This window comes from Geodermatophilus sp. YIM 151500, assembly GCF_025716945.1.
GTDB lineage: Bacteria > Actinomycetota > Actinomycetes > Mycobacteriales > Geodermatophilaceae > YIM-151500.
In genome coordinates this window covers 157,883-215,553 of sequence record NZ_JAOVZT010000004.1, presented here as the reverse complement: position 1 = coordinate 215,553, position 57,671 = coordinate 157,883, and the positions used below count along the sequence as shown (strand labels likewise).

The 57,671-nt window shown below is 75.2% G+C and carries 49 protein-coding genes and 2 tRNA genes (1 of these 51 cut by a window edge); 33 read left to right on the top strand and 18 right to left on the bottom strand.

Annotation, left to right across the window (positions count from 1 at the left end):
• The 4 genes from OF117_RS09360 to OF117_RS09340 all read left to right on the top strand — a co-directional run.
• Window positions 1-672, top strand: partial view of a hypothetical protein gene (locus tag OF117_RS09360; RefSeq protein WP_263552559.1) — the 3' portion only. 168 nt of this gene lie to the left of the window's left edge; 672 of the gene's 840 nt are visible here — the last part of the coding sequence; its start codon lies off the left edge, out of view; it ends in the stop codon at window positions 670-672.
• A gap of 395 nt (window positions 673-1,067) precedes the next feature.
• Complete coding sequence (locus tag OF117_RS09355) at window positions 1,068-2,174, top strand: ubiquitin-like domain-containing protein (RefSeq protein WP_318014232.1); 1,107 nt, start codon at window positions 1,068-1,070, stop codon at window positions 2,172-2,174.
• A gap of 149 nt (window positions 2,175-2,323) precedes the next feature.
• Complete coding sequence (gene rsmA / locus OF117_RS09345) at window positions 2,324-3,100, top strand: 16S rRNA (adenine(1518)-N(6)/adenine(1519)-N(6))-dimethyltransferase RsmA (RefSeq protein WP_263552558.1); 777 nt, start codon at window positions 2,324-2,326, stop codon at window positions 3,098-3,100.
• A gap of 55 nt (window positions 3,101-3,155) precedes the next feature.
• Window positions 3,156-4,112 (top strand): 4-(cytidine 5'-diphospho)-2-C-methyl-D-erythritol kinase, encoded by a 957-nt coding sequence (locus OF117_RS09340; RefSeq protein ID WP_263552557.1) that lies wholly within the window; start codon window positions 3,156-3,158, stop codon window positions 4,110-4,112.
• Window positions 4,113-4,143: 31 nt separating this feature from the next.
• Here OF117_RS09340 and OF117_RS09335 read toward each other — a convergent pair whose 3' ends face one another.
• Window positions 4,144-4,785: a TetR/AcrR family transcriptional regulator gene (locus OF117_RS09335; protein WP_263552556.1), complete on the bottom strand. Its 642-nt coding sequence runs from the start codon at window positions 4,783-4,785 to the stop codon at window positions 4,144-4,146.
• 105 nt (window positions 4,786-4,890) lie between these two features.
• The gene (locus tag OF117_RS09330) at window positions 4,891-5,880 is read right to left on the bottom strand and encodes an acyl-CoA desaturase (protein WP_263552555.1); all 990 of its coding nucleotides are present in this window, start codon (window positions 5,878-5,880) and stop codon (window positions 4,891-4,893) included.
• Window positions 5,881-6,164: 284 nt separating this feature from the next.
• Between OF117_RS09330 and OF117_RS09325 the strand changes: the two genes are divergently transcribed.
• The 9 genes from OF117_RS09325 (at window position 6,165) to OF117_RS09285 (ending at window position 18,575) form a co-directional block, all read left to right on the top strand.
• Window positions 6,165-6,240: transfer RNA gene (locus OF117_RS09325), tRNA-Gln, on the top strand.
• 51 nt (window positions 6,241-6,291) lie between these two features.
• A complete protein-coding gene (gene glmU / locus OF117_RS09320) occupies window positions 6,292-7,806 on the top strand; it encodes a bifunctional UDP-N-acetylglucosamine diphosphorylase/glucosamine-1-phosphate N-acetyltransferase GlmU (protein WP_263552554.1) in 1,515 nt (504 codons plus the stop codon).
• A gap of 14 nt (window positions 7,807-7,820) precedes the next feature.
• Window positions 7,821-8,801: a ribose-phosphate diphosphokinase gene (locus OF117_RS09315; RefSeq protein WP_263552553.1), complete on the top strand. Its 981-nt coding sequence runs from the start codon at window positions 7,821-7,823 to the stop codon at window positions 8,799-8,801.
• 496 nt (window positions 8,802-9,297) lie between these two features.
• Window positions 9,298-10,044, top strand: a complete 747-nt coding sequence (locus OF117_RS09310) for a 50S ribosomal protein L25/general stress protein Ctc (RefSeq protein WP_263552552.1) — start codon at window positions 9,298-9,300, stop codon at window positions 10,042-10,044.
• A gap of 8 nt (window positions 10,045-10,052) precedes the next feature.
• Complete coding sequence (pth, locus tag OF117_RS09305; RefSeq protein WP_411969441.1) at window positions 10,053-10,697, top strand: aminoacyl-tRNA hydrolase; 645 nt, start codon at window positions 10,053-10,055, stop codon at window positions 10,695-10,697.
• Window positions 10,698-11,190: 493 nt separating this feature from the next.
• Window positions 11,191-12,642, top strand: a complete 1,452-nt coding sequence (locus OF117_RS09300; RefSeq protein ID WP_263552551.1) for a sugar transferase — start codon at window positions 11,191-11,193, stop codon at window positions 12,640-12,642.
• A gap of 286 nt (window positions 12,643-12,928) precedes the next feature.
• Window positions 12,929-16,546, top strand: coding sequence for a transcription-repair coupling factor (mfd, locus tag OF117_RS09295; RefSeq protein WP_263552550.1), 3,618 nt, complete (start codon window positions 12,929-12,931; stop codon window positions 16,544-16,546).
• Window positions 16,547-16,680: 134 nt separating this feature from the next.
• Window positions 16,681-17,643 (top strand): peptidylprolyl isomerase, encoded by a 963-nt coding sequence (locus OF117_RS09290; protein WP_263552549.1) that lies wholly within the window; start codon window positions 16,681-16,683, stop codon window positions 17,641-17,643.
• Between the two features lie 17 nt (window positions 17,644-17,660).
• A complete protein-coding gene (locus OF117_RS09285) occupies window positions 17,661-18,575 on the top strand; it encodes a MazG family protein (RefSeq protein ID WP_263552548.1) in 915 nt (304 codons plus the stop codon).
• Between the two features lie 42 nt (window positions 18,576-18,617).
• Here the strand turns inward: OF117_RS09285 and OF117_RS09280 are convergent, their stop codons facing one another.
• Window positions 18,618-18,845, bottom strand: coding sequence for a hypothetical protein (locus OF117_RS09280; protein WP_263552547.1), 228 nt, complete (start codon window positions 18,843-18,845; stop codon window positions 18,618-18,620).
• A 416-nt stretch (window positions 18,846-19,261) separates the two neighbouring features.
• Here OF117_RS09280 and OF117_RS09275 point away from each other — a divergent pair, with 416 nt between their 5' ends.
• The 5 genes from OF117_RS09275 to OF117_RS09255 all read left to right on the top strand — a co-directional run bounded on the left by OF117_RS09275 (window position 19,262) and on the right by OF117_RS09255 (window position 24,060).
• Window positions 19,262-20,539 carry a mechanosensitive ion channel family protein gene (locus tag OF117_RS09275; RefSeq protein WP_263552546.1) on the top strand — a complete coding sequence of 426 codons (1,278 nt, stop codon included), beginning with the start codon at window positions 19,262-19,264 and terminating at the stop codon, window positions 20,537-20,539.
• Window positions 20,540-20,619: 80 nt separating this feature from the next.
• Complete coding sequence (gene eno / locus OF117_RS09270; RefSeq protein WP_263552545.1) at window positions 20,620-21,906, top strand: phosphopyruvate hydratase; 1,287 nt, start codon at window positions 20,620-20,622, stop codon at window positions 21,904-21,906.
• On the top strand, window positions 21,903-22,541 hold the full coding sequence (locus tag OF117_RS09265; protein ID WP_263552544.1) for an FtsB family cell division protein: 639 nt from the start codon (window positions 21,903-21,905) through the stop codon (window positions 22,539-22,541). The genes eno and OF117_RS09265 overlap by 4 nt, the downstream gene beginning before the upstream one ends.
• Window positions 22,538-23,113, top strand: coding sequence for a DUF501 domain-containing protein (locus OF117_RS09260; protein ID WP_263552543.1), 576 nt, complete (start codon window positions 22,538-22,540; stop codon window positions 23,111-23,113). Before OF117_RS09265 ends, OF117_RS09260 begins: the two co-directional genes overlap by 4 nt.
• Window positions 23,110-24,060 (top strand): Ppx/GppA phosphatase family protein, encoded by a 951-nt coding sequence (locus OF117_RS09255; RefSeq protein ID WP_263552542.1) that lies wholly within the window; start codon window positions 23,110-23,112, stop codon window positions 24,058-24,060. Before OF117_RS09260 ends, OF117_RS09255 begins: the two co-directional genes overlap by 4 nt.
• A gap of 57 nt (window positions 24,061-24,117) precedes the next feature.
• On the opposite strand, the gene OF117_RS09250 is transcribed toward OF117_RS09255, so the two are convergent.
• Window positions 24,118-24,420: a DUF4235 domain-containing protein gene (locus tag OF117_RS09250; protein WP_263552541.1), complete on the bottom strand. Its 303-nt coding sequence runs from the start codon at window positions 24,418-24,420 to the stop codon at window positions 24,118-24,120.
• 124 nt (window positions 24,421-24,544) lie between these two features.
• Here OF117_RS09250 and OF117_RS09245 point away from each other — a divergent pair, with 124 nt between their 5' ends.
• The 3 genes from OF117_RS09245 (at window position 24,545) to OF117_RS09235 (ending at window position 26,945) form a co-directional block, all read left to right on the top strand.
• A complete protein-coding gene (locus OF117_RS09245) occupies window positions 24,545-25,375 on the top strand; it encodes a uracil-DNA glycosylase (protein ID WP_263552540.1) in 831 nt (276 codons plus the stop codon).
• Between the two features lie 10 nt (window positions 25,376-25,385).
• The gene (locus OF117_RS09240) at window positions 25,386-26,780 is read left to right on the top strand and encodes an NAD(P)/FAD-dependent oxidoreductase (protein ID WP_263552539.1); all 1,395 of its coding nucleotides are present in this window, start codon (window positions 25,386-25,388) and stop codon (window positions 26,778-26,780) included.
• A 91-nt stretch (window positions 26,781-26,871) separates the two neighbouring features.
• Window positions 26,872-26,945: transfer RNA gene (locus OF117_RS09235), tRNA-Leu, on the top strand.
• Window positions 26,946-26,957: 12 nt separating this feature from the next.
• Here the strand turns inward: OF117_RS09235 and OF117_RS09230 are convergent.
• Together OF117_RS09230 and OF117_RS09225 are read right to left on the bottom strand one after the other, a co-directional pair.
• Window positions 26,958-27,758, bottom strand: coding sequence for an alpha/beta fold hydrolase (locus tag OF117_RS09230; protein WP_263552538.1), 801 nt, complete (start codon window positions 27,756-27,758; stop codon window positions 26,958-26,960).
• Window positions 27,759-27,872: 114 nt separating this feature from the next.
• A complete protein-coding gene (locus OF117_RS09225; protein WP_263552537.1) occupies window positions 27,873-29,504 on the bottom strand; it encodes an HD domain-containing phosphohydrolase in 1,632 nt (543 codons plus the stop codon).
• 56 nt (window positions 29,505-29,560) lie between these two features.
• Here OF117_RS09225 and OF117_RS09220 point away from each other — a divergent pair, with 56 nt between their 5' ends.
• From OF117_RS09220 to OF117_RS09210, 3 genes are all read left to right on the top strand, one after another.
• A complete protein-coding gene (locus OF117_RS09220; RefSeq protein WP_263552536.1) occupies window positions 29,561-30,196 on the top strand; it encodes a GNAT family N-acetyltransferase in 636 nt (211 codons plus the stop codon).
• A gap of 64 nt (window positions 30,197-30,260) precedes the next feature.
• Window positions 30,261-33,209 carry a helix-turn-helix transcriptional regulator gene (locus OF117_RS09215; RefSeq protein ID WP_263552535.1) on the top strand — a complete coding sequence of 983 codons (2,949 nt, stop codon included), beginning with the start codon at window positions 30,261-30,263 and terminating at the stop codon, window positions 33,207-33,209.
• A 168-nt stretch (window positions 33,210-33,377) separates the two neighbouring features.
• Window positions 33,378-34,208 (top strand): Bax inhibitor-1/YccA family protein, encoded by an 831-nt coding sequence (locus tag OF117_RS09210; RefSeq protein ID WP_263552534.1) that lies wholly within the window; start codon window positions 33,378-33,380, stop codon window positions 34,206-34,208.
• Between the two features lie 133 nt (window positions 34,209-34,341).
• Here the strand turns inward: OF117_RS09210 and OF117_RS09205 are convergent, their stop codons facing one another.
• Together OF117_RS09205 and OF117_RS09200 are read right to left on the bottom strand one after the other, a co-directional pair.
• Window positions 34,342-35,562, bottom strand: a complete 1,221-nt coding sequence (locus OF117_RS09205) for an acetyl-CoA C-acetyltransferase (protein WP_263552533.1) — start codon at window positions 35,560-35,562, stop codon at window positions 34,342-34,344.
• Between the two features lie 62 nt (window positions 35,563-35,624).
• Entirely contained in the window at window positions 35,625-36,653 is a 1,029-nt protein-coding gene (locus tag OF117_RS09200; protein WP_263552532.1) for an SGNH/GDSL hydrolase family protein, read from the bottom strand.
• Window positions 36,654-36,739: 86 nt separating this feature from the next.
• On the opposite strand from OF117_RS09200, the gene OF117_RS09195 reads away from it, so the two are divergent.
• A complete protein-coding gene (locus tag OF117_RS09195; RefSeq protein ID WP_263552531.1) occupies window positions 36,740-38,092 on the top strand; it encodes a DUF2252 domain-containing protein in 1,353 nt (450 codons plus the stop codon).
• 19 nt (window positions 38,093-38,111) lie between these two features.
• Here OF117_RS09195 and OF117_RS09190 read toward each other — a convergent pair whose 3' ends face one another.
• Genes OF117_RS09190 through OF117_RS09180 form a run of 3 tightly spaced genes read right to left on the bottom strand, consistent with a single transcriptional unit; the run spans window position 38,112 to window position 42,124 of the window.
• The gene (locus tag OF117_RS09190; protein WP_263552530.1) at window positions 38,112-38,585 is read right to left on the bottom strand and encodes a GNAT family N-acetyltransferase; all 474 of its coding nucleotides are present in this window, start codon (window positions 38,583-38,585) and stop codon (window positions 38,112-38,114) included.
• 49 nt (window positions 38,586-38,634) lie between these two features.
• Window positions 38,635-40,632, bottom strand: coding sequence for a VWA domain-containing protein (locus OF117_RS09185; protein ID WP_263552529.1), 1,998 nt, complete (start codon window positions 40,630-40,632; stop codon window positions 38,635-38,637).
• Between the two features lie 19 nt (window positions 40,633-40,651).
• On the bottom strand, window positions 40,652-42,124 hold the full coding sequence (locus tag OF117_RS09180) for a sigma 54-interacting transcriptional regulator (protein WP_263552528.1): 1,473 nt from the start codon (window positions 42,122-42,124) through the stop codon (window positions 40,652-40,654).
• Window positions 42,125-42,346: 222 nt separating this feature from the next.
• On the opposite strand from OF117_RS09180, the gene ilvA reads away from it, so the two are divergent.
• The 3 genes from ilvA to OF117_RS09165 all read left to right on the top strand — a co-directional run bounded on the left by ilvA (window position 42,347) and on the right by OF117_RS09165 (window position 45,646).
• Window positions 42,347-43,585 carry a threonine ammonia-lyase gene (gene ilvA, locus OF117_RS09175; RefSeq protein WP_263552527.1) on the top strand — a complete coding sequence of 413 codons (1,239 nt, stop codon included), beginning with the start codon at window positions 42,347-42,349 and terminating at the stop codon, window positions 43,583-43,585.
• Window positions 43,586-43,835: 250 nt separating this feature from the next.
• Window positions 43,836-44,840 (top strand): ATP-binding cassette domain-containing protein, encoded by a 1,005-nt coding sequence (locus OF117_RS09170; RefSeq protein WP_263552526.1) that lies wholly within the window; start codon window positions 43,836-43,838, stop codon window positions 44,838-44,840.
• Window positions 44,837-45,646 carry an ABC transporter permease gene (locus OF117_RS09165; protein ID WP_263552525.1) on the top strand — a complete coding sequence of 270 codons (810 nt, stop codon included), beginning with the start codon at window positions 44,837-44,839 and terminating at the stop codon, window positions 45,644-45,646. The genes OF117_RS09170 and OF117_RS09165 overlap by 4 nt, the downstream gene beginning before the upstream one ends.
• Before the next feature lie 366 nt (window positions 45,647-46,012).
• On the opposite strand, the gene OF117_RS09160 is transcribed toward OF117_RS09165, so the two are convergent.
• Both OF117_RS09160 and greA read right to left on the bottom strand, forming a co-directional pair.
• Window positions 46,013-46,399, bottom strand: coding sequence for an RNHCP domain-containing protein (locus OF117_RS09160; RefSeq protein WP_263552524.1), 387 nt, complete (start codon window positions 46,397-46,399; stop codon window positions 46,013-46,015).
• Window positions 46,400-46,410: 11 nt separating this feature from the next.
• Window positions 46,411-46,914 (bottom strand): transcription elongation factor GreA, encoded by a 504-nt coding sequence (gene greA / locus OF117_RS09155; RefSeq protein WP_263552523.1) that lies wholly within the window; start codon window positions 46,912-46,914, stop codon window positions 46,411-46,413.
• 212 nt (window positions 46,915-47,126) lie between these two features.
• Here greA and mca point away from each other — a divergent pair, with 212 nt between their 5' ends.
• Together mca and OF117_RS09145 are read left to right on the top strand one after the other, a co-directional pair.
• Window positions 47,127-48,014 (top strand): mycothiol conjugate amidase Mca, encoded by an 888-nt coding sequence (mca, locus tag OF117_RS09150; RefSeq protein WP_263552522.1) that lies wholly within the window; start codon window positions 47,127-47,129, stop codon window positions 48,012-48,014.
• Complete coding sequence (locus OF117_RS09145) at window positions 48,011-48,343, top strand: hypothetical protein (protein WP_263552521.1); 333 nt, start codon at window positions 48,011-48,013, stop codon at window positions 48,341-48,343. Before mca ends, OF117_RS09145 begins: the two co-directional genes overlap by 4 nt.
• A gap of 85 nt (window positions 48,344-48,428) precedes the next feature.
• Here the strand turns inward: OF117_RS09145 and OF117_RS09140 are convergent, their stop codons facing one another.
• Window positions 48,429-48,998, bottom strand: coding sequence for a hypothetical protein (locus OF117_RS09140; protein ID WP_263552520.1), 570 nt, complete (start codon window positions 48,996-48,998; stop codon window positions 48,429-48,431).
• A 283-nt stretch (window positions 48,999-49,281) separates the two neighbouring features.
• Between OF117_RS09140 and OF117_RS09135 the strand changes: the two genes are divergently transcribed.
• A complete protein-coding gene (locus OF117_RS09135; protein ID WP_263552519.1) occupies window positions 49,282-50,025 on the top strand; it encodes an IclR family transcriptional regulator in 744 nt (247 codons plus the stop codon).
• A 26-nt stretch (window positions 50,026-50,051) separates the two neighbouring features.
• On the top strand, window positions 50,052-51,566 hold the full coding sequence (gene glpK, locus OF117_RS09130) for a glycerol kinase GlpK (RefSeq protein WP_263552518.1): 1,515 nt from the start codon (window positions 50,052-50,054) through the stop codon (window positions 51,564-51,566).
• 28 nt (window positions 51,567-51,594) lie between these two features.
• Here glpK (OF117_RS09130) and OF117_RS09125 read toward each other — a convergent pair whose 3' ends face one another.
• Genes OF117_RS09125 through OF117_RS09115 form a run of 3 tightly spaced genes read right to left on the bottom strand, consistent with a single transcriptional unit; the run spans window position 51,595 to window position 55,779 of the window.
• Window positions 51,595-53,313 (bottom strand): glycerol-3-phosphate dehydrogenase/oxidase, encoded by a 1,719-nt coding sequence (locus tag OF117_RS09125; protein ID WP_263552517.1) that lies wholly within the window; start codon window positions 53,311-53,313, stop codon window positions 51,595-51,597.
• Window positions 53,314-53,362: 49 nt separating this feature from the next.
• On the bottom strand, window positions 53,363-54,880 hold the full coding sequence (glpK, locus tag OF117_RS09120) for a glycerol kinase GlpK (protein WP_263552516.1): 1,518 nt from the start codon (window positions 54,878-54,880) through the stop codon (window positions 53,363-53,365).
• Window positions 54,877-55,779, bottom strand: a complete 903-nt coding sequence (locus OF117_RS09115) for an MIP/aquaporin family protein (protein ID WP_263552515.1) — start codon at window positions 55,777-55,779, stop codon at window positions 54,877-54,879. Before OF117_RS09115 ends, glpK (OF117_RS09120) begins: the two co-directional genes overlap by 4 nt.
• Window positions 55,780-56,073: 294 nt before the next feature.
• Here OF117_RS09115 and OF117_RS09110 point away from each other — a divergent pair, with 294 nt between their 5' ends.
• The gene (locus OF117_RS09110; protein WP_263552514.1) at window positions 56,074-56,595 is read left to right on the top strand and encodes a phosphate-starvation-inducible PsiE family protein; all 522 of its coding nucleotides are present in this window, start codon (window positions 56,074-56,076) and stop codon (window positions 56,593-56,595) included.
• Window positions 56,596-56,614: 19 nt separating this feature from the next.
• Here the strand turns inward: OF117_RS09110 and OF117_RS09105 are convergent, their stop codons facing one another.
• Window positions 56,615-57,568 (bottom strand): sugar phosphate isomerase/epimerase, encoded by a 954-nt coding sequence (locus OF117_RS09105; RefSeq protein WP_263552513.1) that lies wholly within the window; start codon window positions 57,566-57,568, stop codon window positions 56,615-56,617.
• Window positions 57,569-57,671 lie beyond the last annotated feature (103 nt).

Sequence of the window (57,671 nt, the reverse complement as noted above, 5' to 3'; positions counted from 1 at the left end):
CACGGACGGCGGGTCCGCGCGCTGGGCTGGCTGCTCGGCGTGGCCGGCATCGTGGCCAGCGTCGTCCTGTTCGCCGAGGCCTCGGTCTTCCTCTGGTTGCCGGCGCTGGTGGTCGGGCTGCTGGCCGGCGTGCTGCTCGCCGAGGCCACCCGGCCCCGGCCGCGGTGGACGCTCACCGATCCGCCGCGCCGACCGAAGCAGGGCGAGCTGATCTCCGCGTGGCTGCTGTGGACGATGCGCGGCGTGCTGGTCGCCGAGCTCGGTACCGCGGTCCTGCTGGCCCGGGCCGGGGAGCTGCCGGGCACGGTCGCCTGGGCGGCCGTCGTCGCCCCGGCGGCAGCCTGGCTGCTGGCCGAGGTCGCCCTGCTGCGCGCCCTCGTCCGCCCGCTCCCGGCGACGGGGGCCGACGTGCCGGTCGACGAGGCGCTGCGCACCTGGACGGCGCACCTGGTGACGGCGGGCGCCAGCGTCCTCGGGCTGCTGCCGCTGGGCACCCTGTTGCTCGTCGCGGGCATCGAGCTGGGCGAGCGGGTCACCGAGGGCTTCGACCTGGCCCCGGTCGCCCTCGTGGCCGGCGGCTTCTCCGCGCTGGCTGCCGGCGTCGCGGTGGCCGGCTTCCTGGTCACCTGGCTGCGGCCGGTGCGGTCGAACGCCCGCGCCCTGGCCGGCTGAGCGGCCGGCCGGGCCGGACCCCTCCGGGCGCGGACCCGGCCGTCCTACCCGGTCCGGCGCGATTGCTGCTGTGCGGCTTCTCACGGCCGATCCCCGTCCGCACCACCTGTCCCGGGCGCCTCACCCGGCACGTCGTGCACTCTCCGTGTCGGCGTGCCGACACAACGCTTTCCTGACCGGCTGCTTCACTTCGGGCGCACCATTGCCACCCGCACCCTTTTCGTTATCGTGTCGTGACCGACAGCCGGGATGGGGACCGATCCGGGCGGCGTGACCGACCGGAGCCCGGCTCCAGGACGGCCGCTGACCGGGCAGGCCTCGCGGCGGGCGGACCGTCCTCACCGGCGGTGCGCCCGTGCCCCTGCCCGGGCTCCGTGACCCCCCGTGGAAGTGCCGTGCGCCGCTCGATCCAGCTCAGCCTGTTCGCCGTCGTGATCCTCGGACTCGTCGGCGGTCTCCTCGCGTACCTCGCGGCCCAGAAGTCGGTGACCCTCACCGTCGACGGGCAGAGCCGCGCGGTGAGCACGTATGCCGGCACCGTCGGCGAGGTGCTCGAGGAGGAGGGCGTCACGCCCGGCGAGCACGACGTGGTCCTCCCCGACGTCGAGCAGGCGGTCGCCGACGGCGACACCGTCGTCCTCAACCGCGCCCGGCCGCTGCAGCTGACCGTCGACGGCGTGTCCCGCGAGGTCTACGTCACCGCGCTCTCCGTCGACGAGGCGCTCGCCCAGCTCGGCTACCGGTCGGGCGAGGAGCTCGTGCTCTCGGCCAGCCGCAGCGAGCGGCTCCCGCTCGACGGCATGGAACTGTCGATCACCACGCCGAAGGACGTCGTCCTCGTCGCCGACGGCCAGGAGCGGGTGGTCACCACGACCGCCGCCACCGCGAGCGACCTGCTCGCCGAGCAGGGCATCGCGCTCAGCGCCACCGACCGGACCAGCCTGTACCCGCACCAGGCGCTGCTGGACCGGATGCGCCTGCAGGTCTTCCGCGTGCAGGTGACCGAGGTGCCCCAGGCCGCGGCGATCCCGCACGGGCGGGTCGAGACGCCCGACGCCGAGGCGTTCAAGGGCGAGAAGACCGTGACCCAGCAGGGCGTGGACGGCGAGCAGGTGACCACCTTCCGCGTGACGGTCACCGACGGTGTGGAGACCGGCCGCGAGCAGCTCGCGACCTCGGTCACCCGCCAGCCGGTCGACGAGGTGGTCGCGGTCGGCACCAAGGACCGTCCGGCGCCCACCACGCCGTCGGTCTCGGCGGCCGGGGGCGGCGTCTGGGACCGCCTCGCCCAGTGCGAGTCCGGCGGCAACTGGGCGATCAACTCGGGCAACGGCTACTACGGCGGCCTGCAGTTCTCCCTGGGCACCTGGAAGGCCCACGGCGGGACCGGGATGCCGCACCAGAACAGCCGCGAGCAGCAGATCGCGATCGCCGAGCGGGTCAAGGCCTCGCAGGGCTGGGGTGCCTGGCCCAGCTGCACCCGCAAGCTCGGCCTCCGCTGACGACGGCCTCCGCTGACGACGGCCTCCGCTGACGCCCGACCCGCGCTGACGAACCGCCTCCGCTGACGCCTCCCGCGGTCCCGGACGGGCTGCTCGGCCCCGCGGCCATCCGCGAGCTGGCCGAGCAGCTCGACCTGCGCCCCACCAAGATGCTGGGGCAGAACTTCCTGCACGACGCGAACACCATCCGCCGCATCGTCCGCACGGCCGAGGTGCGACCGGACGACGTGGTGGTCGAGGTCGGCCCCGGTCTGGGGTCGCTGACGCTGGGCCTGCTGCCCGCGGTGTCCCGGGTCGTCGCCGTCGAGATCGACCCCCGCCTGGCCGCGCGGCTGCCGGTGACGGTGGCCGACCGCCTCCCGGCCGTCGCCGACCGGTTGGACGTCGTCGCGGCCGACGCCCTGCGGGTCACCGGGATCCCCGGCCCGCCGCCGACGGCGCTCGTGGCCAACCTGCCCTACAACGTGGCCGTGCCGGTCCTGCTGCACCTGCTGGAGCTGCTGCCGACGCTGCGGCGCGCGCTGGTGCTCGTGCAGGCGGAGGTCGCCGAGCGGCTGGCGGCGGCGCCGGGCACGCCGGCCTACGGGGTGCCGTCGGTCAAGGCCGCCTGGTACGGCGAGGTCCGCCGCGCCGGAGCGGTGGGACGGCGGGTCTTCTGGCCGGAGCCGAACGTCGACTCCGGGCTGGTGGCCCTGGTCCGGCGGCCGCCGCCCCAAGGGGACCGCGCGGCTACCTTCGCCGTCGTGGACGCCGCCTTCGCGACCCGACGCAAGAGCCTGCGCGCCGCCCTCGCCCGCTGGGCGGGCAGCCCGGCGGCCGCGGAGGCCCGGCTGCGCGCCGCGGGCATCGACCCCGCCGTCCGCGGCGAGCAGCTGTCGGTCGCCGACTTCGCCCGCCTCGCGGCGACGCCGCCGGTGCAGGCGTGACGCGCGGCCGCCGGCGTCCGGGCAGCGACCGGCCGCGCCCGCACGGCGGCGCCCGGTGACCGGGCCCGTCGACGCGGCGCTGTCGGCCGACGAGGCGGTGACCGCGCGCGCCCCGGCCAAGGTGAACGTGCACCTGTCGGTCGGTCCGCTCCGGGACGACGGCTTCCACGAGCTCCGCACCGTCTACCTGGCGGTGTCCCTGGTCGACACCGTCACCGTCCGGCCGGGCGACGGTCTCGCGCTGTCGGTCAGCGGGGAGGGCGCCCACGCCGCGACCGGACCGGACCGGGTGCCCACCGACGCCCGCAACCTCGCGTGGCGCGCGGCCGAGCTGCTCGCCACGCACGCCGGCGTCCCCGCCGACGCGCACATCGCCATCGACAAGGCCGTTCCGGCCGCCGCGGGCCTCGCCGGTGGCAGCGCCGACGCCGCGGCTACGCTCGTGGCGCTGGACCGGCTGTGGGGCACCCGCGCTAGCCGGGACGACCTGGCCGGCCTGGCCGCCCGGCTGGGCAGCGACGTCCCGTTCGCCCTGGTCGGCGGGGTCGCCCTGGGCACCGGTCGCGGTGAGCGGCTCTCGCCCGTCCTGGCCCGCGGGCCGTGGCACTGGGCGCTCGGGATCGCCGGCGAGGGGCTCTCGACGCCGGCCGTCTACGCCGAGCTCGACCGGCTGCGGGCGGGGGGCCGCGGGGCCGGCCGACCGGCCGGAGGTGAGGAGTCGGTGCTCGCGGCGCTCCGCGGCGGACCGTCGTCCGCCCTCGGCGCGGCGCTCGCCAACGACCTCCAGGCGCCGGCGACCAGCCTGCGGCCGGACCTGCGGCGGGCGCTGCGCGCCGCGCGCGAGGCCGGGGCGGTCGCGGCGCTGGTCAGCGGTTCGGGGCCGACGGTCGCCGCGCTGGCCGAGGACGCCGACGACGCGGTCCGGCTGGCCGCCGCGCTCGCCGGCGAGGGCGTGTTCCGGACGGTGCGCGCCGTCCACGGCCCGGTGCCCGGCGCCCGCGTCGTGGCCTGACGCCCGGACCGGCGGGGCGCCGGCTCCGGCGCTACGGCGTGGCGGGCCCGTCGACCAGGTCGGGGTGGGGATCGAGGTGCGACAGCCCGTTGTAGGCCAGGTTGACCAAGTGGGCGGCCACCTCCCGCTTGCCGGGCGAGCGGGTGTCGAGCCACCACTGGCCGACCAGCGCCACCATGCCGACCAGCGCCTGGCTGTAGAGCTCGGCGAGCCGGGGATCGTAACTGCGCTTCTCGAACTGGCGGCCGAGGATGTGCTCGACCTTGCGGGCCACCTCGCCGATCAGCGAGGAGAAGGTCCCGGTCGTGCTGGTGACCGGGGAGTCGCGGGTGAGCACCCGGAACCCGTCGGTGTCCTCCTCGATGTAGTCGAGGAGCACGAGCGCCGCCCGCTCCAGCAGCTCGCGCGGGTGCCCACCCGAGGAGAGGGCCGACTCGAAACGCACCAGCAACCGCTGCATCTCCCGGTCGACGACGACCGCGTACAGCCCCTCCTTGCCGCCGAAGTGCTCGTAGACGACCGGCTTGCTCACGTCGGCGCGAGCGGCGACCTCCTCGATCGAGGTGGCCTCGTAACCGCGCTGGCCGAACAGCTCGCGGGCGACGTCCAGCAACTGCTGGCGGCGCTGGGCGCCGGTCATCCGTACCCGTGGCCGGGCCGGGCTGCTGCTCATGACGGCGCTCCCATGGGCTCATCGTGCCGGGGACGCCGCCGCCCGGGCCACCGGCGTCGTGCCGGTGACCCGGGCGGGGCGATCGAGCGCGAGGACCCGCCGGGATCAGGCGGCGGCTGGTGCCGACCCCGGCGCCCGCCGCTTGGCGGCCAGCCGGACCGGATCGGGCCACTTGACGTCGCGGGCCCAGCCGAGCTTCTCGAACAGCCAGATGACGCGGGCACTGATGTCCACCTGGCCGCGCAGCACGCCGTGCCGGGCGCAGGTCGGGTCGGCGTGGTGCAGGTTGTGCCACGACTCGCCGAAGCTGAGCAGCGCCAGCGGCCAGAAGTTGGTCGAGCGGTCCCGGGCGGTGAACGGCCGGTTGCCGACCGTGTGGCAGATGGAGTTGATCGACCAGGTCACGTGGTGCAGCAGCGCCACGCGCACCAGGCCGGCCCAGAAGAAGGCCGTCGCGGCGCCGGCCCAGCTCATCGTGACCAGCCCCCCGATCAGCGCCGGGAGCAGGATGCCCACGCCCGCCCAGACGACGAACAGGTCGCTGGTCCGCCGGACGGCGCCGTCCTTGAGCAGGTCCGGGGCGTAGCGGGCCGGGTTGGTCTGCCGGCGGTCGAACAGCCAGCCGACGTGCGCGTGGAACATGCCCTTGGCCAGCGCCCGGAGGTCGTCGCCGTACCGCCAGGGCGAGTGCGGATCGCCGGCGCGGTCGGAGAAGGCGTGGTGGCGGCGGTGGTCGGCGACCCACTGCACCACCGGGCCCTGCACCGCCATGCACCCGGCGACGGCCAGGGCGATGCGCAGCCCGCGGTGGGCCTTGAACGACCCGTGGGTGAAGTGGCGGTGGAAGCCGACCGTGATGCCCAGCCCGGTGAGCACGTAGAAGACGGCGAACAGCGTCACGTCGGTCCACGACAGACCCCAGCCCCACACGGCGGGCACGGCCGCCGCCAGGGCGAGGAAGGGCACGAGGACGAAGGCGTACAGCGCCAGCTGCTCGCCGGTGCCCTTCTCCGCGCCGAGGGCGTTCGCCGGCAGACCTGCGTCGGGGTCGGGGCGCGGCGGCGCGGTGGGCCGGGTGAGTGCGGGAGCTGACACGGGGTCTCCTGGGTGGCCGGGGCGGGGCGTCGTGGGGTGGCGGACGTCTCACCCCGGAGCTACGTGGCCGTAAGTTACGCCTCCGTAGGGATGGCTGCAGCGGGGGCTCCCGGCGCACGCCGCCGCCGGGCCGCGGCCGGCGGGCCGTGGGCCGGCGGTTGCCGGCCCGCAGGGCCCGGGGCGCGGACGGGCCGGTGGGTGCCGGGCGGCCGCCCGCAATAGGCTCGGAACCGGCGCCGGCCCCGTCACCGGCGCTCGCGCGGCCCGCTGGCGGCCGCGTGGGATGGGGGATGGGGTAATCGGCAGCCCGCCGGCCTTTGGAGCCGGGAAGTCTCGGTTCGAGTCCGAGTCCCCCAGCCAGACGTCCGTGCGGCACGCCGTCGTGCGCCGCGCCGTCCGCCGAGGAGATCCGTGACCCGTTCGCACACGCCGCCGCCGGGCGGCCCGGCTCCCGCCGCCGGGGTCGCCGCCGTCGTCGTCCTGGCCGCCGGCCAGGGCACCCGGATGCGCTCCTCGACGCCCAAGGTCCTCCACCCGCTGGGCGGGCGCTCGATGCTCGGCCACGTGCTGGCCGCCACCGAGCCGCTCGGTGCGGGCGCCACGGTCGTGGTCGTGGGGGCGGGCCGGGACGCCGTCGAGGCCCACCTCGCGGAGATCGCGCCCAAGGCGCTGCCCGTCGTCCAGGAGGAGCAGCGGGGATCCGGGCACGCCGCCGCCGTCGCGCTCGCCGCGGTGCCCGACGTCGAGGGCCCGGTGCTGCTGGTCAACGGCGACGCCCCGCTGCTGCGCACCGGCACCGTCGCCGCTCTCGTCGAGGAGCACGCGCGGGCGGGCAACGCGTTGACCGTGCTGACCGCCGAGGTCGACGAGCCCACCGGCCTCGGGCGGATCGTCCGCGACACCGGCGGGGCGGTGACCGCGATCGTCGAGGAGCGCGACGCCACCCCGGAGCAGCGGACGATCCGCGAGATCAACGCCGGGGTGTACGTCGGCGACGCGACCGCGCTGCGCCGGGCGCTGGCCCGCGTCGGTCAGGACAACGACCAGGGGGAGCAGTACCTCACCGACGTCCTCGGGCTGCTCGTCGACGAGGGGGCGCCGGTCGGCGGTGTGCGCGCGGAGGATCCGGACGACGTCCTCGGCTGCAACGACCACCGCGAGCTGGCTCTCCGGCGCCGCCAGCTCAACGACCGCGTCCTCGACGACCTCATGCGGTCCGGGGTCACCGTCGTCGACCCGGCCACCACGTGGGTCGACGTCACCGCCGCCGTCGCTCCGGACGCCGTCCTGCACCCCGGCGTGCAGCTGCACGGCACGACCTCCGTGGCCGCCGGTGCGGCCGTCGGCCCCGACAGCACGCTGCAGGACACCGAGGTGGGGGAGGAGGCCACCGTCGTCCGGGCGCACTGCGTCGGAGCCGTCGTCGGCCCCCGGGTCTCCGTCGGACCGTTCGCCTACCTGCGGCCCGGCACGCGGCTGGGCCCCGGCGCGAAGGTGGGCACCTTCGTCGAGACCAAGAACGCCGACGTCGGCGAGGGCTCCAAGGTGCCCCACCTCTCCTACGTCGGCGACGCCACGATCGGGCGCGGCACGAACATCGGGGCGGCCACCGTCTTCGTCAACTACGACGGGGTGGCCAAGCACCACACGACGATCGGCGACCACGCCCGCACCGGCGCAGACAACATGTTCGTCGCGCCGGTGACCGTCGGGGACGGCGCCTACACGGCCGCGGGATCGGTCATCACGACCGACGTGGAGCCGGGCGCCATGGCGGTCGCACGGGCCCGGCAGCGCAATGTGGCAGGCTGGGTGCGCCGGAGAAGGCCCGGGACGGCGGCCGCCGAGGCAGCGGCAGCCGCCGAGGAGCGTGCGGGCGCGTCCCGGTCGCCGTCCGACCCGTCCGGCGCCGACGACGACCAGTAGGGGTAGCGGAGCCGATGAGCGCGATCCGTCAGACGCCCAGCAAGAGCCTGATGCTCTTCTCCGGCCGGGCCTTCCCCGAGCTGGCCGACGAGATCGGCGGGCACCTGGGGGTCACGCCGACGCCCACGGCCGCCTACGAGTTCGCCAACGGCGAGCTGTTCGTGCGCTTCGAGGAGTCGGTGCGCGGCTGCGACGCCTTCGTCGTGCAGAGCCACACCGCGCCGCTCAACACGTGGCTGATGGAGCAGCTGATCATGGTCGATGCGCTGAAGCGCGCGTCGGCCAAGCGGATCACCGTCGTCGCCCCGTTCTTCCCCTACGCCCGGCAGGACAAGAAGCACCGCGGCCGGGAGCCGATCTCCGCCCGCCTGGTGGCCGACCTGTTCAAGACCGCGGGCGCCGACCGGCTGATGACCGTCGACCTGCACACCGCGCAGATCCAGGGGTTCTTCGACGGCCCGGTCGACCACCTGTTCGCCCTCGACCTGCTCGCCTCGCAGGTCGAGCAGCGCTGGGGTGACCGCGACATCACCGTCGTCTCGCCCGACTCCGGTCGCGTGCGCGTCGCGGAGCGCTGGACCGACCGCCTCGGCGGCCGCCCGCTGGCGTTCATCCACAAGACCCGCGACCCGTCGCGGCCCAACGAGGTCGTCGCCAACCGCGTCGTCGGGGAGGTGCAGGGCCGCGTCTGCATCCTCGTCGACGACATGATCGACACCGGCAGCACGATCGTGAAGGCCGCCGAGACGCTGTTCGAGGCCGGCGCCGCCGACGTCATCGTCACCGCGACGCACGGCGTGCTCTCCGGTGCCGCCGTCGACCGGCTCAAGAACAGCCGGATCAGCGAGGTCATCGTCACCAACACGCTGCCCATCGAGCCGGAGCGGCAGTTCGACAAGCTGACCGTGCTCTCCATCGCCCCGCTGCTGGCGCGGGCGATCAAGGAGGTCTTCGAGGACGGCTCGGTCACCAGCCTGTTCGCCGGGGCGAGTTGATCTGTCGCCCTCCGGGCTCCAACCGCGGCCAGGTGCCGTGCCCCCCGTTGCGCCGAGCCCTGCCTCGCCGTCCCGTCGGGGAGCCTTCGGCCCCCGCGCCGGGACGACGACCTCGCACGCGTCCTGCGTGGCGAACCGCGGCCAGGTGCCGTGCCCCGGTTCGCGCTGAGCCCTGCCTCGCCGTCCCGTCGGGGAGCCTCCGGCCCCCGCGCCGGGACGACGATCCCGCACGCGTCCTGCGTGGCGAACCGCGGCCAGGTGCCGTGCCCCCCGTTGCGCCGAGCCCTGCCTCGCCGTCCCGTCGGGGAGCCTCCGGCCCCCGCGCCGGGACGACGCGCGCTGGGGTAGCCTCGTGGTCGTTGCCCGGCGAGGGAGACGGTCCGACCGTGCTCCGTGATCGACGTGCACGCTCCCGGTGGCCTCCGGCCCGTCGGGGTGTGCCGCGCTCGTGCGCCGGCCCGCAGCCCCGATCGCCACTCCCGAGGAGCACAGAACCGTGGCCGACTTCCGCCTCGTCGCCGAGCGCCGCACCGAGTTCGGCAAGGGCAGTGCCCGCCGCACCCGCCGTGAGGGTCGCGTCCCCGCCGTCCTGTACGGGCACGGCCAGGACGTCGTGCACCTCTCCCTGCCTGCCCGCGAGTTCGCCGCGGCGCTGCGCAACGGCGGCAGCAACGCGCTGCTGACCGTCGTCCTGGACGGCAAGGAGCAGCTCGCGCTGACCAAGGACGTGCAGCGCGACCCGCTGACCCGCGTGCACGAGCACGCCGACCTGCTGATCGTCCGCCGCGGCGAGAAGGTCACCGTCGACGTCCCGGTGGTCGTCACCGGCGAGCCCGCCGCCGAGACGCTGGTCAGCGTCGAGCTGAACACCGTGTCGATCCAGGTGGCGGCGACCGCCATCCCCGAGTCGATCGAGGTGGACGTCACCGGCCGCGGCGCCCACGAGGGCGTCACCGGCGCCGACCTCCGCCTGCCGAGCGGCGCCACGCTGCTCACCGACGCCGACGCCCTCGTCGTCAACCTCATGGCCGCGCCGACCGCCGAGGCCCTCGAGGCCGAGCTGGAGCAGGCCGAGGCCGAGGCCGGCATCGAGAAGGCCGTCGCCGAGACCGAGGCGCCGGAGGCCGGCGCCGCCCCGGCCCGCGAGGCCGGTGCGGCCGGTGCCGCCGGCCAGGGTGACGTCGTCCCCGAGCCGCAGGACCAGGGCAGCGGCGAGTCGATGCAGGCGACCGAGAACAGCTGAGGGATCCGCTGACCGACAGCACGATCCGCGGGGGCGCCGGCACTTCCGGCACCCCCGCGGGCGCACCCTCCGGGGGCCCGTTCCTCGTCGTCGGGCTCGGCAACCCGGGGCCCGGCTACGCCGGCAACCGGCACAACGTCGGAGTCATGGTGCTCGACGAGCTGGCCGCCCGGGCCGGCATCCGGCTCTCGCCGGGGAAGGGCGCTCGCGCGCGGGCGGTCGCCGGCGACGGGCGGCTGGCCGGACGACGGGTCGTCCTCGCCAGGCCGATGACGTACATGAACGAGTCGGGGGGGCCGGTGCGCGGGCTGCTCGACTACCACTCCATCGACCCGGCCGACCTGGTCGTGCTGCACGACGAGCTGGACCTGCCCTTCGCGACCGTGCGGCTCAAGCGCGGCGGCGGCGAGGGCGGGCACAACGGGCTTCGCTCGGTGAGCCGGTCGCTGGGCACGAAGGACTACCTGCGCGTGCGGGTCGGCATCGGCCGCCCGCCCGGCCGGCAGGACCCCGCCGACTTCGTGCTCAAGGACTTCTCCGCGACCGAGCGCAAGGATCTCGACTGGCTGGTCGCCGAGGCGGCGGACGCGGCCGAGGCGCTGCTCGAGCGCGGTCTCGAGGGTGCGCAGAACCTGGTGCACCCGCGGACCTGAGCCGCCGTCCGGGGGCGGACAGCGGGCATCATTCCGCTGTGCACCACCACGGACGGCGTGCACCACACGGACGGCGTCGACCGGGGCGTCTCGTCCGCCGGTCACCGACCGTGGTGCAGGTCTCGGAGCGCAGGGGTCGGGGACTCCGCCCGGCGACGCGGTCGGGTGACCCGGGCCATGGTCACTCTCCGGAGCCGGGTGTCGGGTTCTCGTCGCCTACCGCCTCGAACGCGACCGATGACGGAACGTGAGCAACGCCCAGGCGTGGCGGTGCGTGGCGCCGCCCGGACGGGGGAGGGGTGACCATCTGTGTTGACCACGGGATGACTTTGCGTGATCGTCATTCCTGCTTCGACTGGGGTTCACGTAGTCGGTCCGGGCAGCGGCAGCATACGGAGCCTCGTCGTCGCTCGGCGCAAGACTGCTACATCACGGGGGTAACGTGCTGCTCGACATCAACGGGGGCGGAAGAACGACGTCGACGACGGCGACCGTGGTGAGACCCGTCCGGGAGGTCGACGTCGGCGCACCGGCGTCCCGCCCGCGCAAGCAGGCCGCGTGGTCGCACCGTTACCGCTGGTCGCTCGTTGCCTACGAGGCCCTCATCGCCTTCGTCGCCGGCGCCGTCGTCGTGGTCACCCGCCCCTCGGGCGTCGACCCCTCCGGTTCGCTGTTCTGGGCCGCGGCCATCCTCGTGATCGCCTGGCCGACCCTGCTCGGCATCACCGGCGCCTACTCCGAGCGCGTGTTCGGGGCAGGCAGCGACGAGTTCCGCAACGTCGGGCGCGCGGGGCTGTGCCTGCTGGCCACCGCCGGCTTCGTCTCCTACGCCGCCGACCTCGACCTCAGCCGTGCGCTGGTGGTCCTCGCCGTGCCGCTGCTGATCCTGGCGACGATGCTCAGCCGGTGGCTGGGTCGCCGCGTGCTGCGCGCCCTCCGGGCCCGCGGGATGTGCACGAAGCGGGTGGTCGTCGTCGGGCGCGGCGCCTCGGCGCTCGACCTGATCCGCCAGCTCCGCCGGGAGAAGACTTCCGGCATGCAGGTGGTCGCCGCGTGCGTCACCGTGCCCGACCGCGCCCGGGTCAGCCAAGCCGCCCGCCTCCCCGTCGGAACCCTGGACGAGGTCGTCGACGTCGCCACCCGGTTCGAGGCGGACGCCATCGCCGTGACGTCGGCGAGCGAGACGGCCGCGCAGTACCTCCGCGAGCTGTCCTGGCAGCTGGAGGGCACGAACATCGAGCTGCTGGTGTCGCCCGGCCTGGTCGAGGTGGCCGGCCCGCGGCTGCACATCCGCCCCTTCGAGGGCCTGCCGCTGCTGGCCGTGGAGCAGCCCTGCTTCGAGGGCTGGCGCCGGATGATCAAGGGTGCGGTCGACCGGACGGGGGCGTTCCTGGCCCTGCTTCTGATGGCTCCGGTCATCGGCACGATCGCGGTGGCCGTCCGGCTGTCCAGCCCGGGGCCGGTGCTCTACCGCCAGAAGCGGATCGGCATCAACGGCCGGACCTTCACCATGCTCAAGTTCCGCAGCATGGTCACCGGCGCCGACCAGCAGCTGGACGCCCTGGAGTCGGCCAACATCTCCGACGGCCCGCTGTTCAAGGTGCGCGACGACCCGCGCGTGACCTCGGTCGGCCGCTGGCTGCGCCGGCTGTCCCTCGACGAGCTGCCGCAGTTGTGGAACGTCCTCAACGGGACGATGTCGCTGGTCGGTCCGCGCCCTCCGCTGCCGGGCGAGGTGGAGCAGTACGACAGTTCGGTCAGCCGGCGGCTGCTGGTCAAGCCCGGGCTCACCGGCCTGTGGCAGATCTCCGGCCGCAGCGATCTCCCGTGGGAGGAGGCCGTGCGCCTCGACCTCCGCTACGTGGAGAACTGGTCGCTGGCCATGGACGCGATGATCATCTGGAAGACCGCCTACGCGGTGCTGAAGGCCCGCGGGGCCTACTGACACCGAGTCCGAGCGACGCGACGTCCGACCGGGGGATCCCGGTCGGACGTCGCGTCGTGCGTTCGGGCCGGCTGGGCACCGACGGGGTCGTCCGCACGCGCGCCCGAGCCGATCGGACGTCGGAGCGGCGCGGCGAGCCCGCACCGCGCGGACTAGCCTGGGACGCCGACTGCGTCGTACGCAGCAGCGGTCCAGGCCGTCGGTGTGATCCCGCCGGTCCAACGCGATCGCCACCTCGCCCTCCCGTTCCGGATCCAGGAGTGGACCACTTGTGACTCTGCGCGGCGTGCTGGACGTCGTCCTGACCGACCCGGGCATGGCCCGCGTGATGGCGGCCATCGGCAGCGCGTCCCTCGCGGTGACCGCCCCGCCGCCGGTGCAGCCCCTCGTCGCCGCCGCGCTGGCCGCGGGCCGACGCGGCGGCCGCACCAGCGGCGGCGGCTCCAGCGGCGGCGGCTCCAGCGGCGGCGGCTCCAGCGACGACGGCGGAGCCGGCGTACCGGTGCTGGTCGTCACCGCGGGTGAGCGGGACGCCGACCTGGTCGCCGAGCAGCTGCGGTGCTTCCTGCCCGACCGCCGCGTCGAGACCTTCCCCGCCTGGGAGACGCTGCCGCACGAGCGGCTCTCCCCGCGGGCCGACACCGTCGGGCGCCGGCTCGCCGTGCTCCGCGACCTCGCCCACCCCGACGCCGGGAACGGGGCGGTCGACGTCCTCGTCGCCCCGGTGCGCAGCGTGCTGCAGCCGCTCGCGCCCGGCCTCGGCGACCTGACCCCGGTCGAGCTGCGGCCCGGCGACACCGCCGAGCTCGACGACGTCGCCCGGGCGCTGGTCGACGCCGCCTACACCCGCGTCGAGCTGGTCGAGAAGCGGGGCGAGTTCGCCGTCCGCGGCGGGCTGCTCGACGTCTTCCCGCCCACCGAGCCGCACCCCGTGCGGGTCGAGTTCTGGGGCGACGAGGTCGACGAGCTGCGCTACTTCTCCGCCGCCGACCAGCGCTCGCTCGACGAGCGCCCCGAGCGGCTGTGGGCGCCGCCGTGCCGGGAGCTGCTGCTCACCCCCGCGGTGCGCGAGCGGGCGACCGCGCTGGCTGCCGACCACCCGGGCCTCGCCGACCTGCTCGGCAAGCTGGCCGAGGGCATCGCCGTGGAGGGCATGGAGGCGCTCACGCCGGTGCTGGTCACCGGCGGGGCGGGCGGGGACGGTGCCGCGGAGCTGCAGCTGCTCACCGATCTGCTGCCCCGCGACACGCACGTGCTGGTCTGCGACCCCGAGCGGGTGCGCAGCCGGGCCGCCGACCTGGTGCGGACGGCGGAGGAGTTCCTCGCCGCGAGCTGGGCGACCGCCGCGGAGGCCGGCGAGGCGCCGCTGGACCTCGGGGCGTCGTCCTTCCGCGACCTCGCCGAGGTGGAGACCGCCGCCCGCCTCCGCGGCCTGCCGTGGTGGACCACCGGGGCCTTCACCCTCACCTCCGAGGACGACGACGAGCACGTCACCCTCGCCGCGTCGACGGTCGAGCGGTTCTCCGGTGACGTGCCGCGCGCCATCGAGCAGCTGCGCGGCTGGTCGCGCGAGGGCTGGCGGGTGGTGGTCACCTTCGCCGGACCGGGTCCCGCGCAGCGGGCCGCCGACCAGTTCACCGAGGCCGACCTCGGCGTCCGGCTCGTGCCCGACATCGCCCGCACCCCGGACGCCGGCCTCGCCCACATCACGCAGGGCAACCTGGAGGCCGGGTTCGCCTTCCCCGGCGTCCGGCTGGCGCTGCTCACCGAGCACGACCTGACCGGCCAGCGCGGCGCCAACATGCGCGACGCGGTGAAGATGCCCGCCCGGCGGCGCAACGCGGTCGACCTCGTCCAACTGCAGCCCGGCGACCTCGTCGTCCACGAGCAGCACGGCATCGGCCGGTACGTCGAGATGGTCAGCCGCACCGTGAACGGCGGCCAGCGCGACTACCTGATCGTCGAGTACGCGCCGAGCAAGCGGAACCAGCCGCCGGACCGGTTGTTCGTGCCCACCGACGCGCTCGACCAGCTCACCCGCTACGTCGGCGGCGAGCAGCCGGCCCTGTCCAAGCTCGGCGGCGCCGACTGGCAGAAGACCAAGGGGCAGGCGCGCAAGGCGGTCAAGCAGATCGCCGCCGAGCTCATCCGCCTCTACAGCGCGCGGATGGCCACGAAGGGGCACGCCTACGGGCCCGACACCGTCTGGCAGCGCGAGCTCGAGGACGCCTTCCCGTTCCACGAGACCCCCGACCAGCTGGCCGCCATCGACGAGGTCAAGGCCGACATGGTGCAGCCCGTGCCGATGGACCGGATCATCTGCGGGGACGTCGGCTACGGGAAGACCGAGATCGCCGTCCGGGCCGCGTTCAAGGCGGTGCAGGACGGCAAGCAGGTCGCCGTCCTGGTGCCGACGACGCTGCTGGCCAACCAGCACTTCAAGACCTTCTCCGAGCGGGTCGCGCAGTTCCCGGTGAAGGTAGGGGTGCTGTCGCGGTTCCAGTCCGACGCCGAGTCGCGGCAGATCCTCGACGAGCTCGCGCGAGGTGAGGTCGACATCCTCGTCGGCACCCACCGCCTGCTGCAGCCCACCACCCGGTTCAAGGACCTCGGCCTGGTCATCGTCGACGAGGAGCAGCGCTTCGGCGTCGAGCACAAGGAGTACCTCAAGACCATGCGGACGGCGGTCGACGTGCTGTCGATGTCCGCGACGCCGATCCCGCGCACGCTTGAGATGTCGCTGACCGGCATCCGAGAGATGTCGACGATCCTCACCCCGCCCGAGGAGCGGCACCCGGTGCTCACCTACGTCGGCGCGTGGGACGACAAGCAGATGGCCGCCGCGATCCGTCGCGAGCTGCTCCGCGACGGCCAGGTGTTCGTCATCCACAACCGCGTGCAGTCGATCGACAAGGCGGCGGCGAAGATCCGCTCGCTCGTGCCCGAGGCGCGGGTCGCCGTGGGCCACGGGCAGATGAGGGAGCACGAGCTCGAGCGGATCATGGTCGGCTTCTGGGAGAAGGAGTACGACGTCCTGGTCGCGACGACGATCGTCGAGAGCGGCCTGGACATCCCGAACGCCAACACCCTGATCGTCGACCGGGCCGACACCTTCGGCCTCTCCCAGCTGCACCAGATCCGCGGCCGCGTCGGCCGCGGCCGCGAGCGGGCGTACGCGTACTTCACGTACGACCCGAACCGGCCGCTCACCGAGACCTCGGTCGACCGGCTCACCACCATCGCGCACAACACCGACCTCGGCGCCGGCATGGCCGTGGCGATGAAGGACCTGGAGATCCGCGGGTCGGGCAACCTGCTCGGCGGGGAGCAGTCCGGGCACATCGCCGGGGTCGGCTTCGACCTCTACGTGCGTCTCGTCGGCGAGGCCGTCGCCGACTACCGGGCCCAGGTCAGCGGCGAGGAGGCCCCGGCGGAGCCGCTGGAGGTGCGGGTGGACCTCCCGGTCGACGCGCACCTGCCGCACGACTACGTGCCCGGCGAGCGGCTGCGGATGGAGGCCTACCGCAAGGTCGCCGCGGTGCAGGACGACGCGCAGGCCCAGGCCGTGCTCGACGAGCTGACCGACCGCTACGGCGCTCCGCCGGCGCCGGTGCTGAACCTGCTCGCGGTGGCCCGCTTCCGCGCGGCGATGCGCCGGCTCGGGATCACCGAGGTGTCGCTGCAGGGACGCGCCATCCGGATCAGCCCGGTGCCGCTCCGCGAGTCGCAGCAGATGCGGCTGGCCCGCCTGGCCGACGGCGCCACCTACAAGTCGACCGTGGAGACGATCTCGCTCAAGGTGCCCGTCGGGCCGGACCGGCGGACGCCGCTGCGCGACGTCGCCCTGCTGGAGAACCTGCACGCCCTGCTCACCGGGGTGCTCGAGCAGCCGCGGGCAGCCTGAAAGAGGACCCCCCCCGCCCCCGCCACTCGCAGGCTCGCGGCGGGACCCTGCAGGGGGCCGCGGAACCGGGCCGCCGAGTGGCGCGCCCGAGGCACTCCACGGGCGCGCCGCGCGCGTGTGGCAACCTCGCGGGCGTGCTGAACCGTCGACTGACCGCGGTCGCCGCCGTCGGGGTGGCCCTGGTGGGCCTGACCGGCTGCCGCACGTCGCCCAGCGTGGCCGCCTACGTCGGGGACGAGCAGGTGAGCGTGGCCGAGCTGGAGGCCGCGGTCGACCGGCGCCTCGACGACCCGGCCCTCGCGGCGTTCGCCCAGGGGCAGCCGGACGTCTACACCCGCCAGGTGCTGACCACGCTGGTGCAGGACGCCGTCCACGAGGCCGCGGCCGCCCGGTACGGCGTGCGGGTCACCGACGACGACGTGCGCACCCGCATCGACGCGCTGCTCGGCGACGACGACCCCGAGCAGGTGTTCGCGCAGCTCGCCGGCCAGGGCCTGGGCTACGCCGACGTGTTCGCCAGCGTGCGCCAGCAGCTCGTGCGCCAGCGCATCGCCGAGTCCGAGGGCCTGGCGGAGGGACTGGCCCCGGAGGACCTGCAGGCCCGGTACGAGCAGGTCCGCGACCAGTTCACCGAGCTGGACTTCGGCTTCATCACCGTGCCCGACCAGGCCACCGCCGACGCGGTCCTGGCCCAGCTGACCGCGAACCCGGGCGGCTACCCGTCCGTGGCCGCCCAGTACGGCGGCCCCTACACGCTGGCGCAGACCGAGCAGCGCCCGCCCGCCGAGCTGCCCGCCCCGCTGCGGCAGCAGGCCGCGGCGGCCGCGCCCGGCACCGGGTTCTCCGTGGCGGTGCCCGAGACCGGCGGGATCGTGGTCGGCTTCGTGGCCGACCGGACGACGCCGTCGTTCGAGGAGCTGCGCCCGCGGCTGGAGCAGGAGGCGCTGGCCGCGGCCGACGAGCAGGTGCAGGAGCTGGTGGGCGAGGTCCGGGCCGACCTCGACGTCACCGTGAACCCGCGCTACGGCCGGCTCGAGGAGGGCGTGGTCGCGCCCGGCCGCGGCGGGCCGGTCGACATCCTGGACGCCGAGAGCTGACGCCGGGAGCTGACGCCGTGCCCGTCACGCTGGTCGTCACGGTCAGCCCGCGGCTGCCCGGCCTCCTGGGCGCCGAGGGCTGGCGGGCGGTGACCTCCGGCCGGCCGGTCGTCGCCCTCCCGGGGGCCGCGGCCGCGGCCGCGGCGCTCCGGGCGCAGGGCCTGGTGGTCGCCGACGTCCCGACGGCGGACGGCGCCGATCCCCCGGCCGTGGACGGCGCCGTCTGCCTGGCCGCGCCGGGGGAGGAACCGGCCGGCGTCCCGGTCGTGGCCGGGACCCCGGAGCCGCCGGGCACCCGGCTGCTCGACGTCGTCCGCGTCATGGACCGGCTCCGCTCGCCCGGCGGCTGCCCCTGGGACGCCGAGCAGACCCACGCCTCCCTCCGCGGCTACCTGCTGGAGGAGGCGCACGAGGCCTACGACGCGATCGTCGACGACGACGCCACCGCGATGCGCGAGGAGCTCGGCGACGTCCTGCTGCAGGTGGTCTTCCACGCGCGGGTCGCCGCCGAGGCCGGTGCCGACCGGCGGTTCGACGTCGACGACGTCGCCGGCGACCTGGTCGACAAGCTCGTCCGCCGGCACCCGCACGTCTTCGGGAACGCGGGGCCGCGCGACGTCGCCCAGGTGGAGGCGGGCTGGGAGGAGATCAAGCGGGCGGAGAAGCAGCGCCGCTCGCCCACCGAGGGCGTGTCCCGGTCGCAGCCGGCGGCCTCCTGGGGCGCGGCGCTGGTGCGCCGCGCCACGCGCGCCGGTCTGCCCGTGCCTCCGGCCGCCGAGCTCGCCGAGGACAGCCCGGAGCAGCTGGGGGAGCGGCTGCTGGCCGTCGTCACCGCCGCCGAGCAGTGCGGCTGGGACGTCGAGGACGCGCTGCGCGAGGCGGTGCGCCGGTACGCCGGGGAGCTGGACGCCGCGGCCCGCGCCACGCCCTGACCGGGCCGCAGCCCGTCGGGACCGGGTCCCGGCCGGCCGGCGTCAGCACGCGCTGCCCGCCGGAGCGTCGACGACCGTGACCTCCGGGGAGCCCGGGCGCCGGGGGCGCCGACCGAGCCATCGATCGGTGAGGTGGACGGTGCGCAGCGGCGCGAGCCCGATCGTCGCGAACACCGCCGCGCCGGCGGTGCCCACCCCGAGCCGTTCGACGAGGCCGGACCCGGCCGCCGAGCCGATCTCGCACCGGCCACCCCGACGGCCGGCACGCACGGGAACAGTGCGCCCGCGACCGGCAGCAGCCAGCGCAGCCGGTGCACGGTGGGCCCGGCGACCGCGCGTAGCGCCCCGCGGCCACGGTGGGGGCGGTCGCGCCGGTCCGCGTCCTCCCTCGTGTAGCGCAGCCCACGTCGGTCGCGGGTGACGACCCACGGGACCGGCACCTAGCGTGGGGAGCGGGCCCGCCCGGGTCCGACGTGCCCGGACGGTGAGGACGCCGCGGGCCCGGTCCCGCGGCGGCGACGACGCCCCGCGCCCCTTCCGTCCCGCCCGTCCGAGCGGCTGCGCGCCTCCGGCGAGGACAGGGCGCGCCCGCACGCGACCGAGGAGCCATCCCGCTGTTCCGCACATCCCTCCCGTCCGCAGCCCGCATCCCGTCGACCGCTGACCTGCCCGCTACGGCGGCGGAGGTGGTGGAGGAGGTGGTGCCGGAGTCGCCGTGGCTGCTGCTGGCGCTGCTGACCGGCGTGGCGGCCGCCGCGTGGTTGCTGGCCGCCGGCGTCGGCGTGCTGGTCACCCGGCTGGCCGCGCGCGCGCCGGTGGTGGCGCACCTGTCCCGCCGCGGCCGGCGGCCGTTCCGCATCCTCGTCGTCCTGATCGCCCTTCTCGTCGTGCTCGACTCGGCGGCGGGGGCCGGCGACTGGCGCGATCCCGTCGTCCACGCGCTCGGGCTGGCGCTGATCGCGACGATCGCCTGGCTGGTCGCGGCCGGCACGTTCGTCGCCGAGGACCTGGCCCTGGCCCGGTACGACGTCGACGTCGTCGACAACCGGCACGCCCGGAGGGTGCGCACCCAGGTGTCGCTGCTGCGGCGGCTGACCGTCGTCGTCGTCGCCGTGCTGGCCGGCGCGGCCATGCTGCTCACCTTCCCCGCCGCCCGGGCGGCCGGGGCCAGCATCCTGGCCAGCGCCGGTGTCATCTCGATCGTCGCCGGGCTGGCCGCGCAGACCTCGCTGGCCAACGTCTTCGCGGGCCTGCAGCTGGCCTTCACCGACGCCATCCGCGTCGACGACGTCGTGGTGATCGAGGACGAGTGGGGCCGGATCGAGGAGATCACGCTGACCTACGTCGTCGTCCACGTCTGGGACGACCGGCGGTTGGTGCTGCCCTCGACGTACTTCACGACGACGCCCTTCCAGAACTGGACGCGCAAGGAGTCGGCCGTCCTGGGGGCGGTCGAGCTCGACGTCGACTGGACCACCCCCTTCGACCGGATGCGCGCGGAGCTCGACCGGCTGGTCGCGGCCTCGGACCTGTGGGACACCCGGGTCGGCGTGCTGCAGGTGACCGACGCCGTCGGCTCGCTGGTGCGCGTGCGGGTGCTGGTGAGCGCCAAGGACGGGCCGACGCTGTTCGACCTCCGCTGCCAGGTGCGCGAGGCCCTGGTGGTGTGGCTGCGGCGCGAGGCGCCGCACGCCCTGCCGCGCGTGCGCAACGAGGGCCCGGCCGGTCACGAGGTCGGCCGCGCCGTGGACGGCGTCGCGGCGGCCGGGCACGGGGGGACCGGGCGCGGCCCGAACGGGCACGGGCGGACGGCGGACGCCCGGCCGGTCGCGGAGGTGCCGGAGGCGCCGGCGGCCGGGCTGTTCACGGGTAGCAGCGAGGGCCGGGAGCGCTCGCGCGCCTTCACCGGCCCGAGCGAGGCCGAGCTGGCCGACCGCGACACCGAGCGCGACCCCGCCCGCTGACGCAGGAGGCGCCACCCGCCTCGAACCGGTCGCGCTCCGGTTGACGAGCACATCCTGCGGAGCTGGCTAGGCTGCCCCCCGTGGCTAGCATCGACGCCGTAGGAGCGCGGGAGATCCTCGACTCGCGCGGGAACCCCACCGTGGAGGTCGAGGTCGCCCTCGACGACGGGACGATCGCCCGGGCCGCCGTGCCCAGCGGCGCCTCCACCGGCGCCTTCGAGGCCGTCGAACTGCGCGACGGCGGCCAGCGCTACGGCGGCAAGGGCGTCACGCAGGCCGTCGAGGGCGTGCTCGACGTGATCGGTCCGGAGCTGGTCGGCTCCGACGCCAGCGAGCAGCGGCTGATCGACCAGCAGCTGATCGACCTCGACGGCACGCCGGACAAGTCGCGTCTCGGCGCGAACGCGCTGCTCGGCGTCAGCCTCGCGGTGGCCCGGGCGGCGGCCGACTCGGCGGGGCTGCCGCTGTTCCGCTACGTCGGCGGGCCGTCGGCGCACCTGCTGCCGGTGCCGATGATGAACATCCTCAACGGCGGGGCGCACGCCGACAGCAACGTCGACGTGCAGGAGTTCATGATCGCCCCGATCGGCGCGGCGACCTTCGGCGAGGCGCTCGCCATGGGCACCGAGACCTACCACGCGCTGAAGTCGGTGCTGAAGAAGGAGGGCCTGGCCACCGGGCTGGGCGACGAGGGTGGCTTCGCGCCGAACCTGGCGAACAACCGGGCCGCGCTCGACCTGATCACCCGCGCCGTCGAGCAGACCGGCTACACCGTCGGGGAGGACGTCGTGTTCGCCCTCGACGTCGCCGCCACCGAGTTCCACTCCGACGGCGGCTACGCGTTCGAGGGAAAGACCCTCTCGGCCGCCGACCTCACCGAGTACTACACCGAGTTGGTCGGCTCCTACCCGATCGTCTCGATCGAGGACCCGCTGTCCGAGGAGGACTGGGACGGCTGGATCGCCCTCACCGAGGCCCTCGGCGAGCGCGTCCAACTCGTCGGCGACGACCTGTTCGTCACCAACCCCGCGCGGCTGGCCGACGGCATCGAGCGGAAGGCGGCCAACGCCCTGCTGGTCAAGGTCAACCAGATCGGCACGCTCACCGAGACCCTCGACGCCGTCGCCCTCGCGCACCGCAACGGGTACCGCTGCATGATGAGCCACCGCTCGGGCGAGACCGAGGACACCACCATCGCCGACCTCGCCGTGGCCACCGACTGCGGTCAGATCAAGACCGGTGCGCCCGCCCGCAGCGAGCGCGTCGCCAAGTACAACCAGCTGCTGCGCATCGAGGAGGAGCTCGACGACGCGGCCCGCTACGCGGGCGCGGGTGCCTTCCCTCGCCTGGGGGCTGCCCGTCGATGAGCATCGTCCGGGGCCGGCGCGGCGGCTCCCCGGTGGACGGACGTCGCGCCGTGCGGGGGCTCCGGCACGCCGCGACCGGTCCGGTCCGCACCGGTAGCCGCTCCGCCGCGCCGCGCCGTCCGGGGCAGCGGCGGTCCGCGCGCCGCCCGGCCCGCACGCCGGTGCCGGCGGCCGCCCGCCGCCGCCCCCTGTTCACCGGCCGGGCCGTGCTGCTGGGTGCGCTCGTGCTGCTGCTCGCGCTCACCCTCGCCGGCCCGGTGCGGCAGTACCTGGCCGGCCGTGCCGAACTGGTCGAGCTCGCCGCCGAGCAGCGCTCGCTCGAGCAGCGGGCGCGCGAGCTCGAGCGGCAGTTGGACCGCCAGGACGACCCGGCGTGGATCGCGCGCGAGGCCCGCGACCGGCTCACCTACGTGCGGCCCGGCGACCGCCTGGTCGTCGTCGACGACGGCCGGTCGGGGGACGCCGCCGACGGTCCGTCCACCCCCGGCACCGGCCAGGACCCGGACCTGTCCTGGTACGAGGGCCTGCTGCGCTCGCTGGAGGTGGCCGACGGCGACCGGACCGCGGCCCCCGACGTCGGCCTGCCCGCGGACGGCGGCGTGCCCGCGCCGGCCGACGGGAAGCCGGGCGGGTGACCGGGAGCGCCGTCCGCCCGGCCGACCACCACCCGGCCGCCCGGGTCCGCGGGCCGGTCACCCCGGCCGAGCGCGAGCTGGTCGGCCGGCAGCTGGGCCGCCCACCCCGGGCGCTGGTGGCCGTCGCCCACCGCTGCCCCTGCGGGCAGCCCGACGTGGTCGAGACGTCCCCGCGCCTGGAGGACGGCACGCCGTTCCCGACGCTGTACTACCTGACCTGCCCGCGCGCGACCGCCGCCGCCAGTCGCCTGGAGTCCACCGGTCGGATGCGCCACTGGCAGGACGACCTGGCCACCGATCCGGAGCTCGCCGCCGGGTACCGCGCCGCGCACGAGGCCTACCTCGCCGACCGCGACGCCCGCGACGTGCTGCCCGGCCGCACCAGCGCCGGCGGGATGCCCGACCGGGTCAAGTGCCTGCACGCCCTCGCCGGGCACGCGCTCGCCGCCGGCCCGGGGGTCAACCCGATCGGCGACCGCGCCGTCGCCGCGATGGGGGAGTGGTGGGCCGCCGGTCCGTGCGCGCAGCCCGAGCCCGACGACGGTCGCGCCCCGCACGGGGGGCGCGCGTGAGCCGCGTGGCCGCGATCGACTGCGGCACCAACTCCATCCGGCTGCTGGTCTCCGACGTCCCCGACGCCGGACCGGCCGTCGACGTGCTGCGCCGCATGGAGGTGGTCCGGCTCGGGGAGGGCGTCGACGCCACCGGGCGGTTGGCGCCGCAGGCGATCGAGCGCACCCGCCGCGTGCTCGCCGAGTACGCGGACCAGGCCCGCGAGCTGGGCGCCGAGGCCGTCCGGATGGTCGCCACCAGCGCCACCCGCGACGCCGCCAACCGCGCCGACTTCGAGACGATGGTGGTCGACACCCTCGGCCTCCCGCCCGACGTGGTCAGCGGGCGGGAGGAGGCCGAGCTGTCCTTCCGCGGCGCGACCGCCTCGCTGGACGCCGCAGCCGCCGCGCACGGCGCGCCGCCGCCCCGCCCGCCCTTCCTGGTCGTCGACATCGGCGGCGGCTCGACCGAGCTCGTGCTCGGCGACGCCGACGGCGTCCGCGCGGCCCGCTCGGTGGACATCGGCTGCGTCCGGCTGACCGAGCGCCAGCTGCACGGCGACCCGCCCACCCCCGAGGAGGTCGAGCGGGCCGAGGCCGACATCCGCAAGGGGCTGGCCGAGGTGACCGCCGAGGTGCCCGTCGGGGAGGCCGCCACGCTGGTCGGTCTGGCCGGATCGGTCACGACCGTCGCGGCCCTCGCCCTCGAGCTGCCCGCGTACGACCCGGTCGCCATCCACGGCTCGCGGATCCCCGCCGCCGCCGTCGCCGCGGTGACCGCCGACCTGCTGCGCGCCCGGCGCAGCCGCCGCGCCGCGATGGCGGTCATGCACCCCGGTCGGGTCGACGTCATCGGTGCGGGCGCGCTGGTCCTGCACGTGATCGTGCAGGACCTCGGCTTCGCCGACGTCGTCGTCAGCGAGCACGACATCCTCGACGGCATCGCGCTCGGCCTGGCCGGCCGGTGACATCGCGGTCCTCCGGATCGCACCGCGGCCACGCGCCGGCGGCCGGCGCCTACGGCCTCACGGCAGCGGGCCCCCGCTCTCCAGCCCGGGCGGCAGCTTGCCGGTCAGCCCCTTGTACGTCGCCGCCGCACCGCGGGCGGCGGCCATCCGCGCCGCGGCCGCGGCGACGCCCGACACCGCCGCCCACGCCAGCGCCTCGCCCCAGCCGGTCCCCGGCGCCGCGGGGTTCTTCGGCGGCGGGTAGCCGCGCGCGGCGAACCAGGCCGAGTCGGTGAGCTTGCGGACGGCGATGCCGGCGGGGAGCGCGAAGCCGGTGCCGAGCAGCTTCCACGTCAGCGGGGCCTTCTGCTTCTTCGCCACGGGGTGATCATGCCCGTCCCGCCGGCGTGCCGCCGGACCGGTGCCCGACGGTCCACCGGCCGGGTGGTGCCGGGGCTCGCGGCCGGGGTCGGCGGCGGCGGGCGGCCGGTGATCCACTGGGGGCATGGCGCGCGATGCGGACGGCTTCCCGGTGACCCGCACGCCGGCGGGCGTGGTCCGCTCGGCCCGCGGTGCCCGGAGCCTCGGCGACCTCGACGCGCGGGTGTCCGGCTGCCGTGCCTGCCCCCGGCTGGTCGCCTGGCGGGAGGAGGTCGCCCGGGTCAAGCGCGCGGCGTTCCGGGCGCAGGACTACTGGGGCCGCCCGGTGCCCGGCCTCGGCCCCGCCGACGCCCGGATCGCCGTCGTCGGCCTCGCGCCGGCGGCCCACGGCGGCAACCGCACCGGGCGCGTGTTCACCGGCGACCGCAGCGGGGACTGGATCTTCGCCGCCCTGTGGCGGGCCGGTCTGGCCAACCAGCCGACGTCGGTCTCGGTGGACGACGGGCTCGAGCTGACCGGCGTCCGCGTGGTCGCCGCCGTCCGCTGCGCGCCACCGGCCAACGCCCCCACGCCGGAGGAACGCGACACCTGCTCCCCGTGGCTGGCCCGCGAGCTGGAGCTGCTGCCCCGGCTGCGGGTCGCCGTCGTCCTCGGGGCCTTCGGCTGGACGGCGCTGTGGCCGGTGCTCGCGGCCGCCGGCCACCCGCTGCCGCGTCCGCGGCCGGCCTTCGGGCACGGCGTCGAGGTGGAGCTGACCGGGCCGCGCGGGCCGCTGACCGTGCTGGGCAGCTACCACGTCAGCCAGCAGAACACGTTCACCGGCAAGCTGACCGAGGCCATGCTGGACGCCGTCCTGGCCCGCGCGGTGGCGCTCACCGGCGGGGCCGCCCGTCCCCCGGGGGTGCCGGACGGCGGGACGCCGGACGACGGGGTGGCCCGCGCCGCCGCGCCCTAGGCTGCGGGCCATGGCTTCCCGCCCGATGGTGCATCGTCCGGTGATCCTGATCGTCGGCGGCGGCTACGTCGGCCTCTACACCGCCCTGCGGCTGCAGAAGCGGCTGTCGCGGGGTCGCGCCGAGGTGATCGTGGTCGACCCGCAGCCGCACATGACCTACCAGCCGTTCCTGCCCGAGGCCGCGGCCGGCAGCGTCGAGCCCCGGCACGTCGTCGTCCCCCTGCGCCGGACCCTGCCCCGCTGCCGCGTGATCACCGGCGCGGTGACCTCGCTGAGCCACGCCGACCGGCGCGCCCGGATCGCGCCGATCCAGGGCGAAGAGTTCGAGGTCTCCTACGACGTGCTGGTGATGGCCGCGGGCTCGGTGGCCCGCACCCTGCCCATCCCCGGCCTGGCCGAGCACGGCGTCGGCTTCAAGAACGTCGGCGAGGCGATCTACCTGCGCAACCACGTGCTCGCCCGGCTCGACGCGGCCAGCTCGACCGACGACCCGGCCGTGCGCGCCCGAGCGCTGACGTTCGTCTTCGTCGGCGGCGGCTACGCCGGGGTGGAGGCCTTCGCCGAGCTCGAGGACATGGCGCGCTACGCCGTCGAGCGCTACTACCCGCGGCTGTCGGTCGGCGACATGCACTGGGTGCTGGTCGAGGCCACCGGCCGGATCCTGCCCGAGGTCGACCTCGACATGGCCGCGTGGACGGTCCGCCAGCTGGCCGCCCGCGACATGGACGTGCGGCTCAACACCCGGCTGGAGTCGGTCTCCGGCGACTGCACGGTGCGGCTCAGCGACGGCACCGAGCTGCCCAGCGACACCCTCGTCTGGACGGCGGGCACCAAGCCGAACCCGATGCTCGCGCGGACCGACCTGCCCCTCGACGACCGCGGGCGGGTCCAGTGCGAGGCGACCCTGCAGGTGGCGGGCGTGGCCGACGCCTGGGCCGCCGGCGACCTGGCCGCCGTACCGGACCTCACCAAGGACGACCCCGGCGCCACCACGGCGCCCAACGCGCAGCACGCCGTCCGGCAGGCCAAGCGGCTCGCCGACAACGTGGTCGCCGTCCTCCGCGGGGACGAGCCCACGCCGTACGAGCACGCGTACGCCGGCTCGGTGGCCAGCCTCGGCCTGCACAAGGGCGTCGCGCAGGTGTACGGCGTCAAGCTCAAGGGCTGGCCGGCGTGGGCCATGCACCGGACCTACCACGTCAGCCGGGTGCCGACCTTCAACCGCAAGGCGCGGGTGGTCGCCGACTGGACGCTCGCCTCGGTCTTCCGTCGCGAGGTCATCTCGCTCGGCCAGCTGCAGGACCCGCGGCGCGAGTTCGTCTCCGCGGCGAACACCGGCCGCACCGGGCAGCTGCCGCCCCCGCAGGACGCCCAGCGGGAGGTCGGCCGGGCGGAGAGCGCCTGAGGACCGCGCCGGTACCCGGCGTCGACGTGGGGGACCGGTCGCCGTCGCTGCGGGCGCAGGTGCGGCTACCGTCCGCGTGGCACGTGGTGCCGCCCCCGTAGCCCAACTGGCAGAGGCAGGCCCCTTAAAAGGGTCCCAGTGTCGGTTCGAACCCGACCGGGGGCACGGGCGGCGCCGTCAGCCCTGCAGGAACGCCAGCGTCTCGCGGACGACGAGGTCCGGAGCGCCCAGCATCGCCACGTGGCCGTGGCCGACGAGCGGCACGACCCGCACGTCGGGGAGCGCGCCGGCCACCGCGGCCGTCGACGCGCGCAGCTCGGGCGGGCTCGCGGTGCCGTCGAGCAGCAGCGCCGGCACCCGCATCCGGGCGAAGCGGCCCGGGTCGAACCGGTAGACCGCCGCCGCCTCCTCCTCGCGCACGATCGTGTGCGCCGCGGCCACCCGGCCGGGCCAGGACGCGTCGGCCCTGCTCGCGGCCAGCTGCTCCGCGCTGAGCCCCGCCAGCTCCCGCAGGAACAGCGAGACCGCGTCGTCGCGCCGTCCCGAGTCGACCAGCCCACCGAGCCGCCGGCGCAGCTGCGCAGGGGCGGCGACGCCGATCGGGGGCTCGTACAGCACCAGCCGCCGGATGCCGGCCGTCCGCAGCGACGCTTCGAGCGCGCACAGGCCGCCGTGCGAGTGGCCGAACACGTCGACCGGCCCGCCGATCGCCTCGACGAGCGCGGCGACGTCGTCCGCCTCGGCCGCCAGCGAGTAGCCGGGGGAGTCGCCGCTGCCGCCGCGGCCGCGCCGGTCCATCGCGTGCACGGTCACGTGCGGCTCGAGCATGGGGGTCATCGCCGCCCAACGGGTGTGGTCGGCCGTGGTGCCGTGCACGAGCAGCAGGTCGGGCCCGCTGCCGCTGGTCCACCAGGCGATCGGTGTGCCGTCGCGGGAGACGGTGGTCCGCCGGACGGCCTCGATCGTCGTCCCGGTCATCGCGATCTCCTCCTCGCCTCCGAGGTCCGCGGGGTGCGGACGACGCACAGCGTCGGTCCGGCGGGTCGCCCGCACATCGGGCGAACACCCCATCCCGTCGGACGGTGCCGACCCTCAGCCGAGCAGGCCGTTCTCCGCCGCGAACAGCGCGGCGGCCGCGCGGGAGGACACGCCCGTCTTGGCGTACACGTGCTCGACGTGCCGGCCGACCGTCTTCACCGAGATCCCCAGGCGGCGGGCCACCTGCTGGTTCGTGGCGCCCCGCGCCAGCAGCCGGAGCACCTCCTCCTCGCGGTCGGACAACCCGGCCGGCCGGTGCTCGGGCAGGTTCCGGCCGCCCGCACCGGTCACGTCCAGCACGGCCCGGACGGCGCTGCGGTCCAGGCGCCCCGCCGTCACCTCCGCCGCGAGCACGGCGCGGGCCTCCGCGGCCGGGCGCGGTGGTCGGTGCGCCCGGGCCTCGCCCAGCGCGGACCACACGTCGGCCACGGCGAGCACCCGCGCCGCCGGGGACAGCTGCGGCGCGGTCGACCCGCGGTGGTAACCCGAGCCGTCCAGCCGCTCGTGGTGCGCCCCGGCGACGGCGGCCACCGGGCGCAGCCCGCCGCAGCGGCCGAGCACCCGCTCGGTCAGGTAGGCGTGCAGCCGCACCTGCTCGGCCGCCGCCACGTCGAGCGGTCGGGGCGACGCCCAGACGCCGCCGGGGACGCCCACGGCACCCAGGTCGGCGATCGCGCCGGCCCGCTGCACGAGGGTGATCTCGGCAGCGGGGCAGCCGGCCGCCCGGGCGGCCGCCCCGGCCAGCCGGGCCACGCGGCCGGACCGGCCGACCGTCCAGCGGGACCGCAGGTCGGCGAAGTCGCCGAGCGCGGCCAGCGCCCGTTCCAGCGCGTCGGTGCCGAGCCGGCGCACCGGCTCCGGCTCGGCGCGCAGGACGTCGTCCCACACCGATCCGCCGGCCTCCGCCGGCAGGCCGCGGGTGAGGACGGCGTCGACGACGGCCGGGTCGTAGGCCCGGCCGCGGCGCCGGCGCAGGACGTCGAGGGCGGTCCCGTCGTTGGTGAGCCGCTGCCAGAGGACCGCGTCGCGCGCGACGACCACGACCCGCACCGGCAGCGGGATCGCCTCCCCGGCGAGCCGGTCGGGCAGCCCGCGCCCGTCCCAGCGCTCGTAGGCGTGCGCGAGGGAGCGGACCACCCCGTCGCCGAGTCCCAGGCGGACGGCGAGGCGGGCGCCGACCTCGCAGTGCGCGGACAGCGACCGTTCCGCCCCGCCCGGATCGGTCAGCGCCCGCGCGAGCAGGACCGCCCGGCGTGGCAGCGAGAGGCCGCGGCCCAGGGACCGCAGGAGGGTGCGGAGGTCGTCGGCGGCGCTGCCCATCGCGGCCGGGCCCATCGCTGCCATGAGCGCGAGGTTGTCGCCGCCGGCGAGCTGCGCCATCTCGGGGACGTCGGCCGTGCAGCCGAGGAAGCGCAGCAGCGCGACGGCGTGGACGTCGGCGGTGGTCGCCGCGTCCAGGTCGAGGGTGCGCGCCAGGTCGACCGAGAACAGGCACGTGCGCAGGGCGTGCTCGATCGGCTGGCCGGTGACCAGGTCCGTGGCCAGCGAGGTGGCGGCCAGCAGCTCGGTCAACCGCGGCCGGCCGTCGGTGGCCGCGTCCACGCCGGCCAGTATCGCGGCCGGGTGCACGTCCCGGGCGACCCGCCGCTCCGGGAGGCGGCCCAGCGGCCCGGCGCGCGAGGTCACGATCGCGGCACGGTGCCCGATGCCGGGTAGGCCTCCTTAGCCCGAGCGTCCGGGGCATGACGACGTACTCCTCCCGCCCCGGCCCGGCTGCCGTCGCCGTCCGGCCGGTCACCACCGCCGCCGACGCGCGCGACGCCGAGCAGCTCCTCGATGCGCAGCGCCGGTGGCTGCGCTCGATCGGCATCGAGGTGGCCGACGCGCAACCCACCGCCAGCGGCGACTACGACGACCCCGCGGCCTACTACGCCCCGCCGGACGGCGCGCTGCTCGTCGCCCGGCTCGGCGACGTCCCCGTCGGCCTGGTCGGCGTGTGCCGCCTGGCGGAGCCGCCCGGGGAGCGAGCCGGGGAGCTGCCCGAGGCCGCCGAGCTGCGGCGGATGTTCGTGCTCGACCGGGCCCGGGGCCACGGAGCCGGCCGGCGCCTGCTCGCCGGCGCGATCGACGCCGCGCGACGGCTCGGCGTCGCCGAGTTGTGGCTGGAGACCGTTCCCGCGCACATGGCGGCGGCGGCGCGGATGTACGCGTCCGCGGGCTTCCGCCCGGCGCCGCCCCTCGGCCACACGCACCTGCCGGGGACGGTGACCCTGCGCCTGCGGCTGCGGCCCGCGGCGGACCGGCCGGCGCCGCGTCGCGCGGGCCGTCCGTGGCCGGTCGGGGCGCTGCCCGTGCTCGGCGCCGCGCCGGCCGGCTGAGCGACGACGACGGTCCGCTCCGGCACGCCTCCCGGTCGGCGTCGCGACCGGCCAGACTGGGCGGGTGCCGCGTCGCACCGCCGGCTTCATCGGGCGGAGCGAGCAGCTGGATGCGCTGCTCGCGGCCCTCGGCCGCGCGGCGGCCGGAAGCCCGGCGCTGGTCGCGGTCACCGGTGAGGCCGGTCTGGGCAAGAGCCGGCTGCTCGACCGCTTCGCCGGGCGTGCCGCCGCGCTCGGCGCGACGGTGGTGCGCAGCTGGTGCGTGCCGGTGGCCGGTGCCGGGGTGCCGTTCGGCGCACTCGCCGGCCTCGTCAGGGATGCCGTCGTCCGCCGTCCCGAGGTGTCTGCCTTTGTCGCCGCCCACGCCGCCGAGGCCGCGCACCTCCTGCCGGTCGGATCCGGCCGCGAGCACGCGCCGCCGTTGACCGGGGAGCTGGCACAACTGCGGTTGTTCGAGGCGGTGCGTGCGGTGTTCACCGAGCTCACGGCATCGGGGCCGGTCGTGGCGGTGGTGGAGGACGTCCACTGGGGCGACCGTTCGTCCGGCGAGGCGCTGGCGCACCTGGTCGGGCCGGACCAGCCGGCCGGCCTGCTCGTCGTGCTCTCCTACCGGCGGGAGGACCTGTCGCCACGGCATCCGCTGCACCCGGTCCTCCGGGAGCTGCTCCGCGGCCCGTGCGTCGACCGGCTCGACCTGGCGCCGTTCGACCGGCGGGAGCTGGCGGCGCAGGTCACCGCGCTGCTCGGCGAGGAGCCGACCGCCGGGGTGCTCGACGAGCTGGCCGAGCGCTCCGGCGGGAACCCCTTCTTCGTCGAGGAGCTCGTCGCCGCCCGCCTGCGCGGCGACGGCAGGGAGGTGCCGCAGTCGCTGACCGACGTGCTGACCGCCACGCTGGACCGTCTGCCACCGGAGGGTCGGCGGCTGCTCCGCTTCGCGGCGGCGGCCGGCCGGGTGGTCGACCCGCGGCTCCTGGACGCCGGCCTGGGCCTCGGCGCGGAGGAGGTCGCCGAGCTGGTCCGCGCGGCGCGTGACGCCGGCCTGGTGGCCACGGCCGGGGACCGGCTCGCCTTCCGGCACGAGCTGACCCGCGAGGCCGTCTACGCGACGCTGCTGCCCAGCGAGCGGGTGGCGGTGCACGCCGCCGTCGCGACCGCGCTCGAGGCCCGGCCGACCCTGTCGCCCAGCGGCCGGGTCGCCGGGGAGCTGGCGCACCACTGGGCCCTCGGCGGACAGCCGCGGCGGGCGCTCGCGGCCGCCGCCCGGGCGATGCGCGAGGCCCGCGAGCTGTCCGCGCTCACCGAGTGCGCGCAGCACGCCGAGCGGGCGCTGGCGCTGTGGGACGCCGTCCCGGACGCCGGGCGGCTGGTCGGCATGGACCGGGTCGAGCTGTTGCTCCAGCTCGCCGAGGACAGCGTGCTCGGCGGCGGCACACCCGCGTCCGTGTGGGCCGCACGCGCCCTCGGATCGATCGACCCGGCCCGCACACCGGCGCGGCACGCCGTCGTGACGGCGCGCCTGGCCCGCTACGAGCTGCTGGCCGGCGACCCGGAGCGGGCCCTCGCGACCGCGGCCCGCGCGACCGCGGAGATCGCCGGCTCGGAGGACACGGCCGCGCGGACGGCGGTGGCCATCGAGCACGCGCAGGTGCTGATGAACTGCGACCTCTCCCCGGCGTCGTTCCGCCATGCCCGGGAGGCGCTCGACCTCGCCGAGCGATCCGGGGACGCCGCGGCCGCGTCCCGTGCCGGCTTCGTCCTCGGCACGGAGCTGTGCGCCGTCGGCGACTGGCGCACCGGGTTGGAGGTGCTCGACCGGGCCTACCGCACCGGCTCCGCGCTGCCCCCGGCCGCGGGGGGCGAGGCGGCCGCCCGCGCCGCCCACGGCCTGGCCTTCTGCCTGCTGATGAACGGCTTTCCCGGCCGCGCGCTGCGCCTGGCGGCCGCGCAGGCGGCGGCGGCCGATCGCCAGGGCTTCGAACGCAGCCTGGCCGTGCAACTGCGCTCGACCGCGGCGGTCGCCGCCACCGTGCTGGGCGAGCTGACCACGGCCGAGGGCCTGCTCGCCGACATGCCGCGCCCGGCGCTGCGCCGGTTCGCGCAGGGGCGCGCCGAGGCGCTGTCGGCGTTGCGCGTCGCCGCGGGAGACCTGCCCGCAGCCCGGGCCGCCGCCGCCGATGCGGCGGCGCTGGGCGCCGGCCGCGCCCCGATCTGGTTGTACGTGACCGCGGATGCGGAGGTCGCCCTGGCGGCGGGAGAGGCCGCCGCGGCCCGCGACTCGCTGGTCGAGACGCTCCGCGTGGCGCTCGAGCACACGACGACCTGGCCGGTTCCGCGGTTGACCGCGCTGACCGCGGCCGCCGAGACGGCCATCGCCGAGGACGCGCGAGCGGCGGGCGACCAGGCGGGTGAGCGGGCGGCCCGGGACCGGGCGGAGGAGGCCATCGCGACCGGCGCCCGGGCGGCTGCGGACGTGCGCGACCGCAGCGGTGCCTCCCCACCGGACGCCGTCGTCTGGACGGCCGTCGGAAGGGCGTGGCTGACCCGCTGCGGTCGGCCGGAGCCCGACGCCTGGGCAGGGGCGGCCGCCGCGGCGGACGGCGCCGGCATGGTGCTGGTCGCCGCCGGAGCGCGGATCGAGCAGGCGCGCGACTCGCTGGCGGTCGGCAGCCGTGCGGCGGCCGCCCACGTGCTCGGCACCGCCCTGTCGACGGCCCGGCGGTGCGGCGCGCACGGCCTGCGGCGGGCGGCGGAGCAGCTGGCGGCGCGGGCCCGGCTGGGCCGGCCGGAGCTGGAGGACGGCGGGCCGACGACCGGTGCCCGGCTCGGCCTCACCGACCGGGAACTCCAGGTGCTCCGGCTGGTGGCCGACGGGCGGACCAACCGCGAGGTCGGGACGGCCCTGTTCATGAGCCCCAAGACGGCGAGCGTCCACGTGACCAGCCTGCTGCGCAAGCTCGACGTGCCCGACCGTCGAGCGGCCGCTCGGGTGGGCCGCCGACTGGGCCTGGTGTGACCCCGTCAGCAGCCGGGAGGCAGGCGCCTCCGTCGGCGCCGGGCGCACCCCTCCGGGGGGTGCGGCCGACACGCCGGAACGTCCGGGGGGCCCCGGGCGTTGACCTGACCGAGTGGAGTGCTCCACCGTGTGCTCCACGGACCAACCCGTTCCCTCGAGGAGTTGAGGATGCCCAGCAGCAACCCGGTCTTCAGCCGGGGCGTCCCGGGCGCCGCCGGCGGCGGCCAGCAGTACGCGGGCTGGGGGAACACCCCTCAGTACGGCGCACCGCAGCCCTACGGCGCGCCGACGCAGGACCCGTACGCCGCCCCGTCGCCGTACGCCCGTTCGACGACCCGGTACATGACGATGGACGACGTCGTCACCAAGACCGGTCTCTCCCTCCTGGTGACCGTGCTGACCGCGGCCGTCACCTGGGCGGTCCTGCCCGACACCCTGGCGCTCGCCCTGGCCGGCCCGGCCGTGCTGGTGGCGCTCGTGCTCGGCCTGGTGATCGCGTTCAAGCAGATCGCCAACCCGGCGGCCACGCTGGCCTACGGCGGTCTCTACGGCGTGGCGCTCGGCGCGATCAGCGAGGTGTTCAACGCCCAGTTCCCGGGCATCGTCGTCCAGGCGCTGATCGGCACCTTCGGCGTCTTCGCCGGGATGCTGGTGGTCTACAAGACCGGCGCCATCCGGGTCACGCCCAAGTTCACCCGCTGGCTCATGGGCGCCCTCATCGGTGTCCTGGTGCTCGCGGTGGTCAACTGGGTCGCCGCCCTGATCGGCGGCGGTGACGGCCTGGGCCTGCGGTCCGGCGGCACCGTGGCGATCATCTTCAGCCTCGTGGTCATCGGCGTGGCGGCCTTCACGCTGCTGCTCGACTTCGACATGGCCGACGAGGCGATCCGCCGCGGCGCGCCGGAGAAGTTCGCCTGGTACATCGCCTTCGGCCTGCTGATCACCATCGTCTGGCTGTACATCGAGATCCTGCGGCTGATCAGCTACTTCCGCGAGTGACCCTCGCACCCCCGGCGGGGAACCGGGCGCCTCCGGCGCCCTGATCCCCGGCACCCCACGCGACGAGGCCCGGTCCCCCTGCAGGGGGACCGGGCCTCCGTCGTCCGTGCGACCCCGCTGCGGGGGGCCTTCGTCAGCTCAGCCGCTCGAGCACCATGGCCATGCCCTGACCGCCGCCGACGCACATCGTCTCCAGGCCGAACGTGACGTCCTTGGTCCGCAGGCCGTTGATGAGGGTGCCGGTGATGCGCGCGCCGGTCATGCCGAAGGGGTGGCCGACGGCGATCGCGCCGCCGTGCACGTTGAGCTTGTCGATGTCGATGCCCAGGTCGCGGTAGCTCGGGATGACCTGCGCCGCGAACGCCTCGTTGATCTCCACCAGGTCCATGTCGGAGATCGACATCCCGGCGCGGGCCAGCGCCTGCTTCGACGCCTCCACCGGGCCCAGGCCCATGATCTCCGGCGACAGCCCGGTGACGCCGGTCGACACGATCCGCGCCAGCGGCGTGATGCCCAGCTCGCGGGCCTTGGTGTCGCTCATGACGACCACCGCGGCGGCGCCGTCGTTGAGCGGGCAGGCGTTGCCGGCCGTCACCCGGCCGTCGGGGCGGAAGACCGGCTTCAGCTGGGCGACGCCCTCCAGCGTCACGCCCGGCCGCGGACCGTCGTCCTTGGTGACGACGGTGCCGTCCGGCAACGTCACGGGCGTGATCTCCCGTTCCCAGAAACCCTCCGCGATCGCCTTCTCGGCCAGGTTCTGGCTGCGGACGCCGAACTCGTCCATGTCCTGCCGGGAGACGCCCTTGAGCAGCGCCAGGTTCTCGGCGGTCTGCCCCATGGCGATGTAGATGTCGGGCAGCTCGCCGTCCTCGCGGGGGTCGCGCCAGGAGTCCGCGCCGCTCTCGGCGACCTTGGCCACCCGGGCCTGCGCGTCGGCGAACACCGGGTTCTGCGTGTCGGGCAGCGAGTCGCTGTTGCCCTTGGCGAACCGGCTGACCATCTCGACGCCGGCGGAGACGAACACGTCGCCCTCGCCGGCACGGATCGCGTGCATCGCCATCCGGGTGGTCTGCAGCGACGAGGAGCAGTACCGGGTGACCGTGGTCCCCGGCAGGCGGTCCATGCCGAGCAGGATGCTGACCACCCGGGCCATGTTGAAGCCCTGCTCACCGCCGGGCAGGCCGCAGCCGAGCACGAGGTCGTCGATCTCCGCGGGGTCCAGCTGCGGCACCTGGTCGAGCGCGGCGCGCACGATCGTGGCGGTCAGGTCGTCGGGACGGAGGTCCTTCAACGAACCCTTGAAGGCGCGCCCGATCGGCGAGCGGGCGGTGGCGACGATGACGGCGTCGGGCATGGTGCAGGTCCTCCACGGCGAGGGTCGGCAGTGCCCCGAAACTACCCCCGCGCCCGGACGGGTCAGCTGCCGACCGGGACCTCCGCGGCCTCCTCCGCCTGCTCGGGGGTGGGGATCGCCGGTGGACGGCGGCGCAGCAGCCGCGCCCACGACCCGCGGGGCCCGGCGCCCGCGCCCTCGATCTCGGCCGCGCGGACCTCGGTGCCCGGCCGACCGGCCGCGCGCGCGGCCGCCCGCGCCACCGGGCGCACGGCCTCGCGGCGCCGCGGCAGCCTGCGGTCGGCGGCGGCCGGCCAGACGCCGACGGCGTCGGCCACGGACGGCAGCAGGACGGCCGCCGCGGACGCGTACCCGGCGGCGCTGGGGTGGAACTCGTCGATGCTGAACAGGCTGTGGTCGGTGGCGAACGAGGGCCCGAGCACCGAGCCGAGCGAGACCGTGCGCCCGCCGGCGGCGACGACCGCGATGGTCTGCGCGGCCGCCAGCTGGCGGCTCCACCGCCGGGCCAGCCGGCGCAGCGGCTGCGCGATCGGCCGCACCGTGCCCAGGTCCGGGCAGGTGCCCACGACCACCTCGCAGCCGGCCTCGGTCAGCCGCCGGACGGCCTCGCCCAGGTGGTGCACGGACACCGAGGGCTTGGTGCGGCTGGTCACGTCGTTGGCGCCGATCATGATCACCGCGACGTCGGGCTTCTCCGCCAGCGCGCGGTCGACCTGGTCCTCGAGCGCGCGCGAGACCGCACCCGACACGGCCAGCCGGACCAGCCGCACCGGCCGTTCGGCGAGCTCGGCCAGCGCGGCCGCGAGCAGCACGCCGGGCGTCTCCGCGGCGCGCTCGACCCCGAGCCCGACGGCGCTGGAGTCACCGAGCATGGCGAGCACGATCGGCCGGCTGCCGCGCGACCGGGCGCGGCGGCCGTACAGGCCGTCGCCGGACGGCGGGTCGTGCACCGCCCGCGCCTTCACCCGCCGGCGGGCCGTGCGGGCCTGCAGGCGCAGCAGCCCGACGAGCACCCCACCGGCGAGCCCGACACCGCCCCCGCCGTAGGCGGCGCCCGTGGCCCACCGCCGTGCCGTCGCCGCGCGCGTCACCGGTTCTCCGTCCCCGTGGGCCGGCGCATCGAGCACCGGCGATCATGTGTTCCCGAGGCTAACTGCCCGTTAGCGTGCCGCCCGTGATGCCTTCCCCCGCCAGGACGACGCCCGACCCGGTCGGTGACGACCGCACCCGGCTCATCGTCGACGTCCTCGTCGACGCCTTCACCGAGCTCATGGCCGCCGACCCGGACGCGTTCCGGTCGAAGTTCCGCAAGATGGCCGCCGACCCGTTCGCCTTCTACCGGGGCAGCGCCTGCCTGTTCTACGCGGACATGGCCGAGCTCGACGACCCGTGGTGCGACGAGCGGACGGCCCGCGTGTGGATCCACGGCGACCTGCACTCGGAGAACTTCGGCACCTACATGGACGCGGCCGGCCGGATCGTCTTCGACGTCAACGACTTCGACGAGGCCTACCTCGGCCACGTCAGCTGGGACCTGCGGCGGTTCGCCGCCAGCTTCGCGCTGATGGCCTGGCGCAAGGCGTTCTCCGACGACGTGATCGGCGAACTGGTCGCCGCGTACCTGCACGCCTGGCTGGACCAGGTGGAGGCCTTCACCCGCTCGGACGCCGACCGCGAGTTCGCCCTCGTGCTCGGCAACACGGAGGGCGCGGTGCACCAGCTGATCAAGGAGACCGCCGCACGCACCCGGCTGGGGCTGCTGCAACGCATGACGGTCGTCGAGGACTTCGAGCGGCGCTTCGCCCTGCGCGGGCGCAACCGGCGGCTGGACGACGACGAGCGCGCGAAGGTGCTCGACGCCGTGGAGCGGTACAAGGCGACCCTTCCGCCGCGGCCGTGGCGGCGCGAGGTCGCCTACGACGTCAAGGACGTGATCGGCACCGGCGGCTTCGGCATCGGCAGCGCCGGACTGCCCGCCTACAACGTGCTGCTCGAGGGCTACGACCAGGCGCTGGAGAACGACGTCGTCCTCTCGGTGAAGCAGGGCAACGTGCCCGCCCCCAGCCGGATCGTCACCGACGCGCGGATCCGCGACTACTTCGACCACGAGGGCCACCGGACGGCGGTGAGCCAGCGCGCGCTGCAGGCGCACGCGTCGCAGTTCCTCGGCTACACCGACATCGGCGGCGTCGGGTTCCTGGTGTCGGAGCTGTCCCCGTACGAGCAGGACCTCGACTGGGACGACCTGACCGAGCCCGAGGACGTCCGGCCGGTGCTCGTCCAGCTGGGCAAGGCCACCGCCAAGCTGCACTGCGTCGGTGACGCCGACAGCGACCACACGCTCGTGCCCTTCCAGACCGAGGAGGCGATCACGGCGATGATCGGCGGCCGGCGGGAGGAGTTCGTGGCCGACCTCGTCGACTTCGCGCACGCCTACGCCCGCCGGACGCAGGACGACTTCCGGTTGTTCGTCGACGCCTTCCGCGCCGGGATGATCCCCGGGGTCAGCTCCAGCGGCGCCCACCGTTAGCGGAGGAGAGCCGTGCGGGTCACCGCGACGGGGATCCTCCGGTCAGCTCGCGCACCATGCCGACGTGCGGCCCGATCACCGGCTTGTCGTACGGCTCGGTCACCACGGTGAAGCCCGTGCGCTGGTAGAACCCGGCCGCGGGCGTGCGCGCCTCGCACCAGACCAGGTCGCCGCCGGCCGCCCGCACCCGGGCGACCACGGCGTCCACGAGCGCCCGGCCGGCGCCCGCTCCGCGGACCGAGGGATCGGTGGCCATGCCCCGCAGCTGCCACGGTGCGCGCGCGTCCGGCCGCCACGGGCAGGTCTGCGGGTGGACCCGGACGACGCCGACGACGGTTCCGCGACCGTCCCGCGCCGCGAGGTGCACCGTGGCCGGGTCGTCGTCGCGCTCCATGCCGGGTGCGCGGCCGGGACGCAGCAGCGCGCCGCGCAGCGGCAGGGTCACCTCGACCGGGACCTCCTCGACGGTGACCTGACCGGCATCGGCGTCCACGGCGCCAGTGTCCCCGCAGGAGGGATCCCGCGATCCCGGCGGCCCTCCCTCAGCGGGCGCGGCGGCCGCGCCGCGTGCGCAGGTAGTCGGCCACGACGTACTCGCCGAGGTGCTCGGTGTCGGGCTGGAACACCCGGCCCCCGGCCCGCCGGGTGATGTCGTGCACGAAGTGCACCAGCCCGGGCTCGGGGTCGAGGGCGAACACGTTCACCGTCGCCCCGGAACGCGCCACCCGCTCGACCTCGGCGACGGTGCGGGCGATGGTCTCCGGCATCGGTGGCCAGCAGAAGAACGGCGTGCCGTCGTCCTCCAGGTGCGCGGTCGGCTCACCGTCGGTGACCACGAGCACCACCGGCTCGGCGTCCCGGTGCCGGGCGAGGAACCGCCGGGCCAGGATCAACCCGTGCTGCAGGTTGGTGCCCTGCAGGGTGTCCACCGACAGCTCGGCGAGCGTCTCCGGCCGCAGCACCTGCGCGGTGGAGGAGAAGCCGATGATCTGGATGGCGTCCTGCGGGAACCGGGTGGTCACCAGCGAGTGCAGCGCCATCGCCGTCGACTTGGCCGCGCCCCAGGTGCCCCGCAGCGCCATCGAGTAGGAGAGGTCGACCAGCAGCGCCACCGCGGCGCCGGTGCGGCGCTCGGTCTCGACGACGGCGAAGTCCTCGACGGCGATGCGGACGCGCCGGTCGCCGTCCGCCCGTGGCCGGCCGGCGGTCCGCAGGACGGCGTTGCGCACCGTGCGGACGACGTCCAGCGGCTGTTCGTCACCGAACTGCCAGTCCCGCGAGCCACCGGTCAGTTCCCCGGCGGCGCCGGCGTCGGTGACGTCGTGGTCGCCGCGCCCGGTGGCCGAGAGCTTGGCGAAGACCCGGCGCAGGGCCGTGGCGCCCAGCCGGCGGACCGCCTTCGGGGAGAGCTCCAGCCGGCCGTCGGTGCGCTCGAGGTAGCCCTGCCGCTCCAGCTCGCGCTCCAGCTGGCGCAGCGCCGCGAGGTCGTCGACCGCCTGCCGGCCGAGCGCCCGCTCCAGCAACTCCTCGTCGACATCGGCGATGGAGGCCCCGGCGTAGCCCTGGGAGAGCTGGTTGGACAGCGCCTCGAGGTCGGCGAGCTCGGCGACCGCACTGGTCGCGTCGCCGAGCCCCAGCTGCGGCTCGCCGTCGGGGACCGTGCCGCGCTGCCCCCAGGGCAGGTCGGGCCGGGCCCGCCGCAGCGCGTCCTGCAGGTGGGCCATCTCGCTGGCGAGGCCCATGTCGGTCATGGTCTGCGCCATCAGGTCGGCGAGCTCGGCGCGCTGCTCGGGGGAGAGGCCGGCCAGCATGCGCTCCTGAGCGGCCGCCCGGCGGGCCAGCGAGTCGATCAGCTCGTCGACCGACTGCGGGTCGTCGGGGAAGAACTGGCCGTGCCTGTCCATGAAGTCGCGGAACTGCTGCGTGGTGTCCTCGCCGCGGTTGTGCGCGTCGAGCAGCTGCGACAGGTCGGCGACCATGTCCTTGACCGCCTGCATGGCCGCCCCGTCGCCGTCCTGCAGGGCCTGCAGCGCCTGCTTCATGCCCTGGAAGGAGCTGTCGAGGACCTCGCGGCGGAGCAGGTCCTGGATCCGCTGGTAGGTCTCGCGCGCCTCGGGGGAGCGCCACGCGTAGTCCCGGAGCCCGCGGACGGCGCCGGCCGTGTCGTCGGGCAGCGCGTCGAGCTCGGCCTCGGCCAGCCGTGCGGCGTCGTCCGGGTCGGGGAACAGCGCGCGCCGCTCGGCGTCCAGGGCCCGGTCGAGCAGCTCGCGGACCTCCTGCAGCGTGCCGTCCATCCGGCCCGCCTGCCGGGCGGCGCGCAGCCGCTCGCGCACCGAGCGGCGCAGCTCGTCCAGCCCGCGGCGGCCCTCCAGGCCGCGGCGCAGCAGCTCGCGCAGCGCCTCCCGGACGCCGCTGCCGGCCAGCACCGAGTCGCCGATCTCGTCGACGGCGTTGCCCAGGTCGTAGGGCGGGGCCAGCGGGTCGGGTCCGCCGCGCCAGCGCCCGTACCGGTAACCGCGGCCGCCGTGCCGCACGCTCATGCCTCCGGCTCCCTCGCTGTCATGCGCCGTAGATCGTCCGCGTGCCGTCGGTGTCCTTGGCCAGCCGGCGGGTCAGGTAGAGGCCCTCGAGCGCGAACTCCACCGCGGCGGCCGCCTGTTCCGCCGACTGCTCGCCCTCGGGCACACCGAGCCGGCCGAGCAGCTCGGCCAGCCGCGGGATCGTGCCCAGCTGGCCGAGCAGCGCCGGCGCGGGCACCAGCTCGCCGGTCTCGACGGTCTCCCCGCCGGTGAAGTGCTCCTGCAACCCCGACAGGTCCAGCCCGGCGCACCGGGCGCGGAAGGTCTGCGCGGTCGCCTGGCGGAGCAGGTGCTCGAGCAGCTCGAGCTCGCGCTCGTCGTCCGGGTCCGCCCCGGAGTCGGCGAACTCCACCTTGCCGCGGCTGGCCGGCACGATGGTGGGCAGGTCGACGACCCGCGCCACCGGCCGGGTCTCGCCCGCGACGGCCGCCCGACGGACGGCCGAGGCGGCGATGGTCTCCAGCCCGGCGATGCCGAAGCGGGCGCTGACGCCCGACCGGGTGTCGACGTGGCTGGACTCGCGGACCAGCCGGGTGTAGCGGGCGATGATCTCCACCAGGTGCTCGGGGACGACGGGCTTGGAGAGGTGCCCGTCGGTCGTGCCGGGCCGCCAGGAGAGCCCGGCCTCCTGGTGCAGCAGGCGGATCTCGTCGGCCAGGTCGATCGGGTAGTGGGTGCGCACCTCGGCGCCGAACCGGTCCTTGAGCGGGGTGATGATCCGGCCGCGGTTGGTGTAGTCCTCGGGGTTGGCGCTGGCGACCAGCAGCAGGTCCAGCGGGAGCCGCACCCGGTAGCCGCGGATCTGGATGTCGCGCTCCTCCAGCACGTTGAGCAGCGCCACCTGGATCCGCTCGGCCAGGTCGGGCAGCTCGTTGACGCTGAAGATGCCGCGGTTGGTGCGGGGGACCAGCCCGTAGTGCACGGTCTCCGGGTCGCCCAGCGTGCGGCCCTCCGCGACCTTGATCGGGTCGACGTCGCCGATGAGGTCGCCGACGCTGGTGTCCGGGGTGGCCAGCTTCTCGCCGAACCGGTCGCTGCGGTGCACCCAGCCCACCGGGGTGGAATCGCCGTGCTCGGCGATCTGCCGGTGCGCCCACGCGCTGATCGGGTGCAGCGGGTGCTCGTTCAGCTCGCTGCCGACCAGCACCGGGGTCCACTCGTCCAGCAGTCCGATCAACGTCCGGATCAGCCGCGTCTTGCCCTGGCCGCGCTCACCGAGCAGCACCAGGTCGTGCCCGGCGATGAGGGCCCGCTCGACCTCGGGGATCACGGTGTCCTCGAAGCCGACCATGCCGGGCAGGCTCGGCTCACCGGCACCCAGCCGGGCGAGCAGGTTGGCGCGGATCTCGGCCTTGACCGGCCGGAAGTCGGCTCCGCTCGCGCGCACGTCGCCGAGGGTCGTGGGGGTGGGGGGACTGCTTGCCTGGGCGGCCACGTCCGTCACCTCAGCCACGGTACGACGACACGGTCGTCCTCCGGACTCCTCCCGCGGCCAATTTCCGTCCCCGGCCGCGCGGAGCCCATCCTCGCGTCCCCGCCGGGACCCTCCGGGCCCGCGACGGGTCCGCGACGGTCCACGGGTCCCACCCGCCGTCCCAGGGCCACCCGGCTCCGTGGGGGTGCGCGGGCCGTGCGGGTCCGCCGCGCCCGGCCGCGGCCCTGCGATGATCGCGGCGTGTCCGTCAGCGACCGTCCCGGAGGGGACGTGCCCCTGGTCAGCGGTGCGGACGTCGAGGCCGCGGCGCGGCTGCTCGACGGCGTCGTCCGGCAGACGCCGCTGGAACACTCGCGCGGACTGGCCGACCGGGTCGGCGGCCCCGTGTGGCTCAAGTGCGAGAACCTCCAGCGCACCGGGTCGTTCAAGATCCGCGGCGCGTACACCCGGATCGCCCGGCTGACCGACGAGGAGCGCGCCGGCGGCGTGGTCGCCGCCAGCGCCGGCAACCACGCCCAGGGGGTGGCCCTCGCCGCCCGGTTGCTCGGCACCCGGGCGACGGTCTTCATGCCCGAGACCGCGCCGCTGCCCAAGGTGGCGGCCACCCGCGGCTACGGTGCCGAGATCCACATGTGCGGGCAGTCGCTGGTGGAGCCGCTGCGCGCGGCCGCCGAGCACGCCGAGCGGACCGGGTCGGTGTTCATCCACCCCTTCGACCACCCCGACGTCATCGCCGGGCAGGGGACCGTCGGCCTGGAGATCCTCGACCAGTGCCCCGACACGGCCACGGTCGTGGTCTGCACCGGTGGCGGCGGACTCGTGTCGGGCATCGCCGCGGCCGTGCGGCACCGGAGACCCGACGTCCGCGTGGTGGCCGTGCAGGCCGCCGCGGCCGCGGCGTTCCCCGGGTCGCTGGCGGCCGGGCGACCGGTGCCCCTGACCGGGATGTCGACGATGGCCGACGGCATCGCCGTCGCGGCCCCGGGCGACCTGACGCTCGCCCACGTCCGGGCCCAGGTCGACGAGGTGCGGACGGTCAGCGAGGAGGACCTCTCCCGCGCGCTGCTGTTCTGCCTCGAGCGGGCGAAGCTGGTCGTGGAACCGGCCGGGGTGGCCGCGGTCGCCGCCGTCCTCGCCGATCCGGCCGCCTTCGCCCCGCCGGTCGTCGCCGTGGTCTCCGGCGGCAACATCGACCCGGTGCTGCTGCTCAAGGTGGTGCAGCACGGCATGGCCGCCGCCGGCCGGTACCTGTCGCTGCGGCTGCGCGTGCCCGACCGCCCCGGCTCGCTGGCCGCGGTGCTCACCGAGCTCGCCGCGGTCGGCGCCAACGTCCTCGAGGTCGAGCACGAGCGGACGGGGACCCGGCTGGACGTCGGCGAGGTCGAGGTCTTCGTCGTCGTCGAGACGCGCGGCCCCGAGCACGCCGAGGACGTCGTCGCGGCGCTGCGGCGCGCCGGCTACGCCGTCACGCCGGATTGAGCGAGCCGCCGCGCCGGATCGAGGGCGGCAGCCGGACGGTCGGGAATGGCGCGGGCACCGGCGCCGTTGACGAGCCCGCCGTGCTGGTCGGCAGGGCCCGGGCGATGAGTCGCCGGAGGCCGGGCCGTCCCCTCCCGGGGAGACGCCGCGCCGGCCGGCGCGGGCCACCGGCAACGTGGAGGAGAAACGTGGGCGACCACATCGCAGATGAGTTCGGGAACGGTCGGTACCCCGGCCTAGCGTGGCCGGCATGACCGACGCGATCGTCGTCGAGGGTCTGGTCAAACGCTTCGGCACGACCACCGCCCTCGCTGGAGTGGACCTGACCGTCACCGAGGGCTCGGTGCTCGGCCTGCTGGGCCCGAACGGCGCCGGCAAGACCACGGTGGTGCGCATCCTGACCACGCTGCTGGCCGCCGACGCCGGGCGCGCGGAGGTGCTCGGCCTCGACGTTGCCCGCGACGCCGACGCCGTCCGCGCGTCCATCGGCCTCACCGGGCAGTACGCCGCGGTCGACGAGTACCTCACCGGCTTCGAGAACCTGGAGATGGTCGGCCGGCTCTACCGGCTGCCGCGGCGGGAGGCGAGGTCGCGCGCCCGCGAGCTGCTGGAGCGCTTCGACCTCACCGACGCGGCCGACCGCCCGGCCAAGACGTACTCCGGTGGCATGCGCCGGCGGCTCGACATCGCCGCCTCGCTGATCGCCAGGCCGCGGGTGCTCTTCCTCGACGAGCCGACCACCGGCCTCGACCCGCGCAGCCGGCTGGGCATGTGGGAGTTCATCGCCGACCTCGCCGACGGCGGCACGACCATCCTGCTCACCACCCAGTACCTCGAGGAGGCCGACCGGCTCGCCGACCGCATGGTGGTCATCGACCACGGGCGGGTGATCGCCCGTGGCACGGGCGACGAGCTGAAGGAGCAGGTGGGTGGCCGTCGGCTGGAGCTGACCCTGGCCCGCGCGGCCGACCTGGGGCCGGTCGCCGAGCGGCTGCGCTCCCTGGCGCTCGACGAGCCGCACCTCGACGAGCAGACCCGGAAGCTGAGCCTGCCGGTCAGCGGTGGGGTCGACGTGATCAGCGAGGCCGTGCGCCGGCTCGACGGCAACGGTTTCGAGGTGCTCGACCTCGGGCTGCGCCGTCCCGACCTCGACGACGTCTTCCTCACCCTCACCGGCCACGCCGCCGAGGAGGCGCGGGCCGGCGGGGAGACCGCGCAGCCCGAGCCGGCCACGACGGGAGGGGCGCTCCGATGAGCGCCACGCTGGTCCAGACGCTCGCCGACAGCGCGGTGATCACGAAGCGCAACCTGATCAAGGTCAAGCGGGTGCCCGACCTGATCGTGTTCGCCACGCTGTCGCCGATCATGTTCGTGCTGCTGTTCCGGTACGTGTTCGGGGGCGCGATCAACCTGCCGCCCGACATCAACTACGCGGAGTTCCTGCTGCCCGGCATCTTCGCCCAGACCGTCGTGTTCGGCTCGACGGTCACCGGTGCCAGCATCGCGGAGGACCTGCAGAAGGGGCTCATCGACCGCTTCCGCTCGCTGCCGATGTCCCGCTCCTCGGTGCTGGTCGGGCGCACGGTCGCCGACCTCGGCCTGAACGCCATCTCCATCGTGGTCATGGCGATCACCGGCCTGATCGTCGGCTGGCGGATCAACTCCTCCTTCGGGGAGGCGGTCGGCGGCTTCCTGATCCTGCTGGTGTTCGCGTTCTCCATCTCGTGGCTGATGGCCATGGTCGGCCTGCTGGTGCGGACGCCGGAGGTGGTCAACAACGCGAGCTTCATCGTGATCTTCCCGCTGACCTTCGTCGCCAACACGTTCGTGCCGCTGGAGACCTTCCCCTCGGTGCTGCGCACCTTCGCCGAGTGGAACCCCGTCTCGGCCGTGGTGCAGGCCGCACGGGAGCTGTTCGGCAACACGTCGGAGATCGTGCCGGTCCCCGACGTGTGGTCGCTGCAGAACCCGGTGCTCTACACGCTGCTCTGGACGGCGATCTTCCTGGCGGCGTTCGTGCCGCTGGCCGTCCGCGCCTACCAGCGCACCGCGAGCCGCTGACGGGCGCGGCCGGCTGCCGCTGAGCGCGCGGTCGCCGTCCGCCGCCGGCCGCCGCCGCGGAGGCGGAACGACCAGGGTAGGCCCGCACGTCGTGGGCCTGCCCTGGTCGCGTCGGGGGGCCGCGGCAGGCTCGCCGAGGCGCCGCTCGGTGGCCGCAGCACCCTCGCCGGGGCACTCCTGCGGCGTTCGCGCCGGGCTCTGTCGCGGCGTCGCCGCTGGATCTGCGGTGCTGCACCGGCACCAGAGCAAAAGGAACACCGCAAGAGCCGGCCGGCCACCGGCGTCACGATGGGGAGCCGGCCCCGGCCACCGCCACGGCGCAGCAGGCCGGCTGCGGCACGCGCCGCAGCCGGCCGGCCGCCGCCGTCACAGCCAGGGGAGGGCGAGCACAGCATCGAGGTCGTCGGGAGCCGCGCCGTCGCGGACCAGGCGGTTGGGCTGCCGGTGGCCGCAGGCCGTGCAGCGGTGCACGACCTGCCAGCCCTTGCCCGACTTCTCCACCAGCCCGATGGGTGCCATCGGCGCTCCGCACTCGCTCGCCCGGTCGCCCGGCATCTCGTCGACGTGCAGCGACCACAGGCAGGACGGGCAGTGGTTGCGGTAGTGCCCGTCGGTGTTCGCCGGAACGTCGGCGGCGCAGTGCACGCAGGTGAAACCGGTGTTCTCCACCCGCCGGGAGCGGGCCCGACCGGCGCGGGCCGGGCCCTCGACCGCGGGCTCCCGTGCCCGGTCGGCCCAGGTCACGTCGGCCACGAGCGCCTCCGTCAGGGGACGAAGGGCTCGACCTTGACGACCTCGACGGTGATCTCGCGTCCGTTGGGCGCCTGGTAGGTCACCGACGTGCCGGGTGCGGCGCCGAGGATGGCCGAACCGAGGGCGGACTCCGGCGAGTAGACGGTGAGGTCGGTCGTGCCGGCGATCTCGCGGGAGCCGAGGAGGAATTTCTCCTCCTCGTCCTCGCCCTGGAACTTGATGGTGATGACCGTGCCGGTCTCGGCCGTCGTCGCCGTCGTGGGCGGCTGGCCGACGCGCGCCTTGCGCAGCAGGTCGGACAGCTGCCGGATCCGGGCCTCCTGCTTGCCCTGCTCGTCCTTGGCGGCGTGGTACCCGCCGTTCTCGCGGAGGTCGCCCTCCTCACGACGAGCGTTGATCTCGGCGGCCATCGCGGGCCGGGCCGCCACCAACTGGTCGAGCTCGGCCTTCAACCGGTCGTGGGCCTCCTGGGTCAGCCAGATGCCCTGGTCGCGCTCGTCAGTGGGGGTGGACACGAGGGGGTACTCCAACGCACTCGGGTGGCCGGCCCCCGGACGGGACCGACCGCTGCTCGATCCGGCCAAGCTAACACCGCGGCCGCCTCCGTCGCACCGACGAGGGCGGCGGCGGAGGAACCGGAACCGTACCGGATCGTGCCGCTTGGTGGTGACCTCGGTCACCCGCCCGGGCGGGCTGCGCTGTCGTCCCCTCGGGGGACAATGCCTGCGTGACCGCACCCGACCAGCTGCGTCTGCTCGCCGTCCACGCCCATCCCGACGACGAGTCCAGCAAGGGCGCCGCGACCATGGCCAAGTACGTCGCCGAGGGGGTCCGCGTGCTGGTCGCCACCTGTACCGGCGGCGAGCGCGGGTCGGTGCTCAACCCCGCGATGGACCGGCCCGAGGTGTGGGAGCGGCTGCCCGAGATCCGGGTCGAGGAGATGGCCCGGGCCCGGGCGATCCTGGGCGTGGAGCAGGAGTTCCTCGGCTTCGTCGACTCCGGCCTCCCCGAGGGCGACCCGCTGCCCCCGCTGCCGGAGGGCTGCTTCGCCCTGGTGCCGCTCGAGGAGGCGGCGGCCCCCCTCGTCGAGCTGATCCGCCGGTTCCAGCCGCAGGTCATCACCACCTACGACGAGCGCGGCGGCTATCCGCACCCCGACCACATCAAGACCCACGAGATCTCGGTGCACGCGTTCGAGGCCGCCGGCGACCCCGACCGGTACCCCGGACTGGGTGAGCCCTGGCAGCCGAGCAAGCTCTACTACCACATGAGTTTCACGCTGCCGCGCACCAAGGCGCTGCACGAGGCGATGCTCGCCACCGGCGCCGACTCGCCCTACGGCGAGTGGCTCGACAACTGGGACCCGGCGCACGACATCTCCCACCGGGTGACCACCCGGGTGCCCTGCGGCGAGTACTTCCCGGTGCGCGACGCCGCCCTGATCGCGCACGCGACCCAGATCGACCCCGAGGGCCGCTGGTTCGCCTGCCCGATCGTGACGCAGCAGCAGGTCTGGCCGACCGAGGACTACGAGCTGGCCCGCTCGCTCGTCGACACGCCCGTTCCGGAGTCCGACCTGTTCGCCGGGATCCGCAGCGAGGTGGGCGTGCGATGACCGCGGGCATCGGTCCCGAGCTGCTCGCCGCCGCCGGCGACCAGCTCCCCGAGGACGTCGGCAAGGCCGGGCCGCTCGGCCTGCTCCTCACGGTGGTGCTCCTCGTCGCGATCCTGCTGCTGGTGAAGTCGATGACCCGGCACCTCAAGCGGGTGCCGCGCAGCTTCGACCCGGAGGACCAGGAGCCCGACGTGGTCGTGCCCGACACGCCCGCGGAGCTGGTCGACCCGCAGCCCGGCCAGCAGCTGCTCGACGACCTCCGCCGGGCGCCGCGCGCCATCGAGCCGCCGCGTGACCATCCGCGCTCGGATGGCGACGCTGACCGCTGAGCGTCGCGGCACCGCCGCGCCCCCGTCTTCCGACCGACGCGGTGACGCCGCCCCGGCCGGGGCCGGAGCGGCGTCGGTGGTGCTGCTACCAGCGGTGCGCGACGTCGATCACCAGTCGCGCGCTGTCGCCGGGGCCGCCACCCTCCAGGGTGTGGACGCGGAACGGCAGCCGGGCCCGCACGCCGAGCCCGATCACCGACTGGGCCTCGAACGAGTGGCCCCACGAGACCTGGCGGAACGTGGTGAATCCTGCGACGTCCTCCGCCGCGGCGTCGACCGGAGGATCGAACGTCGCGTTGCCCTGCCCGTCGTGGCCGTGCGCGGTGACGACGATCTCCAGGTCGGCCGCTCCGCGCAGCGGCAGCGGGTCGCCGGTGCCCACCTCGCGGACCGTGGGCACGTAGCCCACCCGCCACTGGACGTCGGCGTCCGCTCCGTGGCCGAGGTCGACGACCAGGCGGTCGAAGCACGCATGACGGCCGGCGCGCAGCTCCGTCAGAGCGCCGACGTCCGCCGTGCTCGAGCCGCCGGCCTCGGCCCGCGACCCCCACGTGATGCCGCAGTAGGGCTCCGTGGCCTGCGCGGGGGTCGCCGTGAGGACGGCGACGGGCACGATCGCGAGGGTCAGCAGGGAGCGGATGCGGGTGGCGTTCATGGAGTCCCCCTTGGTGAGTTGTCCGCCATGGGTAGGATCTGCCGACGGATCACCGTGCACCAGGGTGCGCGAGATGCATCGTAGCCAATGACTGACCCAGGCTCTGGGCAGAAAGCGACACCACTCGCCGGCTGCAGAGCAGCTGCTTTGGTCACCTTTGACAAGACGACACGATGGCTCACCCTGCGTCATGACGCCCCGGTGGCGGGGGGCTCGTCGAGCACGCTGCGAGGGGATCGCGTTCCGTTTGCCCACGTCGCCGCGTCCGGCGACAGAATGAGCCGTGCCCGGCCCCGTCCAGTCGATCGAGCGGGCCGCAGCCGTGCTCGAGTTGCTGTCGGCGGCATCGGAGCTGGGCGTCACCGAGCTCGCCGAGTCGCTCGGTCTCGCCAAGAGCACGACCCATGGGATCCTGCGCACGCTGTGCGACGTCGGCCTGGTCGACCAGGACCGGCGGACCGGCCGCTACCGCGTCGGGCGCGGCCTCACCGAGCTGGGGGCAGCGTCGGTCGACGTGCACCAGCTGCGCAGCCTGGCCGCGAACTGGCTCGACGCCCTCGCCGTGCACACGGGGGAGGCGGTGCGGCTGGCCGTCGCGCTGGACGGCCGGCTGGTCGTCGTCCACCACGTCTTCCGGCCCGACGACAGCCGGCAGGTGCTGGAGGTCGACAGCACCCGGCCGCCGCACGCCTGCGCACTGGGCAAGGTGCTGCTGGCCAACGGCGCGCAGCTGGCCACCGACCTGTCGCCCTTCACCCGGCGGACGGTGGTCGACCCGGCCGCGCTGCGGGCCGAGCTGGCCACCGTCCGGCACCGTGGCTACGCCGTCGAGGTGGAGGAACGGGTCCCGGGCGAGGCCGGCGTCGCCCGCCCGGTCCGCGGTCGCGGGGGGCGCGTCATCGCGGCCGCGGGCGTCACCGGGGCGCCGGAGCGGTTGCTCGACCGTTCGGGCCTGCCGCACGCGAAGTTGCTGCGGCAGCTGGAGGACGCCGTGCAGGCGGTGACCCGCGAGCTCGCGGCCGCATGACCCCCCACCGAGCGGGAGGCTGCTGAGTGGCCGGCCGCCACGTGCTCGCCATCGACCAGGGCACCAACTCGACCCGGTGCATCGTGTTCGACCAGGCGGCGCGCTTCGTCTCCGTGGCGCAGGTGGAGCACCGGCAGTTCCACCCCCGCCCCGGGTGGGTCGAGCACGACCCGATGGAGATCTGGGCGAACGTGGCCCGGGTCGTGCCGCAGGCCCTGCACCGCGCCGGGCTGTCGCTGGACGACGTGGTCGCCCTCGGCATCGCCAACCAGCGCGAGACGGTGGTCGCCTGGGACCGGCGGACCGGTCGCCCGCTGGACCGCGCGATCGTGTGGCAGGACGTGCGCACCGCCGACCGGGTCGACCAGCTGGCCGCCGACGGCTTCGCGGACGTCGCCCGCCGGCGGTGCGGCCTGCCGCTGGCGTCCTACTTCGCCGGTCCCCGGATGGCCTGGCTGCTCGACGCCCACCCGGGCGCGCGCCGGGCGGCGGACCGCGGTGAGCTGCTGCTCGGGACGATGGAGTCCTGGCTGATCTGGAACCTCACCGGCGGTCCGGCCGGCGGCCGGCACGTCACCGACGTGACCAACGCCAGCCGCACCATGCTCATGGACCTGCGCACGCTGGCCTGGGACGACGAGCTGCTCGACGCGGTCGGGGTGCCGCGGGCGGCGCTGCCGGAGATCCGCCCCACCATGGAGGTCTACGGGACGGCGACCGCCGTGGCCCCCGGCGTGCCCATCGCCGCCGCGCTCGGCGACCAGCAGGCGGCGCTGTTCGGGCAGACCTGCTTCGCGCCCGGGGAGGCCAAGTGCACCTTCGGCACCGGCGCGTTCCTCCTGCTCACCACCGGGACCGAGCCGGCGACGTCGACGCACGGGCTGATCACCACGCCGGCCTACCAGGTCGACGGCGAGCCCCCGGTGTACGCCCTGGAGGGCTCCATCGCCGTCGCCGGCTCCCTCGTGCAGTGGTTCCGCGACAGCCTCGGCCTGATCCGCAGCGCCCCGGAGATCGAGACGCTGGCCCGCACCGTGGAGGACAACGGCGGCTGCTACATCGTGCCGGCCTTCGCCGGGCTGTTCGCCCCGCACTGGCGCAGCGACGCGCGCGGCGTCGTCGTCGGGCTCACCGGCTACATCACCAAGGGCCACCTGGCCCGCGCCGTCCTGGAGGCGACGGCCTGGCAGACCCGCGAGGTCGTCGACGCGATGCTCGCCGACTCCGGCCTGGAACTGTCCGAGCTCAAGGTCGACGGCGGCATGACCGCCGACCACCTGCTCATGCAGACCGTCGCCGACGTGCTCGGCGTCCCGGTGGCCCGGCCGATGGTGGCCGAGACGGTGTCGCTCGGCGCCGCGTACGCGGCCGGGCTGTCGTCGGGCCTGTGGCCGCACCGCGAGGTGCTTCGCCGGCACTGGCACCGGGCGGGCGAGTGGCTGCCGACGGCGAGCGAGCAGTGGCGCGAGGAGGGCTACGCCGACTGGCGGCACGCCGTCCAGCGCAGCCTCGGCTGGGTGCGGGAGGGGCGGTCGCGTTGACCGCCCCTCCCGGGCACCCACCGTCCGGTCAGGCGGTGGCGGAGAGCACGATCTCCTTCGCCTTCAGCCGGGCGGCGTCGGCCGACTCGTCGTCGGGCAGCTCCTGGGACGCGCGCTCGGCGGCCACCCGCTCCCGGTAGGCCTGGACCTCCTTCTCCCGCCGGTCGGCCGACCAGCCGAGCACCTCGCCCATCAGCTCGGCCACCACCGGCGCCGCGGCCAGCCCGCGGTCCCAGCTCTCGATCGAGATGCGGGTCCGCCGGGTGAGGAAGTCGTCGAGGTGACGGGCGCCCTCCGCCCGGGCCGAGTAAACGGCCTCGGCCCGCAGGTAGTCGTCGGCCTCGGGCAGCGGCTCGGCGAGGGACCGGTCGGCCTCGACCAGGGCGAGCACCTCCTCGGTCAGCGCCCCGTACCGGTGCAGCAGGTGCTCGACCCGGGCCACGTGCAGCCCGGACCGCTGGGCCAGCACGTGCCGCTGGTTCCACGGCGCCGGCCAGCCGACCGCACCGAGCAGCGGCACGTTCTCGGTGACCGAGGGCCCCACGTGCCGGTCCAGCCCGCGGCCGGCCTCGTCGACGGCGTCCTCGGCCATCACGCGGTAGGTCGTGTACTTGCCGCCCGCCACCATGACGAGCCCCGGCGCCGGATGGGCGACGGTGTGCTCCCGCGACAGCTTCGAGGTGCTGTCGGACTCACCGGACAGCAGCGGCCGCAGCCCGGCGTAGACCCCCTCCACGTCCTCCCGCGTCAGCGGCGTGGTGAGCACGCTGTTGACCTTCTCGAGGACGTACTCGATGTCGGCCGCGGTCGCCGCCGGGTGCGCCTTGTCGAGGGTCCACGGGGTGTCGGTCGTGCCGACGATCCAGTGCCGGCCCCACGGGATGACGAACAGCACGCTCTTCTCGGTGCGCAGGATCATCCCGGTGGAGGAGTGGATGCGGTCGCGGGGGACCACCAGGTGCACGCCCTTGCTCGCCTTCACGCGGATCTGGCCGCGCTCGCCGACCATGGCCTGGGTGTCGTCGGTCCACACCCCGGTGGCATTGATCACCTGCCGGGCGCGCACCTCGGTGGTGCGGCCGCTGTCGGTGTCCTCCAGAACGGCACCGACGACCCGTTCGCCCTCCTTGAGGAAGGACGTCACGCGGGCCCGGTTGGCCGCCAGTGCCCCGTAGGCCACCGCCGTCCGGACGATCTCCATCGTGTGCCGGGCGTCGTCGATCTGGGCGTCGTAGTAGCGGATGGCGCCCACCAGCGCGTCGTTGCGCAGGGCCGGCGCCATCCGCCGCGCACCGCGGCGGGTCAGGTGCCGGTGCCAGGGCAGTCCGGCCCGCTTCCCCGATGCCCAGGCCATCAGGTCGTACAGCGCGATGCCGGACCCGACGTACCACCGCTCCCAGCCCCGCTTCTTGATGGGGTACAGGAAGGAGACCGGGCGGACCAGGTGGGCGGCCAGCCGCTCCAGGATCAGGCCGCGCTCGCGCAGCGCCTCGAAGACCAGCGCGAAGTCCAGCATCTCCAGGTAGCGCAGGCCCCCGTGCACCAGCTTGCTGGAGCGGCTGGACGTGCCGCTGGCCCAGTCGCGGGCCTCGACCAGGCCGACCCGGAGCCCGCGGGTGGCCGCGTCGAGGGCGCACCCCGCGCCGACCACGCCGCCGCCCACGACCAGGACGTCGAGCTCGGGCCCCTCGGACATCCGGCGCAGCGCCTCGGTGCGCGCGGCGTCGGACAGGTCTGCAGAAATCACGTGTTCCTCGTCTCCTCGCGCGTCGGTCGACCTCGAGCAGCGTGCGCGATCAGTCGACCTCCACCCAGTCCAGTGTCCGCTGCACGGCCTTCTTCCACCCGGCGTGGCCGGCCGCGCGCTGCTCGTCGTCCCACTGCGGCTCCCAGCGCTTGTCCTCGGCCCAGTTCTGCCGCAGGTCGTCGGTGCCCGACCAGAACCCGCAGGCCAGGCCGGCCGCGTAGGCGGCCCCCAGCGCGGTGGTCTCGGCGACCACCGGGCGGCTGACCGGGACGCCGAGGATGTCGGCCTGCATCTGCATGCACAGCTCGTTGGCGGTCACCCCGCCGTCGACCTTCAGCACGTCGAGGCGGACGCCGGAGTCGGACTCCATGGCCTCGGCGACGTCGCGGCTCTGGTAGCAGATCGCCTCGAGCGTGGCCCGGGCGATGTGCGCGTTGTTGTTGTAGCGGGACAGCCCGACGATCGCGCCCCGGGCGTCGGAGCGCCAGTAGGGGGCGAACAGGCCGGAGAAGGCCGGCACGAAGTAGACGCCGCCGTTGTCCTCGACCTGCCGGGCCAGCGTCTCGCTCTGCTCGGCGCCCTTGATGATGCCGAGCTGGTCGCGGAGCCACTGCACGGCCGAGCCGGTGACGGCGATCGAGCCCTCGAGGGCGTACCGCTGCGGCTCGTCGCCGAACTTGTAGCAGACGGTGGTGAGCAGGCCGGCCTTCGAGCGCACCAGCTCGGTGCCGGTGTTGAGCAGCAGGAAGTTGCCGGTGCCGTAGGTGTTCTTGGCCTCGCCCGGGTCGAAGCAGACCTGGCCGACCATGGCCGCCTGCTGGTCGCCGAGCGCGGCGTTCAGCAGCACCTCGCCGCCGAGCGGGCCGTTCGCCAGGCTCCTGCCGTACCCCTGCGGGTCGGAGGAGGGTCGGATCTCCGGCAGCATCTGCCGGGGGATGCCGAAGAAGGACAGCAGCTCGTCGTCCCAGTCCAGCGTCTCGAGGTCCATGAGCATGGTGCGGGAGGCGTTGGTGACGTCGGTGACGTGCACGCCGCCGTCCTTGCCGCCGGTGAGGTTCCACAGCAGCCACGAGTCGGTGGTGCCGAACAGCGCGTCGCCGCTCTCGGCGAGCTCCCGCACGCCGTCGACGTTCTCCAGGATCCACTGGATCTTGCCGCCGGAGAAGTAGGTGGCCGGGGGCAGGCCCGCCCGGTGCCGGATGGTGTCGCCCCGGCCCTCGCGCTCGAGCCTGCTGGCGATCCGGTCGGTGCGGGTGTCCTGCCAGACGATCGCGTTGTACAGCGGCCGCCCGGTGCGCTTGTTCCAGACCACGGTGGTCTCGCGCTGGTTGGTGATGCCGACCGCGCCGAGGTCGTCCGGGCCGATCTTCAGCCTGTTCATCACCGTGCGGATGACCGACTCGGTGCGCTCCTGGATCTCGATCGGGTCGTGCTCCACCCATCCCGCCTGCGGCAGGATCTGCTCGTGCTCGAGCTGGTGGCGGGCCACCTCGCGTCCGTCGTGGTCGAAGACCATGAAGCGGGTGCTGGTGGTGCCCTGGTCGACTGCGCCGATGTAGTCGGTCATCGGTTCTGCTCCCTTCCCGTCCGTTCGGCGGGGCTGATGTGGTCCGCGTCCTGCGCGGCGTCGCTGTCGGCGGAGACGTGCTTGCCGTGGGCCTCGGGGTCGGAGACGACCCGGCCGACCTCCTGCTCCTCGGGGTGGGCGGACAGCGGGTTGCCGACGAGCAGCTCGTAGATCGCCGCCCCCAGCAGGCCGCCGATCAGCGGTCCGACGATGGGCACCCACCAGTACGGCGCACCGTCCGGTGTCACCCATGCGGTCTCGTAGCCGGTCAGCCAGGAGGCCAGCCGGGGGCCGAAGTCGCGGGCCGGGTTGATGGCGTAGCCGGCGTTGGAGCCGAAGGACAGGCCGATCGCCAGGACGACGAAGCCGATGATCAGTGGCGCCATGTTCGCCAGGGGCGGGTTGTTGCGCGCGTCGATGAGCACGAAGACGAGGAACACCAGCAGCGCGGTGCCGATGATCTGGTCGCGCAGGCCGTCGAAGGGCGTCAGCCCCTCGGCGGGCAGGGTCGAGAAGATGCCCTGGCTGGCCGACGTGGTGCCCGGGTCGACCGCCGCGATCGCCTCGTTGTAGTTCCACCGCACGATGAGCGCGGCGAGGAAGGCCGCGGCGACCTGCACCGACACGTAGGGCAGGACCTTGCCCCACGAGAACCCGCGGAAGGCGGCCAGGGCCAGGGTCACCGCCGGGTTGAGATGGGCGCCGCTGCCGCGGGCGGCGGTGTAGACGCCGAGCGCGACGGCGAAGCCCCAGCCGAAGGCGATGGTGTTGTAGTCGCCGGTCTGCCCGGCCACCACTTGGGCGACCACGCCGAGACCGAACAGGATCAGGATCATGGTTCCGGCGAACTCGACGAGCAGTTCGCCTGCCAGCGGACGCCGGCGCAACATCTCGATCATGTGCGTGCTCTCCGCGCCGGGCGGCCCCACCGGAACGCCCCATCGAGTCCGGTGCGGCCTCCCGACCTGCCAGGGGGGCGTGGGAGGCAGTCAACTCCGGGGAGACCTGCGTCACCACCCCTAGCCGTTCGACATCGTCGAACGACCGGTGAACGGGACCCTGACCCGATCGGTGAACACCTCGACCCCGACCGGGGGACGGCACCCTGACCGGTGGACGGCACCCTGACCCGAACGGGCGGGACGGCGCCCGGTCCGGCCCGCACCGGCCCCGCCGTCCGCCATGATCACCTCGTGGCCGAGCGGCGCAGGAGCGATCCCGAGCGCCGGGTGCCGCCGCCGGGCTTCGGGCGGCTGGGCACCCGGGTGCTCGAGATCGCCGAGAACGTGGTCTACGCCGGCATCGTGCTGTTCCTGGTGCTCGGCGCCGCCGTGCTCCTGGTGCTGGCCGGTCGCTCCACCTGGCGGGCGGCGACCTCCCTGCAGCAGTCGTCGGTGCTCGAGCTGCTCGACGTGCTCCTGCTCGTGTTCATCGTGGTGGAGCTGCTGTTCGCCGTCCGGTCGACGGTGGAGAAGCGCGAGCTGGTGGCCGAGCCGTTCCTGCTGGTCGGCATCATCGCCTCGATCAAGGAGATCGTCGTGCTGTCGGTCGAGGCGGCCGGCGTGGCCGGCGACGGCGCGCCGTTCGACGACCGGATGACCGAGATCGCGATCCTCGGCGTCCTCGTGCTGCTGCTCGGTCTCACCTCCTGGTTGCTGCGGCGCAAGGAGCGCGAGCCCATCGAGGGCGAGCGCGCCGACACCGCGGAGAAGTGACCCGGCGTCCGCCGCGACGTCAGACGCGGGTGGTCCGCAGCCCGCAGTCGCCGTAGTAGCGGCGGGTGCGGGTGGCGATCGGGAGGGGCGCGTCCACGGGGGCCGGGTACATGTCGTGCTCCACGATGGCCATCAGCGGGACGCCGAGGGCGTCGAGCTCGGCGAGCAGCGGCGGCATGTCCGGTTCGCCCTCCGTCGGCTCGACCATCGCGCCGTGCTGCACGGCCTGGGCGAACGACATGCCCTCGGCGCGGACCCTGGCCAGCACGTCGGGGGCCACCGACTTGAGGTGGACGTAGCCGATCCGATCCGGGTGCCTGGCCACGATCGCCCGGTTGTCGCCGCCGGCGTAGGCGACGTGGCCGGTGTCCAGGCAGAGGGAGACCGTGGCCGGATCGGTGAGCTCGAGGAATCGGGTGATGCGGTCCTCGGTGTCGACGTGGGCATCGGCGTGCGGGTGGAACATCTGCCGGACCCCGTACTCCTCGTGCAGGACGCGTCCGAGCTCGGAGTGGCCGTCGCCGAGCGCGGTCCACTGGTCGGCGGTGAGCTCGGCCGGTTCGAGCAGCTCACCGGTGTGCAGGTCGGTGTACATCGCCGGCAGCGTGACGAGGCAGGGCGCGTCCATGGCGGCGAGCAGCGCGGCGACCTGCCGGCACTCGGCCAGGGCCGCGGCGAGCGAGTCGCCGCCGCGGTGCAGGTGGGTGCCGGCGGTGGCGCCGGTCAGCGTCAGGCCGCGGCGACCGAGCTCGTCGCGCAGCTGCTCGGGATGGGTGGGGAGGTAGCCGAAGGGCCCGAGCTCGACGGCGGTGTACCCGGCGGCGGCGGCCTCGTCGAGGAACCGGTGCCAGGGGGTCTGCCGGGGGTCGTCGGGGAACCAGACGCCCCAGGAGTCCGGTGCCGTGCCGAGCCGCAGGTTGGTCAGGGTCGGCGCCGTCGGTCCGGACACCGTGCTGCTGCTGTCAGTGGTCATGTCGTTCCCCTCTCGTCGGCGGACGGGCTGGAAGGCAGCGGAGGTCGGGAAGGCAGGGAGCGGAGGTCGGGAAGGCAGGGAGCGGAGGTCGGGAAGGCAGGGA

Excerpts from the sequence above, each read along its gene's own strand:
- rsmA (WP_263552558.1), top strand. The coding sequence starts at position 2,324 with ATGCTGGGGCAGAACTTCCTGCACGACGCGAACACCATCCGCCGCATC.
- OF117_RS09335 (WP_263552556.1), bottom strand. The coding sequence starts at position 4,785 with ATGAGCAGCAGCCCGGCCCGGCCACGGGTACGGATGACCGGCGCCCAG.
- OF117_RS09315 (WP_263552553.1), top strand. The coding sequence starts at position 7,821 with ATGAGCGCGATCCGTCAGACGCCCAGCAAGAGCCTGATGCTCTTCTCC.
- OF117_RS09265 (WP_263552544.1), top strand. The coding sequence starts at position 21,903 with ATGAGCATCGTCCGGGGCCGGCGCGGCGGCTCCCCGGTGGACGGACGT.
- OF117_RS09245 (WP_263552540.1), top strand. The coding sequence starts at position 24,545 with ATGGCGCGCGATGCGGACGGCTTCCCGGTGACCCGCACGCCGGCGGGC.
- OF117_RS09240 (WP_263552539.1), top strand. The coding sequence starts at position 25,386 with ATGGCTTCCCGCCCGATGGTGCATCGTCCGGTGATCCTGATCGTCGGC.
- OF117_RS09230 (WP_263552538.1), bottom strand. The coding sequence starts at position 27,758 with ATGACCGGGACGACGATCGAGGCCGTCCGGCGGACCACCGTCTCCCGC.
- OF117_RS09220 (WP_263552536.1), top strand. The coding sequence starts at position 29,561 with ATGACGACGTACTCCTCCCGCCCCGGCCCGGCTGCCGTCGCCGTCCGG.
- OF117_RS09210 (WP_263552534.1), top strand. The coding sequence starts at position 33,378 with ATGCCCAGCAGCAACCCGGTCTTCAGCCGGGGCGTCCCGGGCGCCGCC.
- OF117_RS09205 (WP_263552533.1), bottom strand. The coding sequence starts at position 35,562 with ATGCCCGACGCCGTCATCGTCGCCACCGCCCGCTCGCCGATCGGGCGC.
- OF117_RS09195 (WP_263552531.1), top strand. The coding sequence starts at position 36,740 with ATGCCTTCCCCCGCCAGGACGACGCCCGACCCGGTCGGTGACGACCGC.
- OF117_RS09185 (WP_263552529.1), bottom strand. The coding sequence starts at position 40,632 with ATGAGCGTGCGGCACGGCGGCCGCGGTTACCGGTACGGGCGCTGGCGC.
- OF117_RS09170 (WP_263552526.1), top strand. The coding sequence starts at position 43,836 with ATGACCGACGCGATCGTCGTCGAGGGTCTGGTCAAACGCTTCGGCACG.
- OF117_RS09165 (WP_263552525.1), top strand. The coding sequence starts at position 44,837 with ATGAGCGCCACGCTGGTCCAGACGCTCGCCGACAGCGCGGTGATCACG.
- OF117_RS09145 (WP_263552521.1), top strand. The coding sequence starts at position 48,011 with ATGACCGCGGGCATCGGTCCCGAGCTGCTCGCCGCCGCCGGCGACCAG.
- OF117_RS09140 (WP_263552520.1), bottom strand. The coding sequence starts at position 48,998 with ATGAACGCCACCCGCATCCGCTCCCTGCTGACCCTCGCGATCGTGCCC.
- glpK (WP_263552516.1), bottom strand. The coding sequence starts at position 54,880 with ATGACCGACTACATCGGCGCAGTCGACCAGGGCACCACCAGCACCCGC.
- OF117_RS09115 (WP_263552515.1), bottom strand. The coding sequence starts at position 55,779 with ATGATCGAGATGTTGCGCCGGCGTCCGCTGGCAGGCGAACTGCTCGTC.
- OF117_RS09105 (WP_263552513.1), bottom strand. The coding sequence starts at position 57,568 with ATGACCACTGACAGCAGCAGCACGGTGTCCGGACCGACGGCGCCGACC.